Origin of the sequence: Vibrio genomosp. F10 str. ZF-129, assembly GCF_000287055.2 — a bacterium.
GTDB lineage: Bacteria > Pseudomonadota > Gammaproteobacteria > Enterobacterales > Vibrionaceae > Vibrio.
Genome location: NZ_AJYQ02000038.1, coordinates 115,343 through 173,013, shown reverse-complemented (window position 1 = coordinate 173,013; position 57,671 = coordinate 115,343). Strand labels below are relative to the sequence as shown.

Here is a 57,671-nt window from a genome sequence, read left to right as displayed (position 1 = left end):
TGGTTGACTGGGTAAACATGTTTGCCTTTGCCGTTAATGAAGAAAATGCGGCTGGCGGCCGTGTCGTGACAGCACCGACAAATGGTGCTTGTGGCATCATTCCGGCGGTTCTTGCTTACTACGATAAATTCATTCAAACCGTGACCGAAAAAGATTACACACGCTATTTTGCAGCCTCGGGTGCTATCGGCGGTTTGTATAAACGTAATGCTTCTATCTCTGGTGCCGAAGTCGGCTGTCAAGGTGAAGTCGGTGTGGCTTGCTCTATGGCTGCTGCTGGCCTTGCTGAGCTTATGGGTGGAAGCCCTGAGCAAGTATGTATGGCTGCAGAAATCGCTATGGAACATAACCTAGGCTTAACCTGTGACCCCGTCGCTGGCCAGGTTCAAGTGCCATGTATTGAGCGAAATGGTATTGCGGCGGTTAAAGCGATCAACTCGACTCGTATGGCATTGCGTCGCTCTTCTGCTCCTCGCGTTTCGCTTGATAAAGTGATTGAAACCATGCTGGAAACGGGTAAAGACATGAACGCAAAATACCGTGAAACCTCTCAAGGTGGATTGGCTATCAAGGTCGTTTGTTAGAAACCTACCTTTCTAGTTTTGCACTTATCGAAGATGGAGCCCAAGCATATAGCCTGGGCTTTTTATTATTCTAAAGAATCAAGAGTCACCTTAGATCGTATTTCATCGCCAGCACCTCGAAGTAGGTTTATTGGGGATAACACTACCCCTTTCACTGCGCCTTGTGTCGCTTCTGCGGCTATTTGCTGTGTCTTATCAATAATCTCATCGGCTTTGGCGAGCATGGGCGGGATATCGCTTCGTAGGTTATTGGATTCTGTTAAGACATTCGGTATCACCGTTGAACGGTACGCTTTACTTTCTAACAAGGCAGGAGGAATAACATCTATCCGGTATTTCTTGAGTTCATTGACTGCAGCTGGAACGACATCAACACGGTAATGTTTCATTTCAGCTAGGGCTGATGGGATAGTGTTCTCGCGATACGCAGTAAATTCTGACACGATAGCAGGAATTTTCTTGTCAACAGAATCCACCGTCTGGTTCACTTCCACCAGCGTCTTATTCACATCGTTAACCGCGACCAAAATCTGTGGAGCAATAGCTTCAACATGTTCAGCAAACAGCAACCATTCTTTTATTTCGAGTTTATCGGTAATATTACTAATATCTGTGACCATTTGCGGGTATTTATCGACGACTTCACCGACTTTTTCGGTAAAACCATGAATAGCAAAACCTAGATATAGAATCGCTATGGCTAATACGGATTGAACAATGATTGAGAGTCGTAACATCATAAAAACAAGTTCCCTTTGTGCTTCACCTAAGTACTTTTACCCTTAATTAGCCAGAACCACAACGTCAGTTTGATGTTAACGCGAGTGCGGTAACGAGAGTGCTTAGGCGAAAAAAAAGCGAAGACCTGCTTCGCTTTTTATACCATTCTTGTTAATGCTTAATTTTCACCAACATAAATACAACCCGCCGTGCAGGTCTCTTTAATCTCAACTTTACTCAGCAGCGGAAGACTTGGTTTCAATTCTAGCCAAATCCACTTAGCTAAAACTTCACTAGTCGGGTTCTCTAACCCTTTAATATCATTTAGGTAGTAGTGATCAAGGCGATCATAAATCGGCTTAAATGCTTCTTTAATTTCTGAAAAATCAATCACCCAACCAGTGTGGGGATCCACCTCACCTTCAACAAAAAGACGAACCAAAAAAGAGTGTCCATGAAGACGACCACACTTGTGCCCTTCTGGTACATGTGGCAGATGGTGTGCAGCTTCAAACATAAACTCTTTGTACAATTCAGCTTTCATTTTTATTCTCTAGGTTTTTAACGACGCGCAATAGTAAGAAATAACCCACGTTGTGACAACGTTTAGTTAAGAGAAATTATACCACTTAACTGGGCCCTTCAAGCACCCAGTGTTACCGCTACCCTTGACACTTAAACTTGGTTCATAAGACTTGGCATTTATCATTTGTACATGTATCACATGAAAAACAGCGACATCACAAGATGCTAACATCACATTTACAATGAAACCTTATGTCACATATCACATCAACAATACACCCACCATATTAACCTTACTTCAAACAAGGTATATTAGAGACGTCTGTTAAAAAACTATAAAAATAACATTATGAAAATATCCGTCAGCTTCAAACTACTCGTGACCTTAATCTCCGTCTCTACACTGGTATTATCGGTATCTACTGGTTATCAATACATCCAGCAGCGCAACCTGATCAACTCGGTACTCAGTGAACAACTGCATGAAAAAGCGAGCAACTATTTCGATAGCCTTAACATGATGATGCTCACGGGTACCATGGCTCAAAAAGAGACATTGAGAGAGAAAGCGATGGCCCAAGAGGGCATTGAAAACGTCAAAGTGCTACGCGCGGATGCAGTCAGCAAAATATATGGAGAAGGTAAAGCAAACCAACAACCAAGCGATGACATTGATCGCAGAGCGCTTGCCGGTGAAACCGTGATTGAACCGTATTCGGGTGAATGGGGCAATGGGATTGTCGTCGCGCTGCCGATGAAATCGAGCGAAAATTACCGCGGGACCAACTGTGTGTCTTGCCACTTGGCTTCCGAAGGTGAAGTACTAGGAGCGATTCGTTTAGAGTACAACTTAACCAACGTGAACAAACTCATTAATAGCCAAACCATCTTTGCTTTGGGAATCACCGCGCTGATTTCATTTGTGGGTTTTCTCATCACACTCGTTGTTATCCGAAAAACGATTGTTCGCCCGATTCAACGCACTTCCCAATTCATGCAATCTGTCAGTCAAACAAAAGATCTGTCAAAACGCGTACGTAACACAAAAAATGATGAAATTGGCGACCTTTCTAATGCGATTAATTCGTTCATGTCTACCGTGAGTGATAGCTTAAGTAAAGTGCAAGAAACTTCCCACAGCTTGTCCGCATCGGCGGCGACTCTAATTGATGTTGCTAAAATCACCGATCATGCTGCAAATAACCAACAACAAGAAACTGCTGATGTGCAAGCCAATATTGAACAAATGCAAAATCAGCAAAATCAAGTGGAACAAGCGACTGTCGATGCGTCATCGTTAATTAAACATACCACCACAATTGCTAAAGACAGTGCAAACCAAGCACACCAAGCGAGTGACGGTGTTAAAAACCTTGTCGGCGATATTGAGAACGTTAAAGACAATATTCTGCAACTTAACAACCAAACCAATGAAGTTTCTAGTATTTTGGCTGTGATTAAGGGGATTGCTGACCAGACCAATTTACTGGCACTGAATGCGGCAATAGAAGCGGCACGAGCTGGAGAGCAAGGACGTGGGTTTGCAGTTGTTGCCGACGAGGTCAGACAGCTTGCGAGTCGGACATCAGAAGCGACGGACAGTATTGAACGTATTATTTCCGAGCTTCAATCAAATAGTGAAGGCTCGCTGCTCTCTGTCGACAATGTTTGTGATCAGGCACATCAACGGTCCACCGTTATTGATGCTTTATCTTCTGCAATGAACGAAGTGGTTACTGAAATGCAGCAAGCATTAAATCACGCAGACAGTATTCAACAACAAAGTCAAGTCAGCACTCAAATTAACCAAGATATACTCGGAAAAATAGACGTCATCACTCGTCACTCTGATGACACGTCGAGTTCCGCAACACAAACGCGTGAAATCAGTATAAATCTTGAGCAATTATCTGACCGTTTAGAAGCTTTATTAAACCAATTCACCCTTTCAGACAAGAAATCCACATGAATGGATAAATATTCGCCGGATGAAGGATAATAAAGGTTGAAGCTCTCGATATGACAGGTAATATGTCCTATCGATTACAATGTTTTAACTGCCCTAGTGCTGTAAGTTCTGCTTCTTTATCTTTGTTGACAAACGAGTTGACCTAGAGAGCAAGCGATCAGCGGCACTGGGTGATTTATCCCTTTATGGAGAATGAAACCAACATGACTTACGCGCCTGTAACAGACGTACTTGGCGGCAAGCTAGCGGTAGACAGTGAAGTCACTGTTCGAGGCTGGATCCGTTCACGTCGTGATTCCAAAGCTGGAATCTCTTTCCTTGCCATTTATGACGGCTCTTGTTTCGACCCGATTCAGGCCGTGGTCCCTAATAATCTTAATAATTACGAAAACGAAGTATTAAAGCTAACGACTGGCTGCTCTGTTGAAGTAACAGGTAAGATTGTTGAGTCTCCTGCAAAAGGCCAAGACTTCGAACTCGCTGCAACCGACGTTAAAGTCGTTGGTTGGGTTGAAGATGCTGACACTTACCCAATGGCTAAGACACGTCACTCTATCGAATACCTTCGTGAAGTTGCTCACCTACGTCCACGTACAAACGTGATCGGCGCGGTAGCACGTGTACGTAACTGTCTATCTCAAGCGATTCACCGTTTCTACCACGAGCAAGGCTTCTTCTGGACTTCTGCTCCGCTTATCACTGCATCTGATGCAGAAGGCGCTGGTGAAATGTTCCGCGTTTCTACGCTAGACATGGAAAACCTACCACGCACTGAAAAAGGCGACGTCGACTTCAACGAAGATTTCTTCGGCAAAGAGACGTTCCTAACCGTATCTGGCCAACTTAACGCGGAAGCTTACGCTTGTGCACTCAGCAAGGTTTACACCTTCGGCCCAACGTTCCGTGCTGAAAACTCAAACACAAGCCGCCACCTAGCAGAATTCTGGATGGTTGAGCCTGAAGTTGCGTTTGCAGACCTTGACGATGTAGCAAAACTGGCTGAAGACATGCTTAAGTATGTGTTCGCTGCTGTTCTTGAAGAGCGACGCGACGACCTTGAGTTCTTCGCTTCTCGCATCGACAAGCAAGCAATTACTCGTCTAGAGCAATTCGTTGACGCTGATTTCGCACAGGTTGACTACACCGACGCAATCCAAATCCTACTAGACTCTGGTAAGAAATTTGAGTTTGACGTTGAGTGGGGCATCGACATGTCTTCTGAACATGAGCGTTACCTAGCTGAAGAGCACTTCAAAGCACCGGTTATCGTTAAGAACTACCCGAAAGACATCAAAGCTTTCTACATGCGCTTAAACGACGACGGAAAAACCGTTGCAGCAATGGACGTACTTGCACCAGGCATCGGTGAAATCATTGGTGGTGCGCAACGTGAAGAGCGTCTAGACATTCTAGATGAGCGTATGATCGCAATGGGTATCGACCCAGAGCACATGAGCTGGTACCGCGATCTACGTAAATACGGCACAGTGCCACACGCTGGTTTCGGTCTTGGTTTCGAGCGTCTAGTCTCTTACGTAACAGGTATGGGTAACGTTCGTGACGTGATTCCATTCCCACGTACTCCGCGTTCAGCAAACTTCTAAACCGTTTGATAGAACTTTAAAAGCCGGCCATCACAATTTGATGTCCGGCTTTTTATTTTCATGTCTATCCAGCTATTTATATCGTTTATTTATATGGTTTGTTCTAGGTCAATGATCCTAACCTGACCTTTTCTCGCTTTTTTCGCTTCGTACATTGCTTGATCAGCCACTCTTAAACTGTCGTATAAATTCGTTTGTTCTTCTGAGGTAAATACAACGCCAATACTTGCAGACATTGAGTGTTTCAGACCTCTAAGGCTTTCTAGTCGATCATTTGAAAACAGATCAATCACATCATCCGCTAGCGTAACGACGTTATTTTCTCCACGTGGTGCCTGTTTAACAAAAACCGCAAACTCATCACCACCTAACCTCGCCACATCATACTGGCTTAATCCATCCCCTATTCTATCGCTAGCAATCCTCTTTAAATGGTAACCAAAGTCTACGAGCACACTATCTCCAGTATCGTGTCCATAATCATCGTTGATCTGCTTAAAGTTATCGAGGTCAATGTATATTAAGGCAGAACGCTGAGTCGATATTCTTTGCATTGTACGGCCTAATATAGAACGAAAAGTGGCTCGGTTGGCTAATTGAGTCAATCCATCAAAATAGGCTAAGTTATGGATACCTTCTTCATGCATTTTCAATATGTAATCATCTGCTTTATTTTGAAAATAGATCAAAATATGACACATACCACTCAGTGCAGATAAAGTAATAATAAAACGAATTTTCATCACATCGTTATAGTCAGCAATGAGCCAATCATTAACGATCAATAAGGTTAATACGCCAATAAAAAAAGTATTTAGAATGAGCCCTTGGCGAAAATGATTAATGAAAATACTGATAGCAGCTAGCGGATAAACCCAAAGGGAACCTGTATTTTGATAGCCCCCAGAAACGACCAATATCGTTGAAAGTGAATAGATAATCGTCGTTAATACGATCAAACCTGCATTTCTCCACCGGCTCATAACGTAGATGTTAGCTAGGCCGGAAACAGAAAAAAAAGCTAAAATACTGGCAAGAGTAATATTTTGATTATTAAAGTTAAACAAGCTAAAAAGAGTAAGAAAGAACAAGCCCAAAACCGTTAGCGCATTCACCATCATTCTTTGTCGACGATGTTTATCTTCCACGACTTCTACAAGCTTTTCAGCAACAAAATTATGTGTTTTTAGAGACACTAATGTTATTTCCTTTACAATCGGTAAGTGGGCATTCAACAACAGGAAAATAATTACTGATAATAATAATAACAGTAATTACAGTACAGCACACTCTAACATGTCACAATTTGCTCTGTGTGACGCTCTATCCTCAATGTCACCTCTCTCCATACAAGCTGCAACAGCACTGGTTGCTCAACGGGATGATGATAATGATAAGCAAATTTGAAAGCGTTTTATTACTTACTCGGTCTACTTAAAGGCAGAATTGGTTTCAACGAGTAAACTAACAAATAGACCAAAAATATGGTAACTAGGCTATGACAAACTATCGGTACAATGTTTCACTAACTCTCAAAATGTACATTCTTGCTGGTGTCATCTTTGCTATCTATGGGGGACGAGTCTGCCCTATGCTAGAGACATTAACGGCCAACGAAATACTGGTTCATGTTGGGATTACTTTTACTTTCATGTGGTTTGTTCGTCATCGACTATCAATGAGCCATGACTCTTGGGCAACACAAAATGTAACCCAATCTGAGCCTCTACTGTTCTTTATTTTCAGTATTCCACTCGCGCTGTTTTATAACTTCAGCTACGACTTTCCAATAGAAAGCAATCTTAAAGTTCTCTTCGGTATGACGCTGTTTGGTTTTTTTACCGGCACGATTTTGCAACTCCACTCAAAAATAGCGCACTTTGAATTATGGCAAGATAATCGAAATGAGAGCGAAGTATTAGCGGGTCAACGTGAGTCCATAGTCAAGCAAATGATTATGATGATGGCCTTATTACTCATCACTCTCACCACGATGTTAGCCATGGTTGCGTTAAAAGATATTTTCTGGCTACAACATAGACCGGACCGCTTGTTAGATGGATCAGGCCAGTTAAGTGTGATCAAGGAGTTTATCTATATTTCTTTCGTCTTAGGCGGTTATGCAGGAGTAATTTTGTATCTATGGACAAAACTGATGAAGAAAATATTATTAAGCCAAGAGTGCTCTCTCATTGAAGTGACCCAAGGAAACATAAATACACGTCTCCCTGTCTTTGAGCATAATGAACTGGGGTCAATGGCTTACTTAACCAACCAAATGCTTGATAGTCTTCAATCTTCTCAAGATGAGGTTAAGGTGACTCGTGATGTTGCCATTATGAGTTTGTCGGCTCTTGCGGAATCTCGTGACAATGAAACCGGCGCACACATTATGCGCACACAAGAATATGTTAAAGCACTGGCGACAGAATTGAGCCACGACAAACGTTACGAGCAGCTGCTCTCTCCTGACTACATTGAGCTTCTCTATAAATCCGCGCCGCTGCACGATGTAGGAAAAGTTGGGGTTCCAGATAATGTACTACTCAAGCCTGGCAAATTAACGGAACAAGAATTTGAAATAATGAAGCAGCATCCAGAAATTGGGGCGCAAGCTCTCTCTATGGCAGAGGAACAACTGGGCACGACCTCCTTCTTGATACTGGCAAAAGAGATTTCCCTCACCCATCATGAAAAGTGGAACGGCAGCGGTTATCCTAACCAATTGAAAGGGGAAGACATTCCTCTATCTGGCAGACTGATGGCATTAGCCGATGTGTATGACGCCTTAATCTCCAAACGAGTGTACAAACCCGCCTTTAGTCATGAAGAAGCTCGGTCGATCATTATTGAAGGTAAAGGGCTTCACTTTGACCCATCTGTTGTGGATGCATTCATCGCCATTGAAGAGCAGTTCATTCAGATCGCTCGTGATCATCAAGATTAGGGCGTGTTGAATATAAATTTTAGGGACATTTGGGCGTCAAAAAGGGATAAAACTATGGGTGAGTTCTAATGCAAATAGCGATTCCAGCAACAAAATTACGACTGTCGCATTTTTTTGTCATTTTCTGTTTTGTTTCGGTTGTTTCAAAAGGCGCACAAAGGTATAAATAAAGGAGTAATGAATACCACCCTAACCTAACACGGATGAAGATTATGTTTGAAAAAGTTCTCGCAGCTCCCGCTGACCCTATCCTTGGCCTGACAGAAGAGTTTAAGAAAGATACACGCTCTGAAAAGATTAACCTTGGTGTTGGCATTTACAAAAATGAAGCCGGTGAAACGCCGGTTCTTGCAACGGTAAAAAAAGCGGAAGCAGCGCTGCTTGAAACTGAGAAAACTAAATCTTACCTGACCATTGAAGGCACAGCTGAGTACGGCCTAGCTGTTCAAAAACTGCTTTTCGGTGCTGATTCAGACATTGTCGCTCAAAAAAGAGCAAAAACAGCACAAGCGCCAGGCGGTACAGGTGCACTTCGCGTTGCTGGCGAATTCATAAAACGTCAACTCGGTGATGTGAAAATTTGGATCAGCAACCCTACTTGGGCCAACCATAACGGTGTTTTCGCGGCTGCCGGTATTGAAACGGCTCAATACGGTTACTACAACGCTGAAACCAAAGACAAAGATTTTGCAGGTATGGTCGCTGATCTAAACACGGCTTCTGCAGGTGATGTGGTTCTGCTTCATGGGTGCTGCCATAACCCAACGGGTATTGACCCAACAGAAGAAGAGTGGGAAGTATTGGCTAAACTGATTGCAGACAAAGGTTTGCTGCCGATGTTTGATTTTGCTTACCAAGGTTTTGCTAAAGGCGTTGAAGACGATGCGATTGGTCTGCGTACTTTTGCTAAATACAACAACGAAATTCTCGTTGCGAGCTCATTTTCTAAGAATTTCGGTCTATACAATGAACGTGTTGGTGCTTTCACTTTGGTTTCTGAATCGGCTGCTGTCTCTGAAACCGCATTTTCTCAAGTAAAAGCCATCATTCGTTCTATTTACTCAAACCCACCAGCTCATGGTAGTGCCGTTGTTACTCACATTCTGAATAACACTGAACTTCGTGCAGAATGGGAGCAAGAAGTTGCCGAAATGCGAGATCGTATCCAAGAGATGCGTGAGCTATTCGTTGCGACACTGAAAGCGGAAGGCGTTAACTCTGACTTTAGCTTTATCGAGCGCCAAAATGGTATGTTCTCATTCTCTGGCCTATCTAAAGAGCAAGTGACTCGCTTAAAAGAAGAATTTGCGATCTATATTGTTGGATCAGGCCGAATCAGCGTTGCTGGTATGACAAAATCTAACATGGGACCACTTTGTAAAGGCATTGCAGCCGTTCTTTAATGTTGCTTTGTTTTTTCCAGTAAAAATGGCTTGTACCGAATAAAAGCCATCCCTACTGATTTCTCAATGAGTAAGGCCGATACAAAAAAGAGTCAGCATAATTGCTGACTCTTTTTATATCTGGAATTTCGTCACTAGGACACTTAATGATACGTTCAGCCTAACACTGGCGTTAGAAGTACAGTATAAATTCTTCTTGCTGCTGGCTAGTAACAGCAAACTGGCATTGCTGCTGTATCGCCTCAATTTGCTCTTTTTCTAAAGAGTAAGGCATCACGACTTTAAGTTGATCTATCCCCTCTTCTTTGGCCAATTCGACCAGTGTCAACAAATTAACTTCATCGCTATAGCTTGGAGATAAGGATTGTAATGCAGACGCCCACAAGCGTTCCTCGACAGACATCCGTGGTTTGTCTGTGCCACTCAGTTTCTGAGTCAATGTCGGAGCGAGCGCCCTTAAAGCTTCAACGAACGTCCATGTTTTCGTGCATGACGCGCCAAGAAAAGACGTATAGTCAAAAACTATGCACTGTTCTTCCTGTTTATCCATTGCATTCTCATTCAGTTAACCGCTCTGTGTTTACTTAATATCATGCAACAACCTGACTATATCAATAGGATATAAAGGAATGGTCTGTTATAGCCAAAACAAAGGACAAATGGCTATATAAAAACCAACTATGTAACAAATGATGTACATGAAACAATCAAGTCACACCCTAATAGTTAATATTTTCCAACCTAAATTAAAGTGCCTGAATAATGATAGATCACTTAGTATCAATGCTAATGGTTAATGCGAGGCATCACTAGCAATATAGGAAACTGATACGAGTGTTGTAGGAAGGAAGTTTGAATCGAGTCAATTCGAAGCGATTGCATGATGCCCCGTAGGAAAAGACATGAATGGCCTAAAATACTCATGTTATTCAAATAAACACATTTGTATCAATATTTTCCATTAACATGGTTGAATTCGCGAGTCAGCATCCAGTGTTCTATTTACAATAAGATAACTTAACCCTATCATTTTGTAGTCCCTCCACCCTACAATAGGCACATAATGAAAATCGATAAACGCCCCCTCTATATTACCTACGCTGGGCCAGCGCTTCTTAGTACGCCATTACTCAATAAAGGCAGTGCATTTACTGCGAGCGAACGAAGCTCTTTTAACCTTGAGGGGCTTCTTCCTGAAAGTACTGAAACCATTCAAGAACAAGTTGAACGTGCCTATCAGCAGTACACTAGTTTTGAAAGTGATATGGATAAGCATATCTACCTTCGTAACATCCAAGACACCAATGAAACGCTCTTTTACCGATTGGTTCAAAACCACATATCCGAGATGATGCCCATCATCTATACGCCGACGGTCGGTGCTGCCTGTGAAAATTTCTCGAATATTTACCGTCGTGGTCGCGGGCTCTTTATCTCCTACGCCAACCGAGACCGCATTGATGACCTTCTTAACAACGCGACCAACCATAACGTAAAAGTCATTGTGGTGACTGATGGTGAGCGCATTCTTGGTCTAGGAGATCAGGGCATTGGAGGGATGGGAATTCCAATTGGTAAACTGGCTCTTTATACCGCCTGTGGTGGTATTAGCCCAGCGTACACCTTACCTATCGTACTGGATGTTGGTACTAATAACCCGCAGCGACTTGCGGATCCAATGTACATGGGCTGGAGAAACCCTCGAATTACAGGTGAAGAATACGCAGAATTTGTGGAAGAATTTATGCAGGCCGTTCAACGACGTTGGCCAGATGCATTGATTCAATTTGAGGATTTTGCGCAAAAGAATGCCATGCCTTTACTGGAAAGATATAAAGACCGCGTTTGTTGCTTCAACGATGATATTCAAGGGACCGCGGCAGTCACCGTGGGATCTTTACTGGCAGCATGTAAAGCGGCTGGCAGTCAATTATCTGAGCAACGAGTGACCTTTTTAGGGGCAGGTTCAGCCGGTTGTGGTATTGCTGAAGCAATCATCGCCCAAATGGTGTCTGAGGGCATCAGCGACCAGAAAGCTCGGTCACAAGTCTTTATGGTTGATCGCTGGGGTTTATTGCAAGAAGGTATGCCAAATCTACTCGACTTCCAACAACGTTTGGTACAGAAGAATGCCGACACAAAAGACTGGAAAACAGAAAGCGGCGCGTTCTCTTTACTGGATGTCATGGTTAATGCTAGACCAACGGTGCTGGTCGGTGTGTCAGGGGCTCCGGGATTATTTAGTAAAGAAGTTATTCAAGAGATGCACAAGCATTGCGAACGCCCGATTATCTTCCCATTATCCAACCCAACCAGTCGTGTCGAAGCAACACCAAACGATATTATTCGCTGGACGAACGGGGAAGCTTTAGTCGCAACGGGCAGTCCTTTCGATCCTGTCATACACGATGGAAAAACCTACCCTATTGCTCAGTGTAACAACAGTTACATCTTTCCAGGTATCGGGTTAGGGGTACTAGCAGTGAGTGCAAAACGCGTTACCGATGAAATGTTAATGGAATCAAGCCGCGCACTATCCGAATGTTCACCACTTGCGATCAATGGTCAAGGTGCTCTGCTTCCTCCACTGGAGTCTATCCACTCGGTATCGAAGAAAATAGCGTTCGCTGTTGCTAAAAAAGCAATACAACAGGGTGTTGCGTTAGAAATCACAGATGAAGCCATTGAATCGGCAATCGAGCAGCATTTCTGGCAACCTGTATATCGCCGTTATAAGAGAACTGCATTTTAATCGATTCATTTTAATCGACTGTTCCCTTGCCTAACTTGGATAAGATGCTTAGGCAAGGTTTTTCCTTTGAGGTTCCTATGTTTGATTTGTTAGCGCCACTTGGCCGCTATCTAAACCCCTATATGTATGAAGTCTCTACGGCTTTGATTGCCTGTACACTCGTCGTATTTGGCTCAGAGATAAACCGAGTCCTTAGAAACTTGCTACGCTCACATCACTTTATTCTCCGAACGTTAGCCTTTATTTTAGTCAACGCCTTTGGTTATGGGTTTTTCATCGTAAAAGCAACGCCTTACCTATCTCGCACACTCTCTGGCCTGAACTCTGGTATGATGTTTTTTACCGTTCTAATCAGTTTTATTATTATTGGATTATGGGCTCAACGGAATCGACAAATTTGATCGTGCGATTAATCAATAACCTTCGTATCCGCATTCTTCATACCCGAATTTCCTGGCGGTTTTGCCTTCAGGTGTTTCGCTATGCATTAGTTGCGACGGCCTTGATCGCGTTATTGTTAATCTCTATTGATCGTTGGATTAGCTGGCGTACCTCTGATTCCATTATTTCAAACAGCCAATCAATTGAGCACTATGACGTCGCTGTCGTGTTAGGCACCAGTAAGTACTTAGGGAAAACACTCAATGAATACTACGTGCACCGTATAGATGCCGCCATTGAACTGTTTCAACAGGGTAAAATTGACGATTTCTTGCTCAGCGGTGACAACGCTCATCGATCGTATAACGAACCATGGACAATGAAGCGTGACCTGTTAAAAGCAGAAATACCAGAACGCAATATTCATCTCGATTACGCCGGATTTAGAACCTTAGACTCCGTCGTACGAGCTCGAATGATATTTGATAGTGACGATTTTCTTATCATCACACAACGATTCCACTGTGAACGCGCACTCTTCATTGCAGAGCACCATAATATCAATGCCCAGTGCCTGGCGGTGTCTGGCCCTAAAAATCATTGGGGTGTCAAAGTTCGGCTTAGAGAGGTTTTTGCTAGAGCAAAGGCATTTCTCGACCTCTACATCATCAATACTCAGCCAAAATTTTTGGGGCCCAAAGAACCCATTGTTAATAGCCGAGTATTGGAAGGCCCACCTGAAAACAGTTCATTATTAGACGAAAATTCACCCCAATAAACTATTGAAAGTACACAGCCTAACCGAAATGAATCAACTGAAATAGATCATTGATTTCCAGCGATAAATTGAACTCGATTTCGACCTAAATGCTTTGCCAGATAGAGCGCTTCATCGGCCCTGGCGATGGCTTCTGTTGAACGTTCATTAGTTAACATCGACACACCAATGCTGCACGTCAATGGATCACCATGTACCCATATATGGTTTTCGACGCAGTGGCGAATATGTTCGGCCAATTCCATCGTTTCCGCTTGACTTACCGAAGAACAAAAAACAATAAATTCTTCTCCTCCCCAGCGAACCAATCGATGTTCTTGTTTGATGACGCTAAAGATCACCATAACAAACTCACGCAGAATATCGTCACCAATACTGTGACCGTAGTGATCATTTACCGCCTTAAAAAAGTCGATATCGACATAAAGAATGCCAACAGAATCGTTGTCATTCGCGCATTTTTCCGACTGGACCTTAAGCCAATCTCGAATTGCATGACGATTCATCGCCCCCGTAAGAGCATCACGGTGAGCCAATTCGGCATATTGAAAATTTTGAGCTCTTAGAGTGCGGTTGATATTTTTCAAGTGTTCTTGCCTTGCCGTCGATTGATTAATCAACCTATGATTGCGGCGTATTTCACTCAAAGAGAGTAAGCTCCCACCCAGTACCCACATCAATAGCAATGAGATAAATAGCTGATCACTCGGGATAAACTCTCCCACGAGTGACACTTCATTGATTGTCATTTGGTACTGACCAGGGCCAACGCCTGAACCTGTTGCAAACTCTATTTTGTTGATATTCGAGAATTCCGGGGCGGAGTGTGCAATTGGAATATTATTATCCACCAACCACCACGTCATCACTTGTAAGCTGTATAACGGAATCTCAATAATACCTTGCCCCTCGATTGGCGAGTACTCTATACCATTGTATTTATGGGTATACTCGTCATCGACACTTGAGTATTCTGGGTTGAAGTTACGCATGTAAAAGCGCATTCTTGGATGAGACTTATCTGTTAAATTCACTAAATCAACATCGAGTCTGACGGTGTGATAACCCGAAAAATCGAGCCCATTTTCGGCTTTAGCGTCCAAGTGAATTGAAATACCACAATAAGGCCAAGGATAGTCGCTCTCTCTAACCTCACACGTCAACACAGCGGAATCGCCAACGCTCGTCACTTCAGAAGTAGACAGACCGCCATTAGCAGCGTCACTGGTGGGTAAAAATGCGTACATGTTTGGCGAAATGGTTTTGACTCGGCCATCGCCATACATAAGGTACAGCTGAACCGTAGATATAGTCACCACGACCATAAAAAGTACCGATTTATGTACGAAGTTCATGCTTTGGTGTTCACCCCATAGCTCATTGGAAAAATCAAAAACTTCCAAGCATAGAATCTAAGGATTCGACCCGATCCGCTTTGCAGGAAACTCATGGTGTGCAAATAACGATATCTCTTTTAATACCGTAATATAAGTATATTCTACTTTAGGTGATTGGCATTTTATTAAATCACTTTTTGTTTGTTAGAATGAGTAACAAATCATAAAAAGACGAGCCATGTCATGTCAGCAACCGTAACCGGTACATTAAAGAAAATGTCAGCTTCCTTAATGGAGCAAGTCCACTATCAATTACCAGTAGGAGACCAGTTAGTCGATCTCAACCCGTATATCGGTAAACCGATTACACTCACCCATACTGGTAATATATTTTGCAGTTCATGTGGCAAAAAAACCAAGAAAAGCTATTCGCAAGGTCACTGCTTTGTTTGTATGAAAAAACTGGCGAGTTGCGATATGTGTATTATGAAGCCAGAAACATGCCACTACGAACAAGGCACATGCCGTGAGCCTAAATGGGGCGAAGAGAATTGCATGGTCGATCATTTTGTTTATCTCTCAAATACCTCCAGTATCAAAGTGGGCATTACTCGCCATAGCCAAATCCCAACGCGATGGATTGATCAAGGAGCCACACAGGGCCTCCCAATATTCAAAGTGAAAACTCGTCATATTTCCGGGCTGATTGAAATTGAGCTAGCAAAACACATCGGCGACAAAACAAACTGGCGCACTTTGCTTAAGCAAGATGGTGACGACTTACCATTAGACGAGCACTTCCAACAACTGTTACCACTAGTTCAGCCAAGAATTGACGAAATTAAGCAGCAATATGGTGATGATTCCATCGAAGTATTAGCCAGCGACATTACCTCATTGAACTACCCAGTTCATCAGCACCCGGTGAAAATCACCTCTCACAATTTTGATAAGAATCCTGAAGTCACAGGCGTTCTCCAAGGCATTAAGGGGCAATATCTGATTTTTGATACTGGGGTGATCAACATACGTAAATTCACATCTTACGAAGTTGAATTAAGCGCCTAATGCTCGAATTCGTTTTAGATAGCATTGCTCAAGACAAGTAGTTCACTTAATCGAGCCTCCTTTTTTTAAATATCAAGATGGGGCTCCACTATTTTTACCAATGAGTACACTCTTCTCAATGTGTACATTCCTACCAAATAAGGGCCCTAACATCTCAGGTTCTTCAATACGTTACCTCTTTTCACGTTCATACTCATTGTGACTAAAGCCACCTCTTTACTAGACGACCGTTTTCTCGCCAATCACCGGTAAATCACTGTAGCAAGCTTGTTTGTTCTTTCTTTGTCCTCATATCTTCAATACAATCATCCGAATAATTATTCGATCATTAGCATTGGAGCAAGAATGAGCGACGTGAAACATTGTAACCTTCTAATCCTTGGATCTGGCCCAGCAGGATACACTGCTGCGGTTTATGCAGCCCGAGCCAACCTTAACCCAGTACTGGTCACCGGAATGCAGCAAGGTGGGCAACTCACAACCACAACAGAAGTTGAAAACTGGCCAGGTGATGCAGAAGGACTCACGGGTCCCGCTCTAATGGAACGTATGAAAGAGCACGCCGAACGCTTTGAAACCGAAATGATTTTTGATCATATCAATGACGTCGACTTGAGCCAGCGCCCTTTCCGCTTAAAAGGCGACAGTGCTGAGTACAGTTGTGACGCTTTGATCATCTCAACGGGTGCGTCTGCAAAGTACTTAGGGCTAGAATCCGAAGAAGCGTTTAAAGGCCGAGGGGTTTCCGCCTGCGCAACCTGTGACGGATTTTTCTATAAAAATCAAAAAGTCGCTGTGGTCGGGGGTGGGAATACCGCCGTAGAAGAAGCGCTATATCTATCCAATATTGCTGCGGAAGTTCACCTTATTCACCGTCGCGATACCTTCCGTTCGGAAAAAATTCTAGTGAGACGTTTGATGGATAAAGTCGAGAACGGCAACATATTCCTTCATACCGACCGTACATTGGATGAAGTACTCGGCGACGACATGGGTGTGACAGGCGTTCGAATCAAAGATACGCAATCCGACTTAACTGAAGATCTCGATGTCATGGGTGTCTTCATTGCGATTGGTCACCAACCAAACACTGCGATCTTCAAAGGTCAGCTCGATATGAAAGACGATTACATCATCGTTAACTCTGGGTTAAACGGCAATGCGACCCAAACCAGTGTCGAAGGTGTGTTTGCCGCAGGAGACGTGATGGATCATAACTATCGTCAAGCAATTACCTCTGCTGGGACAGGCTGTATGGCAGCGCTTGATGCCGAACGATACTTAGATGGGTTATCTGAAAAAGCCTAAAGACGCTTCAACGGGCACGCTCACCACATTTAAATACAAAACCCTATGGCCCAGAGGTATTACCTTTGGGCTTTCTTTTGTATACTGCGTCTCTAAAATTCATAATAATTATCATTAAGTTTTCATATGGATAAGAAAAAGCAACGGAGCCTGAATGTGTGGCTCAAACAGCAAAGTAAGCTCGCAAAACGCTGGCTTATGATTACTGTTGGCCTTGGCGTACTTTCAAGTGTTTTTTTGTTGGCTCAAGCCGCTCTTCTCGCGACAATTTTAAGTCAACTTATTATGGATCACGTTGATAAAAGTGAGCTCGTTCCACAATTTATCGCACTTGCCGCCACCATTGCACTTCGAGCCATTTGCGCTTGGGGCAGAGAAATCGCTGGTTTTCGCTGTGGTGAACAAATTCGCATCTATATTCGTCAGTTGATCCTAGACAAACTGCGCGCACTCGGGCCTGCTTATATCAAAGGAAAGCCAGCGGGATCCTGGGCAACGTTGCTACTAGAACAAGTCGAAGATATGCAGGACTTTTTCTCTCGTTACCTTCCACAAATGTCTCTTTCCGTGATGATCCCTTTCATCATTTTGGTGGTCGTTTTTCCCGTAAACTGGGCAGCAGGCCTCATCTTTTTAATCACAGCACCGCTCGTCCCCATATTCATGGCATTGGTTGGAATGAAAGCCGCGGAAGCCAATAGGAAAAACTTCAAAGCAATGCAGCGCTTATCTGGACACTTTTATGATCGTTTACAAGCCATGACCACGATTCGTCTGTTTGATCGAACACAAGCCGAAACAGACGTATTAAAAGGGTCATCTGAAGTATTCCGTGTACGGACGATGGATGTGCTGAAAATTGCTTTCTTGTCTTCGGCTGTTCTTGAATTTTTCACCTCACTCTCGATTGCCGTTACCGCCGTATACTTCGGCTTTGCTTTTATTGGTGAGTTGAACTTTGGCCACTATGGCGTCGGTGTCACTCTGTTCGCTGCGTTATTTATTCTTATCTTGGCACCTGAATTTTATCAACCATTACGAGATTTAGGCACCTACTATCATGCTAAGCAGCAAGCAGTAGGAGCCGCTGAGAGCATTGTTGAGTTTCTAGAAACCGACGTCAGCCAAGTGGAGTCTGGAGACACACGAGTTAAGAGCAGTGACCCTATTTCGATCACCGCTCACAACTTAGAAATATTCAGTCCAGACGGTAAAAAACTTGTTGGGCCAATATCATTTGAACTTAACTCGACGTCTCAAACCGCGCTTGTTGGCCCAAGTGGCGCAGGGAAAACCACCTTAGTGAATGCCCTATTAGGTTTCATGCCTTACCAAGGCAGCCTGACCATTGACGGAGTAGAACTGAGCCAAGTTGACCATTCCAGTTGGCGAAAATGCATCAGTTGGGTTGGACAAAATCCGCTACTTTTACACGGTTCAATACGCGATAACATCACTTTAGGTAACGAGTCCGTATCAGATCAAAACATAACTCAAGTTCTGGAAGACTCTTATTCCGCCGAATTTGTCACTAACCACGGTTTAGACTATCTCGTCTCTGACCGTTCTGGTGGCTTGTCTGTAGGCCAGGCTCAACGCATCGCTCTTGCTCGAGCCATGCTACAAGACGGACAGTTTTGGCTGCTCGACGAGCCCACTGCTAGCCTTGATGCGCGAAGTGAACGTCTAGTAACAAAAAGCTTAAATAGCCAAACAGTAGGCAAAACCACCTTAATGGTGACGCATCAACTCAAACCGCTTAAAAGCGTCGACCAAATACTCGTGATGAGTGAGGGCTTGATTGTTGAGTCCGGGCACTATCAACAGCTTGTAGAAAATGACGGACTGTTCCATACCATGCTGAATTCCAACCAAGCTCTTAGCCAATCAAACGAGGGCAATTTAGATGCGTGATCTTCTTCCTTATTTGAAACTTTATAAAAAGCACTGGTTTGGGTTATCTCTTGGAATGGTGCTGGCTTTTGCCACTATTTTTGCTTCTATCGGGCTACTGACTCTCTCTGGTTGGTTTTTGTCTGCGGCGGCTGTCGCGGGATTAACCGTTGCTCGCGAAACCTTTAACTACATGTTACCCGGTGCCTTTGTGCGAGGCTTTGCAATGAGCCGAACCGCTGGGCGTTGGGGGGAAAGGGTCGTCAGTCATAATGCGACATTTAAACTGTTGACTGATTTGCGACTTTTCTTTTTCAAGAAACTTGCACCTCTTATACCTGGAAAAATATCCGCCATTCGCGATGCTGATTTATTGAATCGTCTGGTTTCTGATGTCGATGCGATGGACCACGTGTACCTGCGTTTAATCAGCCCTGTGGTTGTGGGCATTTTTGGTATCGCAGCGCTCACCGCTTTCTTAAGCTGGTTTGATCTAACTCTAGGGCTAACGCTCGGCTCAATTCTGATTTTACTGCTGTGCACCTGGCCGATTCTTTTTTATAAGCTCGGGAAGCAGAATGGGCAAGAACTCACCCAAAACAAAGCAACCCTTCGTATCGCGACTCTCGATTGGATTGAAGGCTATAGCGAGCTCACTTTATTTGGTGCTGAGGAAAAATATCGCAACGCCATTTTGAGCGCTCAAGATAAATTGATTCGGAATCAGTTTTTCAACGCACATTACGCCGGGCTTGCTCAAGCGGCTCTCATGCTTGCCAGCGGTTGGACATTGGTGTTGGTCGTCTGGCTATCGGCGGATGGTGTAGGAGGCAATCCACCCGACCCATTCATTGCATTGGTCGCGTTTGCCACAATGGCAAGCTTTGAGCTACTTATGCCTATAGCGGGAGCGTTTCAGCACTTAGGTCAAACACTCACCTCGGCAAGGCGTCTTAATGAAGTGACACTCTCTGAGCCTGACGTTGTCTTTTCCTCAGAAAAACAAGCACTCTCCGATGCCTACTCTATTCAGTTTCAATCGATCAGCTTTCAATACCCAGGTAGTGAGCAATTGGTGTTGAATAACATCAATCTCGATATCGCAAGTAATGAGCGAATCGCAATTGTCGGCCAAACAGGCTCCGGTAAATCTACCTTGCTACAGCTGCTAAATCGCTACTGGGATCCTAAGCAAGGCCGTATTTCTATCGCTGGGCTCCCCCTCACTCAATGGAACGAAAGCCAATTACGATCTTCTGTTTCGGTAGTCAGTCAGCGAGTCGATATCCTGAATGGCACACTTCGAGACAATCTTCTCATGGCCAATCCATCCGCCCATGATGACACTCTGTCGAACGTACTAAACCAAGTACAGTTAGATAAGCTATTGGAAGACTTAGGGCTGGATGCTTGGCTCGGTGACGGTGGGCGACAACTTTCTGGTGGTGAGAAACGTCGAATCGGTATCGCTCGTGCTATTTTACATAATGCACCCATTCTACTACTGGATGAACCAACCGAAGGACTAGATAAGCAAACAGAACAACAAATAATGGATTTACTTGAATCGCACTTTGTTGATAAGACGGTGCTGTTTGTTACCCATAGGCTGGTTAATTTACATAAGATGGATAGAGTTTGTTTAGTTGAACAGGGAGAAATCGTCGAAGTGGGCAGTCATCAAACGTTATTAGAGCAGCGCGGACGTTACTTCGAGTTAACTCAAACACTCTAGCGTTCTAGCAATCACCATGAATAAAACTGGAACAGCGAGCCTATGTGGCTCGCTTTTTTTAGCAGCATTTTATACCAGTCGTAGTAAATAACGGTTCACCCTAGCTGATTAAAATACTCGATAACTGCGTTACAATTTTTAATTGTAGAATAACGACTGATAAAAAAATCCCTCCTTGTTCTCAAGCCTTTTTCTGCGCTATTTCTGATCACTTACTGCGATTGGTATTAATCCTGTTGGATCTGATTTCTGCCATTATCTTTCGCTTTGTATAAAAGATTATCGGCTCTGGTTAACATGACATCAATATCATCACCTACTCTTAATGACGTTAGGCCAATGCTCACCGTTAGCTTCAACCCCGCCTGCAAGGCATCTAGATTAGAATTTTTAAGCTGAGACATAATACGTTGCAAAACTTTAGCGGCAGCTTGCGTATCTGTCGATGAATAAACAGCGATAAACTCTTCCCCACCCCAGCGTCCAATAAAATCGGTTTTCCTGCTGAATGACCGAGCTATTTCACCAAATAACTGCAGCACCTTATCACCCACTAAATGTCCGTAGGTATCGTTAATATCTTTAAAATGGTCAAAATCGATGATGGCCACCGAAAGGTGATTACCATAACACTTAGAATGCTCAATGAGCTCTAGTAGTCGGATTTCTGAAAATCGACGATTAGGCAATTGAGTGAGTACATCCGTGTTTGCAATAGACTCCATTTTCTGACTGACTTCTTCTAAAGCGCGTAAATCATTTTCCCTCGCAATTTCATGACCTACCCAATTAGAGAACAACTTCACTAATTCAAAGTCTTGGCGAATAAAGGGGCGACAAGGGTTTGGACTTGAAAAATTCAACGTACCAAAACGCTCCCCATCGACAAATATGGGCGCGCCGAGGTAAGACTCTAAGCCAAACGCCACAAAACATGGGTGTGTCGCAATTTCACTTTTTGAAACATGGTTAAACCCTTGCACTTCATTGGCTTTGTAAACGTGGCTGCAATACGTTCCTGAAAGTTCAAAGCTCATGCCTGTTTCTAATCCATCTTCTGGGTGAACAGCTTGTTTTATGACGTATTTATTGCCATCAATTTGGCTGAATATGGCAATAGGTAAGCCAAACAACTCTACCCCTAATTGGAGGATGGCATGAACGCGTTGTTGAAAATCTAATTGCCGAGAAGAAGTGATCGAATGAAGTTTATTGAGCGCTTCTTCAGCCGCAAGTGAAACCGACTCATCCGATATCATTGATACAATAAGAAGGTTATTTCCTTGCTCATCTTTGATGACTCCGCCAGAGGTTTTTCCAATGAATCCATGTCCAAATTTGGTTTGGTAGTTCACGAGTATCGAAGATTCTGACGTGTTCATGTCTGGGTTATAACGAGAATCACCTAAAAGTAAATATTCTTCTCGATTTGCGTATAAAATTTCCGCACTTTTATTGATGACCTCATCGAGAGAGTATCCAAAAAGATCACTTGCTGCCCGGTTGATAGTGAGGATCTTTCGATCCAAAGAAGCGATGATAACCGCTTGTTCTAGGTGTTCAAATACCTTGCTCAATAGAGAGCTGTCCATTGCTTGTTCGGCGGGCTTATTCGGCATAACATTTCTCTGAATAGCGTGCGATATGGAAAATGAGTATGCTATAACCTTAGCACATACCGCTTCATTTCCAACTTATTGATTAATTAAATAAAGCCTTCAGTTTGGATGGCCACAATTTGTATTTGAGATTCAAGATTACAGACATAAAAAAAGCTGATAGAGGACTATCAGCTTATCAAAACAATGTTATGTGGCAATAAACGTTAATTTATCGACGATTTTTATTACGTGCGCCTGGTTCTCCTGCCGACTTCTTAGTTGGCTTTTTACCGCGAGACGGGTTATTGCTGCGACCTTTTGGCGTACTTACTCGCTCTTCGTGACGCTTAACTGCACGACGAATTTTTTGACTACGAGAACGCTCACGTTTACGTGATGTATTATCTTTAGATTCATCAAGCATCGTGTTCTTTTCTGGGCCTAACTCAACCAGAGTTCTAAGATAATTCACCTGAGTAAGATCAAGCTCAGCCCAACCACCACGAGGCAGTTTTTTATCTAAATAGATGTCACCGTAACGAACACGCTTAAGGCGGCTTACCGTAGTATCTTGAGACTCCCATAAACGACGAACTTCGCGGTTACGGCCTTCGTTGATTGCTACGTAGAAAGTATGGTTCATACCTTCCCCACCCGCATAAACGACATCTTCAAATCGAGCCATACCATCTTCAAGCTTAACGCCGCGAACAAGGTTTCTCACTTTTTCTTCGTTAACTTCACCAAAAACTCGAACCAAATACTCACGTTCTACTTGACGGCTAGGGTGCATCAGACGGTTTGCAAGCTCACCATCAGTGGTGAATAAAAGCAACCCAGACGTATTGGCATCCAAACGGCCAACAGAAATCCAACGAGAACCACGGATTTTTGGCAAGCGGTCAAAGACGGTTCTGCGTCCCTCAGGATCATTGCGAGTACACAACTCACCTTCAGGTTTGTAATAGGCGAGAACGCGGCAAACCACTTCTTCAGAAACTTTCGCAGAGACAGTGTGTCCATCGATACGAATAACAGCACTTTCATCTTCTAGGCGTTCACCCAGTTTTGCTACTACTCCGTTGACACTGACACGGCCAGATTTAATTAACGTTTCAAGTTCACGACGTGAGCCATGCCCTGCGCGTGCTAAAACCTTCTGTAGTTTTTCGCTCATTTTTTTACCTAGTAATTGTCGTCTTCACAGACGTCGAAAGAATAATTGTGCGACCAAAAATCGCGGCCGCGCAGTATCTCAAATTATCATCTGAAAAGCATCATTTTTTGGTTATTCAAATGGAGATGGATCTCCTGAACCTATACGGGCTACAACCGCATCATCTTCACTAAAATCAATCACCGTTGTGGGTTGTTCGCCTAAGTAACCCCCATTTAAAATACAGTCGACGGCATGCTCTAACTGATCTCGAATATCTTCCGGATCCGATTCGGTGTGATCGTTACCCGGCAAGATGAGAGACGTCGACATTAGCGGCTCGCCTAAAGCTTCTAATAGATCCAGCGCGATTTTATTATCAGGAATACGAATACCGATGGTTTTACGTTTGGCATTCATTAAACGTCGAGGCACTTCTTTTGTCCCTTTGAAGATAAACGTATAGGGGCCTGGTGTATTCGCTTTTAGCAAACGGAACGCTGTATTATCAACTCTTGCGTACAGCGCTATTTCAGAAAGGTCTCGACATAAAAGCGTGAAATTATGCTTACTGTCTAGCTTACGTATCTGACAAATTTTCTCTAACGCTTGTTTATTTTCAAGCTGACAACCTAGCGCGTAGCCTGAATCGGTCGGATAAATCACAACACCGCCATTGCGTATGATTGCGACTGCTTGATTAATCAAGCGAGCCTGCGGATTGTCAGGGTGTACATAAAAGAACTGGCTCATTGTTATTCCTCATTATCGAGTCTCGCGACTCTATACTGTGAGATCATCTTCATTATTCGTGGTATTTGATGATCTCAACGTCCAATCTTTCCAAACTGGTTCAACGCCAGAAGGCAACCAGAGGTTTCTTCCTAACTCCGTCCACGGAGAAGGATAGTGAAAGTCACTGCCTTGAGAGGCTAATAGTTTGTATTGTATCGCATAATCAGCAAGTGTGCGTCTTTCTTGTTGCGCTTGTTGAGGAAGCGCTATTTCCATTGCATCGCCCCCAGCTTCTGTAAAGACCGCCAATAAACGCTTAATCCATTTTGCTGTTAGGTTATAGCGCCCCGGATGAGCCAATACTGCGAGCCCTCCTGCACTGTGTATCGCATCCACCGCATCTTTCATAGAGCACCAATTAGGTGGCACATACCCTGGGTTATTGCGAGTTAGGTATTTTTTAAACACTTGCTGCATTGTTTTAGCATAGCCGTTATCAACCAACCATTTGGCGAAATGTGCACGAGTAATGGGTGCATCCCCTGCGATATCCTGTACTTCGGAAAAAACACCGTCCCTTGTTGATTTCTCTAATCGGTGGGCAATCAGTTTTGCTCTTTCGTGACGATGTAACTTTTGCTGGTTAATTAACGCGAGTACAGCATCATCATTGGTGTCGATATTCAGCCCTACAATATGGATATCTTTATTCTGCCATACCGTGGAGAACTCAATACCAGTAATGAGCTCTAGGTCTAACGAATTTTCTTCAATGTACGCCTTGGCTACACTGATCCCATCTAACGTATCATGATCGGTTATCGCTAACACTTTTACGTCAAAGCTCACCGCCCTTTCTACAAGTTCTTGCGGGGTAAGCCTGCCGTCTGAAGCGGTTGTGTGACAGTGTAGATCTATTTTCATTTTTTCATTCGTTTTGGTTGACTTTCTCTTCGCATACTAGTTAACTAGTACACAAATACAAACGTATCCGATAAGGCCCACTATGTTACAAGCATTTAACCTAACGAATAAAGATAAAGTTTCTGTACTTTGTGCTGACATTTGTTGGTGGCGTACTTGGACATATTCTAAGTGGGTAAACGTGTAAAAAAACAAGCCAGATTGTTTCACTAAAGCCCGCTAAAATTAGCGGGCTTTTTTATTTTGTCGACGCGCTCACATTCAACCGCTGAACAATTCATCAAATAAGGCATATTGTTCATTGGGAGTCTAGGTAGTTTGTGCGAGTATGTATGATAAGCAGATACAAAAAACTAGAAGGAAGTCTTGTGAACAAGACCATAAATATTAAACAGTTGGGAAGTATTGAAACCATCAATACCAACGTTCCATACGCTCAAGACCCTACTCAGCTATTTCATTCTCTATGTGAAAATAAGCGAGACAGTTTATTACTTGAATCCGCTGAAATTGACTCAAAACAGAACCTTAAAAGTATGCTCTTGATCGATTCTGCGGTCAGAATTATCTGTTACGGGCATCGGGTTACCTACCAGGCGCTCACCGAAAATGGTCGCAGCTTAATCAAGCATATTTACGCGAATGTGAATCCAGAGATTCACTCTGAATTCAATGAAAATCAGCTGGTACTGACATTCTCATCGGCATGCGACACATTAGATGAAGATTCTCGCCTTCGGGAGTCTTCTTCATTTGATGCCCTTCGCCTTGTCCAACATAGCTATAAAACAAACCCAGACGAAAAGTTAGAACTATTTTTAGCTGGCCTTTTTGCCTATGACTTAGTGGCAAACTTCGAGCCGTTAGGTGAGGCAGAAAGCACTAACCAATGTCCTGACTATGTTTTTTATGTCGCCGAAACCTTATTGCGCTTCGATCATCAAACCGAGCAAGGTCACCTTCACGCCAGTAATTTTAGCCAAGATCCAAAGATAAAAGCACAGCTAGAGCAGCGACTGACGGAAATCACCACACAGTGCCAACAACCACCAGCAGAGGTTCATGCTAAGAAGCTCACTAAGGTTGATGTGGTTCCAAGCATCTCAGATGACGTATTTTGTCAGACAGTACGAGATTTAAAAGAATACGTGGTTAAAGGCGATGTATTCCAAGTGGTCCCATCACGCCGATTTACCTTGCCGTGTCCATCTCCTCTTGCCGCTTATAAAGAGCTAAAACAAAGCAATCCAAGCCCGTATATGTTCTACATGCAGGATGAGCTTTTTACTCTGTTTGGCGCGTCTCCTGAAAGTGCCTTGAAGTACGAAACCGAGACCAATCAAGTGGAGATCTATCCGATCGCAGGCACTCGCCGCCGTGGTAAACGCCCGAATGGAGAAATTGACTTTGACCTAGATAGCCGCATTGAACTTGAATTGCGTAGCGATAAAAAAGAAAACGCTGAGCATATGATGTTGGTCGATCTAGCAAGAAATGACGTGGCTCGAATCTCTGAGCCCGGCACTCGCCATGTTGCCGACTTACTTAAAGTCGACCGCTATAGCCATGTGATGCATTTGGTCTCTCGCGTTGTTGGTCAATTACGTGGGGATTTAGATGCACTTCATGCCTACCAGGCTTGCATGAATATGGGCACCTTAACCGGCGCACCAAAAATTCGAGCGATGCAACTCATTCGCGACGTAGAAAAAGCACGACGAGGCAGTTACGGGGGCGCAGTCGGATACTTAACTGGGGAGGGAACGCTGGATACCTGTATCGTAATTCGCTCAGCTTATGTCGAAAATGGGGTCGCTCAGGTGCAAGCGGGCGCCGGCGTTGTGTTTGATTCAGACCCTCAAGCCGAAGCTGACGAAACTCGTGGCAAAGCCCAAGCGGTTATTTCCGCTATTCAGACTGCTCATAAAGGATAACGACATGACCAACGCTCAATCTCAAGTATCTGCCAATATCGTTTTCGTCGATAACTTTGATTCATTTACCTACAACTTAGTTGATCAGTTTCGATCGCTTGGCTATTCGGTAACGGTCTACCGCAATAATATCGATGCTGACGTCATTGTTGACGCGATAAAAATGTTAACCAATCCTGTTGTGCTACTTTCACCGGGCCCAGGCGAGCCTTCGAAAGCGGGCTGCATGCCAGAGCTGATTCAACAGCTAAAAGGACACGTGCCAATGATTGGGATCTGTCTTGGTCATCAAGCGATTGTTGAAGCCTACGGTGGAACGGTTGCCGGAGCGGGCGAGATTATTCATGGTAAGGTATCAATGATGGATCATCAGCAGCATTCTATTTACCAAGACCTACCGTCTCCTTTAGCCATCGCTCGTTACCATTCATTGGTTGCCACGCATGTAACCAAAGAACTGACCGTAACGGCGGAAGTGGATGGACTTGTCATGTCAGTAGCTCACGAGCAAGATAAAGTGTGTGGATTTCAATTTCACCCAGAATCGATCATGACAACTTACGGTGCCACTCTGCTCGCTAACGCCATAGAATGGGCATTAGACAAACCGCGTGTTACTGAAGCGTCACCAAAAAAAATAACGGAATAATAGGAAAAATCATGGAAACGATTATTAATAAGCTTTATGAACAACAGTCGCTAAGTGAAGACGAAAGCCAACAGTTGTTTGACGTTATTATACGCGGTGAACTTGACCCTATTTTAATGACAGCGGCGCTCACAGCCCTAAAAATTAAAGGCGAAACACCGGAAGAAATAGCAGGCGCAGCGAAAGCGTTACTCGCTAATGCTCACTCATTCCCTCGCCCTGATTATGATTTTGCTGACATCGTCGGAACCGGGGGGGATGGGCACGATACGATTAACATTTCTACGACCGCCGCCTTTGTTGCCGCAGCGTGTGGGCTAAAAGTAGCCAAACACGGAAACCGCAGTGTTTCATCCAAATCTGGCTCTTCTGATCTGCTCGACTCTTTTGGTATCAACTTAGCCATGAGCCCTGAAGATACCCGTAAGGCGGTTGACGATCTCGGCGTCGCTTTTCTATTTGCCCCTCAATACCACGGTGGTGTTAAACATGCCATGCCCGTTCGACAAACGCTGAAAACACGCACCATTTTCAATATTCTAGGCCCGCTGATTAACCCTGCTCGTCCGAATATAGAACTCATGGGCGTTTACAGCGAAGAACTGGTGCTCCCTATTGCAGAAACCATGTTAAAAATGGGCATGAAGCGTGCGGCAGTGGTACACGGAAGCGGTCTTGATGAAGTCGCTATTCACGGCCCAACCACAGTGGCTGAGATCAAAGAAGGTGAAATCATTCAATATACATTAACGCCTGAAGATTTCGGTGTAAGCAGCCACCCTCTTGAAGCCATTAAAGGCGGAGCACCAGAAGAAAATCGCGCTATTATCACCAATATGTTGACCGGCAAAGGGACCGATGCCCAACTCGGAGCTGTCGCTGTGAATGTTGCGTTACTTATGCGCCTATTTGGCCATGAAAACCTAAAAGAAAACACGCAACAAGCGATCACCGCAATGAATTCAGGTAAAGCGTTCGATCTGGTTCAGCAACTAGCAAGCAGAGGCTAAATAATGACTCAACTTTCTGAACACGTTTCGCTGCAAGAAACAGAAATGGCCGAAGTTCTCGCCAAGATAGTAAAAGACAAACACGTATGGGTTGCAGAAAGAAAACAATCTCAACCATTGGTAGGGTTTCAATCTCAGCTTACTGAGTCTGATCGCGACTTTTATGCGGCGTTAGCCAATGGAAAAACAGCGTTTATTCTGGAATGTAAAAAAGCCTCACCTTCTAAAGGGTTGATACGTGACGACTTCAATTTAGAACATATCGCTAGCGTTTATAATCGCCATGCCAGCGCAATCTCAGTGCTAACAGATGAGAAATACTTTCAAGGCAATTTTGAGTTTTTACCAAAGGTACGCGCTATTGCAGCGCAACCTATTTTGTGTAAAGACTTTATGGTCGATAGCTACCAAGTGTATCTCGCTCGCCATTACAGCGCAGACGCTATTCTCCTGATGCTGTCGGTTCTCAACGATGAACAGTACAATGAACTATCAACGCTGGCCCACTCTTTGGGTATGGGCGTGCTCACTGAAATTAGTAACGAAGAAGAACTCGAAAGAGCCGTCGCATTAAACGCAAAAGTTATCGGCATCAATAACCGCAACCTTCGTGATTTATCTACTGATTTAAATCGTACTAAAGAACTGGCTCCGTTAGTCAAAGCAAAGGCGCCTGACGCGATCATTATTTCAGAGTCAGGCATTTACACGCATCAGCAAGTCAAAGATCTTATCCCATACGCGAAAGGGTTTCTTATTGGCAGTTCGCTGATGGCAGAAGACAACCTTGAACTGGCCGCTCGAAAAGTCATTCTTGGCGAGAACAAAGTCTGCGGCTTAACCCACCCAGACGACGCAGCGAAGGCATATCAAGCGGGTGCAGTGTTTGGTGGATTGATTTTTGTTGAACAATCTAAACGATGTGTTGATATCGAAACAGCTCGCATGACTATGAGTGGTGCGCCTCTTCAATATGTTGGCGTCTTTCAAAATCATCCCGTCTCTTCGATTGTCGAGATTGTCGCTAAACTTGGTCTTAAAGCGATTCAGTTGCATGGAGATGAGCCCCAGGAATTCGTCGACGAACTCAAAGAGCAGGTTTCAGATTCAATTGAGATTTGGAAAGCGTATGGAGTTACCGACGTCATGCCTGTTCTTTTAAAGGAAAATGTTGACCGACACTTGCTCGATACCAAGGTAGGCGACCAATCGGGTGGCACAGGAAAAGTATTCGATTGGGATGTAATTAATCGCACTCAACAAATCATGCTAGCGGGAGGCCTCAATGCTGACAATGCAAAACAGGCGTCCATGCTCGGCTGTTTAGGACTCGACCTAAATTCAGGCGTCGAGTACCAAGCAGGTAAAAAAGATACCGATAAGCTGCAACAAGCGTTTGCAGCAATCAGAGATTACTAAGGAATAAAATCATGGCAAAACTTGACGCCTATTTTGGTGAATACGGTGGACAATATGTTCCACAAATCTTGGTACCAGCACTCGATCAACTTGAGCAAGCGTTTATTGACGCGCAAGCTGACCCTGAATTCCAAGCGGAGTTTATGACGCTGTTACAAGAGTATGCGGGCCGACCAACAGCATTAACCCTGACAAGAAACCTCACTAAAGGAACAAAAACCAAACTGTACCTTAAACGAGAAGACTTGCTGCATGGCGGTGCTCATAAGACCAACCAAGTTCTTGGTCAAGCTTTACTTGCAAAGCGTATGGGCAAAAAAGAGATCATCGCCGAAACAGGCGCTGGGCAACATGGTGTAGCAACCGCACTTGCCTGTGCATTGCTTGATTTGAAATGTCGCGTTTACATGGGTGCAAAAGATGTCGAGCGCCAAAGTCCTAATGTATTTCGCATGAAACTGATGGGTGCTGAGGTCATTCCCGTCCATTCAGGTTCTTCTACGCTTAAAGATGCGTGTAACGAGGCGCTGCGCGACTGGTCTGCCACTTATGAAGAAGCACACTACTTGTTGGGCACCGCGGCGGGTCCTCACCCTTTCCCAACGATTGTTCGTGAATTTCAACACATCATTGGCGAGGAGACTAAACGTCAAATTCTGGCGCGTGAAGGTCGCTTACCCGATGCTGTGATTGCCTGTGTGGGCGGTGGTTCAAATGCCATTGGTATGTTCGCAGATTTCATCGAAGAAAAAGACGTTCGTTTGATTGGTGTAGAACCTGCAGGTAAAGGAATTGATACTGACCAACACGGTGCGCCACTTAAACATGGTAAAACGGGTATTTTCTTTGGTATGAAAGCACCTCTGATGCAAGATCAAGACGGACAAGTTGAAGAATCATACTCGGTCTCTGCTGGGCTTGATTTCCCATCTGTAGGCCCACAACATGCTCACCTTAACTCTATTGGACGTGCCGAATACGATAACGTAACGGATGATGAAGCACTTGATGCATTCCAAATTCTAGCTCGTAAAGAAGGGATCATCCCAGCGCTAGAGTCTGCACACGCACTCGCTCATGCGTTGAAAATGGCCCATGCCGACCCAGAAAAAGAACAGTTATTGGTTGTAAATCTATCTGGACGTGGCGATAAAGACATTTTCACCGTTCACGATATTCTAGAAGAGAAAGGAGTTTTATAATGGATCGCTATCAAACACTATTTGCTCGCTTAAGTGAGAAAAATCAAGGTGCTTTTGTCCCTTTCGTTACCGTTGGTGATCCTAACCCTGAGCAATCACTAAAAATTATGGAAACCTTAGTGGAAGCAGGCGCTGATGCCCTGGAACTGGGTATTCCATTCTCAGATCCATTAGCTGATGGCCCAACGATTCAAGGCGCAAATATTCGAGCATTAGAGTCTAAAGTCACTCCTGATATTTGCTTTGAAATGATTGGAAAGATTAGGGCGAAATATCCGGAACTGCCGATTGGGTTACTGATGTACGCTAATTTAGTGTACTCGCGCGGTATCGACAATTTTTACCAACGTTGTGCCGATGCAGGCATCGATTCGGTGTTAATTGCAGATGTTCCTACCAACGAAAGCGCGGAATTCGTTGCTGCTGCTGAAAAATATGGCGTTCACCCTATTTTTATCGCACCACCAACAGCCAGTGATGACACACTGAAGTCCGTGGCTAAGCTCGGTAGCGGTTATACCTACCTATTGTCTCGCTCAGGGGTCACTGGCGCAGAAACCAAAGCCAACATGCCAGTCGACACTTTGCTTGAGAGACTCAATCAGTTTGATGCACCACCCGCCTTACTTGGTTTTGGTATTTCTCAACCTGAACAAGTAAAACAAGCCGTCGAAGCGGGTGCAGCGGGTGCCATTTCGGGATCTGCCGTAGTCAAAATTATCGAAACGAATGTTCAGGAACCCGATGTGATGATTGCCGAACTGCATGAGTTTGTCTCTTCAATGAAGCAAGCAACACAGAAATAGCACTGTCGTAAACCGCATCACTATAAACTCTGAGGCCTTCAATCATTGAAGGTCTTTTTTTGTCCCCCTTTCTTGCTACAAGTCATTCTTACCGCCACACAACCAAAAAACTATCGTAACCAAAACCATCATAACCAAAACCAATAATTAAAAAGAAAATTATTGATCAGCCCCACAGCAAACGTTTGCATTAAGTAAAATAAAATCAGTTTAGATAAAAAATGTCATCTTTTTTAACGATTATGGATCCAGTCGGTTGCCAATACCTCCTGTAACGTGTAAAAACATATCAAAATATTAATCTAATTATTTAATATAGATTAGTATTTAATATTAGGATTTTACAATTTAGTAGCACAGGAGTTATACAGGTGTTAAAACAAAAGAATTTACTAAGTAACATTGGAGTGCAGGTTGTCATCGCGATGATCCTGGGTACCATCATCGGTGGTCTTATGGGCGAAAGCGCTGTTATGTTCGCTCCAATGGGTGCCATCTTCATTGCACTGATTAAAATGTTGGTCATTCCATTGGTTGCGGTCGCACTTATTTCAGGCGCTGCGGGCTTAGGCAGCAGCCAGTCAGCAGGAAAAGTTGGCCTCACGACTCTAGGATTTTTTGGTATTACTTCCGCTTTAGCCGTTGCGCTAGCACTTTTTATGGGCGAAGTATTTCAACCAGGAATCGGCATTGATGTTTCTGGTGTTGAAGGCATGTTCTCTGCTGAATATGCAGCGAAAGGTGAGCTACCCACTTTCTGGGCGACCATCACTGGTATGATCCCAACCAACATTTTTAGTTCACTCAACGATGAAAACATCCTCCAGATCCTAGTCTTTTGCCTTTTCTTCGGTGTGGCACTTTCTCAGCAAGCAAAAGAGAAACGCGATCCAATCATCAATGGCGTAAACACGATTGTTGATGCCATGGTATGGATGATCAACAAAGTAATGGTCATCGCTCCTTTAGGGGTGTTCGGCTTAATGGCTGAAGCCGTGGGTACTTTTGGATTCTCAGCCTTAATGATCGTTTTCAAACTGTTTCTGGTTTACACCGCTGCGATTCTGATTTTTGGCTTCATCGTCTACCCGTTGATGATTCAACTCTTTACTAAGACCTCAGCTAAGAAATTCCTAACTGCAATGAAGAAGCCACAAGCGGTTGCTCTTTCAACGGCTTCTTCTATGGCGACATTACCAGTCACCATGGAAACGGTTGAAAAAGAACTTGGCGTTCGTAATTCTACCGCTTCTTTTGTTTTGCCTTTAGGTGCAACAATCAACATGTCAGGCAATGCGATTTACTACGGTCTGGTTGCAATCTTCTTTGCTCAGTTATTTGGTATCGACCTAAGCATGGGCGCTTACATTGCGATCATTTTGACTTCCACACTCGGTGCGGTTGGCCAAGCGGGTGTCCCTGGTCCATCATTCTTAGTTGTTGCTGTATTACTTGCAGCAGGTATTCCAATTGAAGGTCTACCGCTTCTTTTCGCTCTTGACCGTATCTTCGATATGATTCGTACTGCGCTTAATATCACTGGTGATGCAGCCTGTGCGGTTATTGTTGATTCTTTAATTGAAGAAGAAGCAAGTGAAGTCGAACTTCAAAAGCAAGAAGCGTAATCTAAATAGATCAAATTAAGTCTCTTAAATTCAATTGGTTAAGTTACTTAAGTTAAGTAGTAGAAAGTAAGTCGCAGAGCCTACATCTAAGCAAAGCGTCTTAAAAAGGTCACAAGATCTATCCTCTTGTGGCCTTTTTATTATTTTAATTTGGGGATCTATTGTTGGGATCTATCGCACGCTTTCCCTGTTATGCACTCGATGGCATTTGACTCTATTGTTATGGTACTAAGTTATCAACGAGTCTGTTCAGACAGGGAATTCAAATGGCTGCGATGAATGAATCAAATAGCATGGAAAAACCCTGCATCGGTAAGGCACTCAAAGAAGCATGTTTCTACGCGGCGCTGTTTATTGAAAAAACGCTCTCAACTCAATTCTGTGAAACCATACTCATCGATAGACTCCAACTGACCTATTCACTTGATCCTTCGACTGAAACTCTAAGCATTACGACCTGTTTAAAAACCCGTGCTTATCAACAGGCATTAGATATTAATATTAAGTCATGGCCAGGTGAGTACAAATCATTAGAGAAGTCAGCCATCCAGAGATTCGGTCATTGGGCTCAGTTTTGGTGTGAATACGAGATTTTCAAAATCAAACAAGGCTACCCTTATGAGGCTGACCATCGGCCAGGGTCTCTATCCTTAAACGAAGATCACTATCACTCAGAGTTCATTGAGCATATCGAATCCGTCGACACGCCGTATCAGACGCTTCACCATGAAGTGCCCGTCACACTCAGTGATGCGATTGTATTAATCAACCTCTCCACACTTGTTTTACACAACCAGTGGTACGAAATTTTATTCAATCTAGACATATCTCGCCAGGGTAGCCATTTCGTAATGACGACGACCAATGATTATCCTCACCTAAATAAGACAAAGACTATTGTTTCATCGGCCCGCGTGCAAAACTGGCAAGAATCAAATAATTGGCTCTATTTCACTCCTTTTTTCCGTAATCATCACTGGCAGCTTTGCTTACCTAACAATCTAAACCAACGCTGTTTAGAACTTGAACTGTTTGATTCGACGTTTCATCTTGAAGGGAACTGTAATCAAAGCTTTGAAGATAGGTTTAGTGCACATATCTTAGATAAATCATTCGTCTGTGAAGTGCTGCGTTTAACGGTCAGTGGCTCCAGTACTCAAGGTACATTTTTTCTATTTCTTGCTCAAAAAAAGCTAATGAGATATTTGATGAATAAGCACATAAAATTGGCTTACACTATCATTGAACAACCTTGGATGATTCGCTTTTACGAAACCTTAGAACAAGGCGGCTATTTTCCGAGTAGTTTCAGGAAGATCGATCATTCTGATAGGCATACATACAAAGGGTTTTGGGTTATTCCCAATTTATGCAATGAGCTCGAAAACACAAACTTTCACTCTTATAAACGTCGCGTTGTAAGCAGAATCAAACAAATGAAAGAGATCAACTATGTTTGACACACTGATTGCCCCTCTACTTTACCCTAAAGCGCTGGTTCTTATTGGCATCTCTTTCCTCATTCTCAGTTGGGTAGGATACTTTCGGCTGTCCCTACACAGACAATCGAGCTCGAATAACAACAAGACCTTTCGGTTTTATGTACTGTACTCCATTGGTCTATTTTTCTGGATCATGAGTAACGCCTATTTTCATACCGACTTTCTTGTCATTTTCCCCACTGACGTTGCCATTTTCATGGCGATCTTTGCCAATCTATCCGCTTTCTTTGGCTTCATGTTTGCCTTTTTGTTCTCATGTCAACTTCGAGCTGAGTTATCCCAATCAGCGACACCCAAAATACACTACCTCATTCTCAGTCTATTTGTTTTTTATGCTGTCATCGTCAACATTATTCCTGATTTGACCGTCATTGATGTTCAGGTGAGCAGCGCAAGTCACTTTATTATTGAATTTGGCCCGCATACACAAGGTTTTTTCATCGTTCTGATATCCCTCGTTATCCTCACGCTGACCAATCTTATCCATATCAGACACAGTGCGAATAAGCTCGGGCAAGCGAGAATTAACTATATGCTTCTCGGCATTGCTATCTTTATGATTTCAACAGCCATCATTCAGCTCGGTTTTACTTATTTGTTGAACGACTTTTCACTGACATGGCTACCACCTGCACTGTCAATCAGTGAAATGTTGATGGTTGGTTACGCTCTACTAACCCGTCGATTTTTTAGTGGCCGATACATTTTATTTCTGGGACTCACCGTCGCCCTGACTAGTGGTATTTATTCCGCACTCTACCTGTCGTTATCTCAATTCCTTGCGCCTGCACAAGCCGGCATTCATGTCATCATTTGGTGTATGTTTATCGGTGTCACATGGCGATACCTATTCAATACGATCAAACGCTATGTCAGTCTAATTATCTATCGTTCAAAAACCACGCCACTCGATGATATCAACGCGTTAGTGAGCGAGTTTCAATCATCTCCTTCCATCGCTATGTCTAAACTATCGCGGTTGTTAGATGTCCCTCAGTCTCAGATACAACTTATCCAGACCAGCGAAGAAGATGAGCTTTACACCCATCAAATACAGCTGAATGGGAACGCGCTCATTGTTGATGAGATAAAGGACCAAATTGATCGTTCAACGTCAAGTCAACCTAAAGAATTGCTTGAACTGTATACAAAGATGAGCAATACCGATGTGGCCATGATGCTGCCACTCTATGACGACAGACAAGATGTCTCTCACTTCCTGATTTCCACCCATAAAATCAGCGGACGTTTATTTTCACAAGAAGAGATACTGGCCTTGCAAGGAATGCTTAAAAAGGCTCAAGGCTATATCAATATGGAGTGCAAAATTCGACAATCTCAAGCACTTGCGAATACCATTGCCCATGAAATGAGAAACCCTTTAGCTCAAGTATTACTGCATTTCGAAGCGCTCAGTTCACATATTGCACGTGGTTCGCAAGTTGTAGAGCTTGAAAAAGAGATAGAAAACGGAAGAAACGCCGTTGAACGTGGCAAACAACTGATTGATATCATACTGCGCGAGGTGAACAGCGCCTCTTTGGACGATGAGCCATCCTCCTCCTACTCCATCACACAGCTTCTTAAAGGCTCGTTGGAACAATACGGGTTTGAACACCCTAATCATCGAGAGCGTGTTGATCTGCGGATAGACGGTGATTTTTACGTAAAAGTAAATGACACTCTGTTTAACTTTGTTATTTTTAATCTATTACGAAACGCGATTTACTATTTTGATTCTTATCCTGATAGTCAAATTACTATTTCAGCGTCACAACACGAAAATCAAGCGACCGTGGTCATACGAGATTCTGGGCCAGGTATTTCTGACAAGATACAGAGCCAAATTTTTAACGACTTTTTCTCACACAATAAAAGTGGTGGCAGTGGGCTGGGCCTGAGCTACTGTCAACGAGTCATGACTTCCTTTGGTGGCACCATTCGATGCCATTCTAAACTGGGTGAATTCACTGAGTTTCACCTCATATTTCCCGCGGTAAGCCCTCCACCAATCAATGAAAGAAAGACGAGCGGTGTGGTTAAAAATACCGACAAAAAACATCGCGTTGATGTGAGTAAGGTTTCCAATAAACATATTTTAGTTGTTGATGATAAGGAAGTTCAACGAGCTTTAGTCACTCTTTATCTTGAACAGCTGAACATGGGGTTCAACGTCATTCAAGCCAACAACGGAAAAACCGCCATTGATATCTTTAACACTAACCCTATTGATCTTGTGATCATGGACGTGCAAATGCCTATCATGAATGGCTTTGAGGCTTCGATTGAGCTAAAGAAAATATCCCCCGCAACCCCTATCATCGCTCTGTCTGGAGAGTCTGGCGCCAAAGAACTGTCTCTGATTGCTCGCCTAATGGATGATCATTTGACTAAGCCAACCGGACAAGATGCATTAAAAGAAAAAGTACTCAAATGGCTGAATAAAGATAAGGAAACTCAATCGATCCATTAGTTGGCATTTAATATGCTTCATTTTCTAACAACGATGCGGTGGCAATTTTTTGGCTAACAAAAGCCCTCCGCGCCGATTTAGATTAGGAGCAATCACTATGGATATTCATCGACACACATACTACGGATTAATTCATCACGGAATAAAAACGCTGCTTGTGGATCGCATTGGTCATTTTACTGAGGCGGAATACCACGAATACTTAAATGTCATGACAGGAAAGTCCTGTTGTTTTTCAATGAGCGATGAAGAGTTAAGGTCAGCCGTCGACAATTTAAGAACCGAAGGGTATCTAGAAGATATAAAACAACTGGTTTCAACTCAACAAACCTCCAGTTTAGAAAGATAGTTCGCTAGCTGGAGAGTACACAGTTATCCCTAGTTTTATTATTCCTTGTATTTATTGTGCCTTGATTATTGGTTATTGGTTAGTGGTTAGTGGTTAGTGGTTATTGCATTGTTTTTTCTTTGGTTGAATTCACGCGACGGCAGGCCAATCCAATAATGGAAAATCACTCTTCAGAATTATAACGCCACTTTCTTAATCTCTATTTGCTACAATGCCTCAATAACTGTTCTCAGCGACCTCTCTGGTCGCTGTTTTGTTTTTTGGAATACCTATGACTCATGAAGTGAATGCCCCAAAAGGGCAACTGTTATTAAGAACCCTCGCAATGCCCGCAGACACCAACGCTAATGGTGATATTTTTGGCGGTTGGATAATGTCTCAACTCGATTTAGCCGGTGGTATCCTAGCTAAAGAAATTTCTTCAGGCCGTATTGTTACCGTTTCCGTATCCAGCATTACCTTTAAGAAACCCGTGAAAGTGGGCGATGTAGTGTGTTGTTATGGTGAATGTAAAAAAATTGGCAGGACTTCGATGTCCATTAAACTAGACGTATGGGTCAAGCCTGTTAAAGAAGATGGTGTCGGTGAACGTTTTCAAGTGTGCGAAGCCACGTTCAATTACGTAGCAATCGATCAAAATGGTAAACCTCGTTTAATTCAGCAGCCCTAAGCTCACATTAAGGTTATATTATTGCTGAAGAAACCTGCTAAAGTCAGTACATTACTTTTCAGAAAATGAACCGAATCATTCAACAAACTCGCTAAATATTATAAGGATATAGCCATGTGGTACGTAATTTTTTCAACAGATATTGAAAACTCACTCGAAAAACGACTTTCTGTTCGCCCACAGCACTTAGCCAGGCTAGAGAGTTTAAAAGAGGAAGGTCGCTTGCTGACGGCAGGTCCAATGCCAGCGATTGATTCCGACAATCCAGCGGAAGCCGGCTTCACAGGGTCGACGGTAATCGCAGAATTTAATTCACTGCAAGATGCGCAGCAATGGGCGGATGCAGACCCTTACATAGAGGCTGGTGTTTATGCCAATGTCATCGTTAAACCATTTAAGAAAGTATTTTAATATGCGTAAAGTTATCATTGGTGCTTTGGCTTCTTTGATGTTATTTGGCTGCTCTTCTAATGCTAATCAACAAAGAAACCTTGAACTCTTAGCCCAAAACCGAGCCAGTGTTTTGAGCTCGGAGCTACCTTTGGAGTATGGTCCTCTGTCAATCATGCAAGCGAGAGCAAAGGGTACAACCATCGAAATAATGATGGTTTACAACGATGATGCTCCTGGTGCAAAACCCACTCAACAAGTCATGAAAATGAGTGTAGACAGCTATTGCAGTGACCCCGATGTCAAAAGTAATCTCGAAGTGGGCGTTAGCTACCGTATACAAATGCGCAACAGTCGAGGCCAGCTCATGATTGACCAATACATCGACAATAGTACGTGCCAGTAGATTGAAATACCGGTGACCCAGGTGATGTTAGGTCGACCACACTGCTCAAAAATGCCATATCTTGATATGATGATTTTTATCTTTTCACCGTGATACGCATTCAGACCAGCAGCAATTGAAGCTTGCATATTCTATATCACACATATACAGTATGCGATTCAGATCACATATATACTCTTTGTTACCTCAAACACTTGAGAAATAGTAAGAACCCGCTGGAGTTTCCATGAAAAAAATCATTTCTGCACTCGCTGTTACCGCTGCACTTGCATCATCTGTCGCTTTTGCTTCTACGCCTGTGATGTTCTCATCGATTAATAATTTTAATTCACCCGACGAGCAAGCGGTTGGTGGTGTACGTGTTGCTGCTCTTTACGGTAAAGTCGATGACCTTAAAGGGGTTGATTTGGCTATTGTTGGCCTTTCTGAAACGAACAATACAACGGGTGTTAACCTGGGGTTTTTTGGCGCTTCTAAAGTCAACGAATCTATGACAGGCGCATCTTTAGGCTTTTTTAACTGGAATACTGGTTCAACGCTTGGCGCAAACATTGGTGCTGTCAACTTAACCAACGATGTTAAAGGCGCGAACATTAGTTTTGTTAACTATTCAGAGGGCAATACGCTGGTTGATATTGGTGCAGCAAACCTTTCTGATACATCAACCGTTCAATTTGGCTTTTTCAACAAAACAGCGAAAATTGAAGGCGTTCAAATCGGTATCATTAACTGTGCTGATAATGGTTTTTTCAAATGTTTCCCTATTGTCAACTTTGCTAAATAGTCTACCTTTTGTCCGAACTTAGCACTTAGAGCATCGCTCTAAAGAAAAACTTCGTCGGACAATTAAACGATACATAAACAAAATGCCGCTACCATAGCGGCATTTTTTTATCGAAGACTGTTCTACCTTATTGTGTTTACTCGCTAAGCTATTTCTCGTTCCTTCCATTCTTTTCTTAACGATTTTGCCGCTGAAACCAGATTGGTTAAGGCTTGCTCTGTTTCTGTCCAGTTACGCGTTTTCAACCCACAATCTGGATTAACCCATAAACGGCTCGCTGGGATTTTCTCTGCTGCTTTTCTTAGTAGGTCTTGAATCCACGCTTCTGATGGAATATTTGGCGAATGAATGTCATACACTCCTGGTCCAATTTCATTGGGGTAGTTGAACTCTTCAAAAGCACGTAATAATTCCATATTCGAGCGAGAGGTTTCAATGGTAATAACATCCGCATCAAGCGCCGCGACGGAATCAATAATTTCATTGAATTCGCTGTAACACATATGCGTGTGAATTTGTGTTTCTGGTCTCGCACTGGCCGCTGAAATCTTAAATGCGTCCACCGCCCACTCTAAGTACTGCTTATGATCTCTCTTTTTCAGCGGCAAGCCTTCACGAATCGCAGGTTCATCGATTTGAATAATATTAATGCCTGAATTTTGCAAGTCAGAAACTTCATCTCTAAGAGCAAAAGCAAGCTGCTGGGCAATTTTTTTACGGGAGATGTCTTCTCGAGGGAATGTCCAACACAGTATCGTTACTGGGCCTGTCAGCATGCCTTTCATGTGTTTAGAAGTCAGAGATTGTGCATAGGTGGTCCAATCCACGCTGATTGGCTTTTCGCGCTCAATATCAGCAACAACAATCGCCGGTTTCACGCAGCGTGACCCATAGCTTTGTACCCAACCAAATTGAGTCGTTTGAAAACCTGAAAGGTGCTCTGCGAAATATTCCACCATATCATTACGTTCGGCTTCACCGTGCACCAGTACGTCCAAATCTAGGGCTTCTTGGCGTTTCACGGCATCGGCAATATGCCCTTTTAACGCTTCATTATATTGGGATTCGGTTAGAAGGCCTTGCTTATATGCACTTCTCTGAGCTCGAATTTCACCCGTTTGCGGAAACGAACCAATCGTTGTTGTCGGCAATAAAGGTAACCCAAGTACAGTTGATTGATGCTTAGCGCGTGTTACATATTGCTCACTTCGCTCTGATAATGCCTTGGTAATACTGTTAATACGCGCTTCAACTTGAAGCTTATTCACCTGGCTTGATGAGAGCCTTGCAACAATAGGTTGGCTGTATTTCTCACACGCTATAATCGCTCTACCATCGCCATCGATAGCAGCCGCGAGCAACGCAACTTCTTCAACTTTTTGTTTAGCAAAAGCAAACCACGACTTCACTTCTGCACTTAACTCCTCTTCTAACTCCAGATCCACTGGGCTATGCAGCAATGAACACGATGTGCCAATCCATAACCGTTCAGCCAGTTTGTCTTTCACTGGCTTCAAGCGTTCAGCCCAAGCGCTTAAATCTGCGCGCCAAACATTTCGACCATTAATCACACCCGCAGACAATATCCAGTCTTGAGGTAGTTTTGAAACAACCCGATCTAATTGCTCTGGTGCAGCCGCTAAGTCGATGTGTAAACCTTGTACTGGTAGTTGCACAATCTTATCAATCGTATCGACTACTGAATCAAAATACGTCGTGAGTAGCAGCTTCACATCACTTTGAAGCACTTGGTAAGCAAGTTTGAATGAATCAAGCCACTTATCTTCCAGCTCTAAGGACAAAATAGGTTCATCAATCTGTACCCACTCCACACCTAAGCTCGCAAGTTTTGAGAGAATGGCTTGGTAAGCGGTCAATAAACGAGGCAGCAATGTCAGACGATCAAAGCCCTGCTCGACTTCTTTTCCTAAATATAGATAACTCAGTGGACCAAGTAGAACGGGTTTGACTTTATGCCCCGCTTTAATAGCTTCATTCACTTCTTCGAATAGTTGCGGCCAACTGACTTCAAAACTGTCATCTTGGCTGAATTCTGGAACGATATAGTGGTAATTGGTGTTGAACCACTTGGTCATGTCTGAAGCAGCGTTGCCGTGACTCTCTCCCGTACTGCTGCACCCACAACTCTCTTGGGATTGACCCCGACCGACTTTAAATAATGCGTCTAAATCGGGGAAGCCATCTCGATGACGCTTTGGTGTATGACCCAATAACAGTGTTGTCGTTAACACATGGTCATACCAAGCAAAATCCCCCGCGGTAGTAAAGCTCAGCTTTGCATTATCTTGCAACTGCCAATGCTTTTTACGCAGGGTTGAACCTACCTCTTTGAGTGATTTTTGATCTATTTCTCCACGCCAGTATTGTTCCAATGCAAATTTTAGCTCTCTTTTTTCGCCGATACGTGGGTAGCCTAATATATGTGTTGTGGTGGTTGCTGCTGTCATTTCCCTAGTCCTTCTGATGATTACGGTTCTGCGCCAATAATTCTTAAGCTAGTTAGTCATGATTACTAAAGAGCTCTAGATGGCCAAACTATCTCGTTTTTCATCAATATGAACAATCTCCATTTATTCACCTTGTTTATTAATAATATTCATGAACATTCAACCAAGTAGCCATCTAGATGTTTACACATCTAATATTAATGGGTAGATTAGAGAAGCTAATGAAGCTTCTAGGAAGATGAGAGGAACTCATGATTGAGCTAAAACATTTACGCACTCTGACCTCATTAAGAGAGACCGGGTCATTAACCGCCACCGCCACCGCACTGCATCTGACTCAATCGGCGCTGTCTCATCAAATAAAAGATCTCGAATCCAGAATCGGTGGGCAGCTCTTTTTGCGTAAAACGCGACCAGTGAAATTCACGTCCGAAGGGGAAATTTTACTTAAAGTGGCCAATGAGGTATTGCCGAAACTCGCTCAAGCAGAAAATGAAATTGCCAGTTTGAAAGAAGATGTGAATGGACGATTGCACATGGCCATCGAATGCCACTCCTGTTTTCAGTGGCTTATGCCTGCTCTCAAAGAGTACCAACTCGCTTGGCCAAGTGTCGCCCTTGATTTTTCATCAGGATTTGGCTTTGAGCCCTTACCTGCCTTGATGGCTGGTGAGCTCGATCTTGTTATTACCTCAGACATTCAACCCCGATCTGAAGTCCACTATGAACCCTTGTTTGATTTTGAAATGCGTCTTATCACCGCAACCACTCATCCGCTCTCAACAAAGGAGTGTATCGAGCCGGAGGATATCATGGATCAAACCATGCTCTCTTACCCGGTGCAGAAACAGCGCCTTGATATCGTAAAACATTTTTTGCAACCCGCAGGTGTGGAGCCTCAGAAATGGAAGCAAGCCGATAACACCTTGATGCTAGTTCAAATGGTGTCTGCAGGGCTAGGAGTTGCTGCTCTACCCAACTGGGCAATTAGCGAGTTTTCAAGACAAGGGTTAATCAGCAGTAAACCTCTAGGCAAAGGCCTCTGGCGCAGGCTGTTTGCCGCCACGCGAAATTCCGAGAAAGATAAGCGCTACTTACAAGCCTTCTTTTCGACCGCCAAACTTCAATGTAAAAGCCACCTTGATGGGATCAAGATGGCTTAAAAGAAATGGCTGATATATCATTGTTTATGTGCGCATTTCCTCGTCAAACAAGGAAATGCGCTTAACGTTGGTATGCTTTAAACTGATTGGTTAATGGATCATATTGATAACCTAATACATCCAGCTTACCGATTAGGCTTTCCACATCCATTTCATACGTGCTGACCAACTCGTCAAAGCTGTCACATTCTAATCGCAGCTTTTCGTTAACGATACCCAGAAGGATGGCGTTATCGAGACGAGAAATATTGCTAAGATCCATCATTATTCTCCTTTATTGCGAGAGTTAAACTTCTCAGGGGTAAAGATAAAAAGTAAGAGCTAAACGTTTACCAATACAAGCTTTACTCAAGGCGCATATCTTACTTACGCAACCTTGCTTAAAGCATAGTTGTTATTCATAGTATCACTGTGATTTCTTAGTTAAAAAGTGATCCTCTTCTAAATCACCATGATTTGAGATGAAATGGTCGCGGAGCATAACAATAACAGCAACCCCAGACCTATCTGAATTTTTTCTGGTGCGCGAGTCACCAATAAATGCCAACACGAAACCACCACCCCAATCAACACAAATAGAAAACTAGTAACGAGCGGTGTCAATAATAGCGCCAACTGTGACTCATGGAACTGATAAATACTCGCTAAGACACACCCGGTGAACATCATTGCGGCAATCACTACGGTCACAGGTAAGATTCGATGGAACGCTTGTAAACGTGTTCGAGCAATGGTCAATAATAAGTGAGAGAAACTTGCACCAAGCAAAAAAATCAGAACAAAGTAAGTAAGAGATTGAGACACACTCACTTGCTGAACAATTTGAATTCCCACAAACGACAAGGCAAAGCCATTCGCGAGAAATAGCAACCAAATAGGACCAGCATCACGTGTTTTGCCCGTTTGAACACGAGAATAAAAATAGAATATCGCAAAAACCACCATAAATGCTTCGATTTTCAAAGAAGCAGTCGCTAACCATAGTACCCCTATCGCTGGTAGCATTTTATGAATACGCCCACGCTGGCCTGGGCAAATGTCCCCTTTCACTAAAATGAGTGTCAGTACAAGCTGTGCCCCAAGAAGCATCGCTGGAAAAAGAGAAATTAAGTGATTGATCATAATATCCACGGTTAAAAATCGAAGGTTCAATAATTAGCAGAGGATGATAACAGACCTAAACCCATTCACTAACCGCAATCATTCACAAACCGCTATTGATGCCTTATTTGTCACACCAGAGCTAAGTTGTGCAGGGGTCAATGTTTCTGTAGTAGATAATTCATGGCGGCTTCTGACTCTAAAATCCCTTTGTAGCCCCCCTGTTCATCCACGAGTACCCAAGGAAATGGCAGTTGTTCTTCAATATAGCGTTCTAAATCTAAAAGAGACGAACGATGATCCAACCTTGAAAATCCAGTTCTCATTAACTGATTCACAGGACGATGCCAAATGGCGGCCTCACGGTTACTCTCTAACTCCGTCCCCATTTGAGGTGTTAGGTGTAAATTCACCTCAAGCTTTGACACCAAACCCACGCATTTCTTGTTCACAATAACGGGCAAGGTTAGCGAAGGAGAACTTTGAAGCCTTTTATTGACCTCAACAAGCGGTGTACTTGGGTCTAACGTCCCTGCATCAGTCGCCAGATTAAGCAACGTCAGTTTTTGTTGTGTATTTCTAAAACCTTCTAACTCCGACGCTAACGCCACTTGGTAATCGAGCGCGTATGTAATGTTTCCGATAGCAACCGGTTTAGAAAATAGATAGCCCTGCATATAGTCGACCCCTAGAGCCTTAAGCACACTTAACTCCGCCAAGGTTTCCACTCCCTCGGCCACCACCTTGATACCTAAGGTGTGAGAGAGTTCTGTGATCATTTTTACTATATGGTATTGCCCTGACCCTTTTGTTATCTCTCGAACAAACTCACGATCGATTTTCAGAATGTCAAAATGCCTCTCGCGCAAGTAGTTGAATGAAGAATACCCTGTGCCGAAATCATCAATGGCGATTTGCACACCACTTGCACGAAGAGCCTGCAAAGCTTTACCCTGGCTAGGGCTACTCTCAAAATAGGCACTTTCAGTGAGTTCAATGGTTATTGATTCAAAACCATCAGCGAAGTGCTCAAGCATCTCCGATGTTTCTTTCAACACCTGTTCCGTTCCCAAGTTCGTATTGAGTGAACGGTTGATCGTTAGCCCAACCTTATCACCACAAACGGCTCGGATTTTACTCAGATCACCTAAAGCAATCATTCCAACAGCGCTGTCCAGCTTTGGTACAAGCTCAAGATCTTCAGCAATATTGACCATTTCTTGGGTCGTAAATTCCAGATTGAGTGTTGGGGTGAAGCGGCACAATGCTTCAAACTTGGCTATCTGCCAGGTGTTGGCGTCAATAATCGGTTGATAATGTACATGAAGTTTATGGTTCGCTATCGATTCTCGAACAATCCCTTCGAGTATTTTTTTTCTTTCCAGCTCTTTATGAGTTTTACTGTGGTAAAACGAAATGCTCGTTTGACCACTAGGCTTGCTATCCATCATCGCTTGCATCGCATGAGAAATGGCTCGTTTAGGGACATCGGTATCATAACCAATTATGGATACCCCAATTCGTCCGCTAACCACATATTCATGTATGTTTTGTCCGCCTTCCAATTTAACTTCTTGGAAAAACTGGCTAATCGATTTCATTAATGCACGTTGTGGGCTTATTTTTTTCTGTGAAGGGCTTTCAACGCAAACAACAAAGACACCATTTGAAAGGTATCCAGCCAAACTGCTGTAACGGCTGCGAGACAACATATCGGAAAACAACTGCCTATTTTCCAAAATATTTTCCTCACCAAAACTCGGCTGCAACGCAATCACCACTTTTCGGCTATCGATCGTATTCGAAGAACACAGCTCTTCTAGCAGTTTAACAAACCGATCTTTAGTCGGCAGTTGAGTTAAAAGCTCAACCCCGCCTAATCCTTTATCGGCAATTCGATACAATTGATTCGATAAATCGACGACGATCCCTAGGTAATAGACTTTATTATCACTAAAGGTGACCTTTTGGATGGTGAGATCTTGAGGAGCCGTCAAACCTGCAGCTGTGCGGCTTAAAATACTGCCGCCCCAAGAACCTTTTTCGTGAATGTCTCGCCACATATCTTGGTAAAATTCGTCGGGATATTTGCCTGCATTAAATATATTGGCTTTTAATCCCAGCATTTCATTTCGCTTAAACCCTTTTAACTGCTCAAAATAGCGATTGCACGTTAAAATTCGAGTCTCACTGTCTGTGACGACGATGCCATGATGCGTATTCTCAAACAATATTTGAAAAACTTCACATAATTCACTCATTGACGTTAAACCAATCAAAGGACGAAATGTCCCACTGACCGCGTTTTTCTCTGGCTTCTCCATGTAAACTTCAACCTGAATGAAACCCGTTCCTTTGGGCATTAGAGTGCAATTGACGTATTCACTGACTCCAGTTTTAAGAACTCGCACCAGTGCATCTTTCAAATCACGTCTCTGTGTTCCCGGCATATACTCCAAAATGTCGTCCATTGACGAAATTAAATTGGTCGCGTTGAGTAAGCCTTCCAGTTCTTTTTTATCAAAGACAAACTCTCGCTTATCTAAATTCAAATACCACTCATACACGGCAGAGGCATTGAATACTGAATCAATCTCGAGTACTCCAACATCTGACACTTCATTATCCAGCGTACTCTTATTTTGAACCATAAATATACTCTCGGTTGTTGCATCTGATTTTGTTAACGTTGCCCGACTCATTTTATAGAGAACCTGTTTATAGAAAACTCGCTAAGTCACTATTATGAATATAGTTGAAACTATAGATCGCTCGCGGTTTAATTGGGACTTTTTCCTGCATTCTTGCCTATAATTTCCACTTCATTGCAACGAAACTAGCTACTCAGTCAACAACTCGCTATACTTCGCCCTCGCAATTCTAGAGGTCAAAATATGCACAGCAAAATCACACCAATCTTTGAACACAAAAAGTACTGGGCCGAATGTTTTGGAACGGCTCCTTTTCTTCCTACTAGTAGAAAAGAAATGGATATGCTTGGTTGGGATAGCTGTGACATTATCATCGTTACCGGAGATGCCTACGTTGACCACCCTAGCTTTGGTATGGCGATTATTGGCCGATTGCTTGAGGCCCAAGGGTTTCGTGTCGGTATTATTTCTCAACCCGCTTGGAACAATAAAGATGCGTTCATGGCACTCGGCAAACCAAATCTCTTTTTTGGTATTACAGCCGGTAATATGGATTCAATGATTAATCGATACACGTCTGACCGTAAGCTACGCCACGATGATGCCTACACGCCAAATAACGAAGGCGGCAAACGCCCTGACCGCGCCACTCTCGTTTACTCTCAGCGCTGTCGCGAAGCTTATAAAGGCACTCCGATTATTCTTGGTGGTATTGAAGCCAGTTTGCGCCGTGTCGCCCATTACGATTATTGGTCAGATAAAGTGCGTCGCTCTGTTTTGTTTGATGCAAAAGCGGATATTCTACTGTTTGGTAACGCTGAACGTGCTTTAGTGGAAGTTGCTCACCGTCTTGCTGATGGTGAAGGCATGAGTACCATGACCAATATTCGTGGTACAGCAGTTAACATTGCGGCAGCCCCTGAAGGCTTTAAGATCATCGATTCTTCGCGAATTGAAAAACCGAATAAAGCGTATGTTCCGGTTAACCCGTATGAAGTTGAAACGCAGTGTGACACCAAAAAAGATGAAAAAGAAGCAGTAAAGGCTCAACCTATTACCATTCGTCCTTCTCGACACGATGCCAAAACAACCGCGGTTCGTATCCCTGCGTTTGAGAAACTGAACAACGACCGAATCTTGTACGCACATGCCAGCCGTATTCTTCATTTAGAAACTAATCCATATTCTGGTCGAGCCCTGATACAACGCCATGGTGATCGCGAGCTTTGGGTTAACCAGGCACCGATTCCCCTCTCTACAGAAGAGATGGATTACGTATTTGGTCTTTCATATAAACGCGTTCCGCATCCTATGTACGGTAAGGCAAAGATACCCGCCTACGATATGATTAAAACCTCCGTCAACATTATGCGTGGTTGTTTTGGCGGTTGCTCATTCTGCTCTATTACCGAGCATGAAGGTCGTATCATTCAGAACCGTTCGAAAGAATCGATCTTGGATGAAATCGAAGATATTAAAGAGAAAGTGCCTGGATTTACTGGGACAATATCCGATCTGGGTGGCCCAACAGCCAACATGTATCGCTTAGGGTGTTCAGACCCGAAAGCGGAAATTAACTGTCGTCGCCCTTCATGTGTGTTCCCGAAGATCTGTGAAAAACTGAACACAGACCACCAGCACACTATCGATCTTTATCGCTCAGCGAGAAAAGTACCAGGCGTTAAGAAGATCATGATCGCTTCCGGTGTTCGTTACGATCTAGCGATTGAATCTCCAGAATACGTTCGTGAGCTTGTGACTCACCACGTTGGCGGTTACTTAAAGATTGCTCCAGAACATACTGAAAAAGGCCCTCTGGACCTCATGATGAAGCCAGGAATGGGCACCTACGACCGTTTCAAAGAGATGTTCGAGAAATACAGTGCTGAAGCAGGCAAGAAACAATATCTCATTCCTTACTTTATCTCTGCTCATCCTGGCACTGAAGATGAAGATATGCTTAACCTTGCGATGTGGTTGAAAAAACACAATTACGAATGCGATCAAGTACAGAACTTCTACCCATCGCCTATGTGTAACGCCACATCAATGTACTACTCAGAGACAAACCCTTTGAAGCGCGTTAAATACAAAAAGCGCGAAGATGTCACGGTACCAAAAGGCGATCGCCAGCGTCGTTTACATAAAGCCCTGTTGCGATACCATGATCCAGATAACTGGAAAATCATTCGTGAAGCCTTGATCAGTATGGGCAAACCGCACCTTATCGGTGATAAGGCAAACTGCTTAGTTCCTGCTGAAGATTTGGAAACCATGACACCTGCACAGCGAAGAAAATCAGGTCGTCACGGAGCCAATCGATTTGCTACTAAACACACCAAAAACCAGCCTGGTTTTGGCCCAAATCGTTCCACGCCAGGTGAAAACACAGAGAAGCAAAATAAAGGGAAGTCAAACAATCAGAATGCAGGTAAGCAAGGATCGGGGCAAGGGCAAAAGCCGAACCGTTCTGGCAAGCCAAACCATAGCGGAGCCGCAGGGAACAACAGTGGGAACAATTACACTGGAAATAATGCCGGTGGGAAAGCAGGCGGAAACAGAAATCCCAAGCGTCGCTAAAGCGATGGTTGGCTGATTATACCAACCAGTCAAACCGATATGGGTTAGTGTTTCACTAACCCATTTTTTCTAAAACGTACTCTATAAAATCACTCTCCGACAGCGGTTTACTAAAATAGTAACCTTGAATAAACTCAATATTTTTCTGTCTCGCATAATCAAGTTGCTCTAACGTTTCCACACCTTCCGCAACAACAGGCTTATTTAGGTTCGTCGCTAAAGACGCGATTGAGTTAAAAACGGTCTGTAATTTTGTGTTATCTACCACGTGTGTCACAAATGCCCTGTCAATTTTTATTTCATCAAAACTCAAACGACAAAGATAACTCAGACTGGAAAATCCAGTTCCAAAATCATCAATAGACACTTTAAAACCAATATCTTGCAGTTGCTTCAATACTTGATTTACGTAGGTAAAGTTGTCAATCAACGCCGATTCTGTCAGTTCCAACTTGATATTTCTGGGCTCAATATGGGCGTTTTTAATCGCTGATGAAAGCTTACTAACAAAGTCAACATCCAGTATCTCAACCACGCTGATATTGAGCGCAAACAGAATGCTGGTGGTATCGACGCCTTTTCTTTCCAACTTAATGATCAACGCTTGCAATTTTTTAACATTAAACTTTGTCAAAAGGCCGATATCTCCGATTCTCTCCGCTATTGGAATGAATTCAACTGGCGAAACCATTTGTCCTTTAACCGTCCAACGAATCAAACACTCTGCCCCTGTTACTTGTTCGGTGAAGGTGTCATGAACAGGCTGAAAAACAACATAAAATGACTCATCGAGATCGCGCTGGGAGACCGCCGCTCTAAACGCATTTTCGAGATTATTTTGATGTTCTATCTGTTTTGCTAAGTCTTCCTGAAATTCGGCTAAACGTACCCGCTCAGATAGCACATCCAATATCGCCATCTCCGCTTTGTTGACGCTTTGCTCGTGAGAGTCTCCATCTTTTTCACGGTAGTATCCTAACGCAACATTACTAAAAAAATGTCGACCATTAAAATGAAAAGGGGCATTCAATGCCGTGTAAAACTCGCCAACATCAAACTCTACATTAGGTGGAATAAAGATATTAAAGCTGTCTGTCGAGTGTTTACTACAAATCGCACAGTCTATTTCCGTACTAACACGCGCAACAATCTCCATAAAGACCAGATTAGCAACGGCAGTACCCCAAATTTCGTTGATACGCTGGTAATTGCAAATTCGTACACAACATACTAAGCCAACATCGTACTCAGAAGCGATCTTAGCTAGAAACGCTTCTCGATACAGCAGCCCTGTATGTGGGTCTAACATCGACAATTGGCGATTAAGTCGTCGTGTTGTAATCAATTCACCTTGCTCGACAGCATGTAAAACGCAGTACTCTTTCTGAAACAGAATCGCTATTTTTATCCACTCAACATTTTTGTCTGGGTAACTGATCCCTATCTCTATTTCGCTTTCTTGCCAGTCAGTGACAGCCTGTTCAACGAATGTAAGCAAATCGACGGGTTTATATTGATCGTCAACAAATCCAATATCTGCACCAAACGCATGATTCCCGACATCGGTACGAAACAATTCCTTTGCTTGTTCCGATACCTTTTGAACGAGCAAATCCTTGTTGATAATTATATAAGCTATATTTTGAGCCAAAAACTGCTCACTTAACGTATTCATTTATCCACCAATGCCTTTTGAACTTGATAAGGTAGCGCGTGCAAAGAAAACACGCCTTTAACCCCTCCTTTGGCAATCGCCTCTTTTGGCATACCAAAGACCAAACTGCTGTCTTCATCTTGTGCAAACGTTACCGAACCTGCTTGATGCATTTCCGCCATTCCTTGTGCTCCATCACTGCCCATACCGGTCAGAATGACACCAACCGCGTTATAACCTGCTGCTTGCGCCGCCGATCGAAACAACACATCGACAGACGGTTTATGCCTAGAAACCAAAGGCCCATCTTTTAATTCTAGGTAATAATGGCCAGAATGGCTGGTTATCATCAAATGCACGCCACCTTTAGCAATATAGACCACTCCCGGCATCAGTCTCATTCCGTCTTCGGCTTCAACGACCTGGTGCCTCGTTTCATGATTTAAACGCTGTGCAAACGCCAAGGTAAATTTAGGCGGCATATGTTGCACGATAACAATGGGGGGGCTATTCAAAGGGGTTTCGATCAAAAACTGTAATATAGCTTCAGTGCCGCCCGTTGACGCCCCTATCACAATCACTTTCTCGTTAGAAAGCACTTTACTCGACGCTGCTTTTAGCATGACATCTGCTGACTTCGTTTCTCGATACGTTTCTTCACTCAGGTATTTTAGTGGTTTCACTTTAACGGTTGCTGCACTCTTCAATGCCTTTAAAATCTTGTGCACTTCCTGCGAATGTAAAAATTCAGACAGGCTACTTTGAGGTTTATTGATCACCTCGATAGCCCCTGAAGATAGCGCTTCTAAACTCAGCTCTACCTTCTCTTCTGTTTTTGAAGAGCAGATCACCGTTGGGGTTGGGTGCGTTGACATAATCTGCTTCAGAAAAGAGATGCCATCCATTTTCGGCATCACGATATCCAGCAAAATAACATCAGGCCACTGCTTATTCATTTTTCGTAACGCCAATATAGGGTCAGGAGCGACACCGATGAGTGCTAGGTCTTTATCAGCAGCGATCACCTCACCCAATACCTGTCTCATCACCGCAGAGTCATCGACGATAAAGACTTTGTAAGGAGGTTTATTCATGGGCTACCTTTCTGTAAATACAGTTATCGACCAACTCTACTTTAGGGTTATCACGCAAAATATTTTCACTATGCCCCAAAAATAAAAGCCCATTTATCTTTAATGCATTGATGATATTTCCCACAATACGCTGTTGTTTTTCATGAGAGAAATAGATCAATACATTCCTTAAAAAAATCACTTCGTACAACTCTGAACCTACGGGTGTTAAAAGACTCTGAGTTCGAAAATCACAATATTTCTTGAGTGCAGGTACCAATGTAAAATGATCAGAATAGGTACCAACGCCCTTCAAACAATAGGCTCTTCGGTAAGAGGAAGGGATTTTTTCCGCTGCCGACAAATCGTAATTACACAGTTTCGACTTTTGAATCACCAAATCTGAAATATCGGTCCCCAGTACTGACCATGTACCTTTGCCTATAGCATCTTGCAGCACCATGGCTAGGGTATAAACCTCCTCTCCCGTGGAACAGGCGGCACTCCAAACACTGATTGGGTTAGACTGGCGTGAAGAGATCAATAGATCTCTTAGCGCATCAAACTGATACGCTTCTCTAAAAAATGAAGTCTCGTGTGTGGTCATCTTATCAATGAACGACAAAAATTCACCATTCTCACTTCGGTCAGTTAGGGTGATCAGGTATTCTTCAAAACTCTGGCATTGACGATAAGTGAGTCGGGACTGAAGTCGATTCTCTACAATGCCACGTTTGCTGTTTGGGAGATAAATGCCAGTATACGATTCGACTAGATTTTGAATATGTGTAAATTGGCTATCCGTCAATATCTTCGTCATGGCAATCATTCTCTGCACAGATACGAGGATTTTTGATGCTGAACTATCTCACTATTAATGGCGGAACTGTCCAATAGTTCTGGCATATCGAGTATTGGACAAATCAAATTGTTCACACGAATCATTTGCTGGATATAGCGCTCAGGTATATGAGTTCCAAAGGCGGGCGTATTGGTTTCCATCATATCGGTAACCGCTTCGATTGATCGCACCCTATTGACGATTAAACCTAACGTGGCGATCTCGCCAGTTATGTTATCAGCATTCTCATACAACACGATGCAGCTGTATTTGTCGTAATCTTGAGATTGAGATAACCCTAGCCGAATCGCAGCATCGATTACCGGTACTACACTCCCTCTTATATTAGTAACACCAACAATGATATTTGAGCACATAGGCACCATTGTGATCTTACCAAGCTCTATAACTTCTTTAACAAAGTAAATCGGAATAGAGAAAACTTCTTCTCCGATGTCGACAAAAAGCTGCCCTTTGTTACTGTTTTTATCCATCTTCGGTTCAGCTTGTTCCATCAAAGTGATTCCTTACTCAGTGTCATAGAAGAATCATGATCGGTAATTGACTTATTCAGCCACTGTCCTTGCTCTTGACTCAGCAAGTTATCCACATCCAAAACCGTCAGTAATCGATTGTCTAACTTGGCTAGCCCTTTAAGCAGCGGGTTCGTTAAGCTTCCTGCTAAATCAGGGATGGCTTCTAACTCACGACTATCAATTTCCATCACTTGAGTCACTAAGTCGACCTTGTTTCCAACAATATACTTGACCCCCTGATGTTCTATCTCGGTAACGACCACACATGTTTTAGGACCTATGCTTAATGCTTCTTTACCTAAACACTGTGACAACTCAACAATGGGCAGTAATTGACCTCGTAAGTTCATCGCGCCATTTATGTAGTTAGGGGCACCAGAGATCGGCTCAACCAGTGGATACTCCATGATTTCCTTGATCTTCGAAATGGGATAAGCGAATAAGCCTGAACCCACCTTAAACTCTAAATATTGATCACGATGAGGAGTTTCAAATGTGTCTTTACTCACGGCACTCTCCTAATCTTTGAACGGTACATACCCAGCTTCATATCTATCTGACGATGCGATATGTCTATCTACATCGCTGTTTCTTCCGATATTTTTGTCCCTATATTGATAAGGTGAGTTATCGTCTCGCGTCAACTTGAAGAAACCAACGGTTCTTCTTATTTCACTGGTTTTCTCTTGTACCATGACGGCCGTTGATGCTAACTCTTCTGACGCTGACGCATTTTTTTGTGCGATGTCGTCAAGCTGAGAAACGGTACGATTAATTTCTGCCACACTGGTACTTTGCTCTGTTGATGCAGCAGTGATTTCTTGAACAAGATCCGCCGTTTTTTGAATGTTTGGCACCATGCGGTTAAGCATGTCACCTGCATGCTGGGCAACTTTGACGCTACTGTCAGCAAGGGTACTGATTTCCTGAGCCGCTACCTGGCTTCGTTCCGCAAGTTTACGGACCTCATCGGCAACTACTGCGAAGCCTTTACCATGCTCTCCTGCTCTAGCGGCTTCAATCGCTGCATTTAGCGCCAGTAGATTAGTTTTGTAGGCGATATCTTCAATAATCCCAATTTTTTGGGCAATCTCTGTCATCGCATCAACCGTATCATTTACTGCCTGACCGCCTTCATAAGCTTCGGAGCTAGATTGTGTAGCAATACCATTCGTGACTTTAGAGTTTTCAGTGTTCATAGAAATAGAAGAACTCATTTGGTCTAACGAGGCACTCGTTTCTTCTACGCTTCCGGCTAGCTGGCTTGAAGTGGAACTCAGAAGTTGTGAGGTGGTGGTCACTTCATTGGTACTGTGTGCAATGGATTCCACTGAACGTTGAATATCCAGTAAAATATTTTGTAATTTATCGATGAACCCATTAAAGCTCTGTGCAGTATTTCCCACTTCATCAGAGCCAAAATCAGGAATTCTTCGAGTCAAATCCCCTTCTCCAGAACGCAAATCTTCCGCCGCCTGAGCCAGGGCCTTAATAGGAATAACGATCCCCTTAATAAGAAATAGAGCGATGAAAAACGCCAATATCACCGCGAGAACGAGTAAGCCCCAAACGAGAGAGATACTCTCTTTTGCTGAGTTAATCAGGTCTTTAAGAGATTTTGTCCCTTGTTCAGTTGCATTAAGACTGATTTCATCAAGAATAGTCTCTAGCTTTCTAAACACCTCATGTTCTAGTTTGTCTATTTGGACCGCCGCTTCGAGTTTGTCTCTCGGATTATAGGTGTCAAATATGTTCTTCCCACCTTCGTACAACTCTAAATACATCTGTTCAACTTTGCTTAAACTTTGAATCTCGTTGGGTTTACGCTCTAAGGGCTTAATTTGAGAGAGAAAATCAGCAAAGGTGCGGGCCTCCTTTTCAAAGGCAGTGACAGCGCCTATCTCCCCTCGCATGTAATCATTCAAAGCAGACATCATATCGCCCAATTCATCGATCAACTCAAGATAGTAACGAACGCCGGGGAGGTCATCGTTTAATACCTCTTGAAAGTCACCCGATCTTCCAGCATCTTCCACTTCTTCTTCTTTTAATGTGTCGAGCAAACGCTCTAGTGGTTCTGCAAACTCTTTAATTAAATAGTGGTACTGTTTAACTGCTTTACTCTCAAGCGTGGGATCAAATCTTTGAAAGACTAACGTTTCCATATCGTCATAGTAGCGATGGGACCAATCATCCAATTGTGTCATGAGCACAGGATCAACTGAATTGAGCTTTTTGAGCCTTTCAAAATAGGTAACAAACTCATTGTAATTCGATATAAAGTCTTCTTTTTCTTCGGCTTCACCCGTTATAAACTCCAATACATTCGAATTCATGTCACCCAGTTCTTCGAGCATATTCAATGACAAAATTGCAGTGGGTATGTCCATTTGCCCAACGCTATAAGCATAAGACTCAATCGTTCGATTTTTTGCTTGAACTGAGATTGCAATGACCAAAAGCAGCAAACCCATAGTGCACATGGCGATGATGATTTTGTTCCGTATTGACAGCATTCCTATCATGTCTTTCTCCTCACCAGAGCTTAAAAAATAACAACCTATTGGCTGGTTACTCATTTCTCAAGCGCTGTGAACTTTCAGTTTCACTACGATTCAGAACTGTCTGAATCAGTGCTAGTACATCCAAGATAATGGCAACATCGCCACTCCCTAATATTGTTGCTCCACTGACGCCTTTAAGTCCTTCGAAAATGGGGCCTAATGGCTTCACCACCGTTTGATATTCACCACTTAATGTGTCAACAATCAAACCCGCTCTAAAAGAACCAAACTGAACAACAATTAATGCTTCTTGCTCAAAAGAGCAGTGAGATTTAACACCGAACCATTCACTCAGTCGCATGATTGGTAATGTTGAATCTCGCAGATCCACAAATTTTTTATGACGAATCGCTTCCTCTGACGTAATTTCGTTGAGTTCTAAACATTCAATAACATTGTCG

Annotated in this window: 49 protein-coding genes and 1 other annotated feature (2 of these 50 running past the window's edge); of the genes, 29 read left to right on the top strand and 20 right to left on the bottom strand. The window is 43.3% G+C overall.

Annotated features, from left to right (window positions below; translation table 11 throughout):
• A protein-coding gene (locus A1QO_RS05685; RefSeq protein ID WP_017034413.1) for an L-serine ammonia-lyase crosses the window boundary here: on the top strand, positions 1–584 show its 3' portion. The gene continues 778 nt to the left of window position 1, outside the view; 584 of the gene's 1,362 nt are visible here — the last part of the coding sequence; its start codon lies off the left edge, out of view; its stop codon occupies positions 582–584.
• A 65-nt stretch (positions 585–649) separates the two neighbouring features.
• Here A1QO_RS05685 and A1QO_RS05680 read toward each other — a convergent pair whose 3' ends face one another.
• Positions 650–1,324 carry a hypothetical protein gene (locus A1QO_RS05680; RefSeq protein WP_017038660.1) on the bottom strand — a complete coding sequence of 225 codons (675 nt, stop codon included), beginning with the start codon at positions 1,322–1,324 and terminating at the stop codon, positions 650–652.
• Positions 1,325–1,482: 158 nt separating this feature from the next.
• Positions 1,483–1,848 carry a 6-carboxytetrahydropterin synthase QueD gene (gene queD / locus A1QO_RS05675; protein ID WP_017034411.1) on the bottom strand — a complete coding sequence of 122 codons (366 nt, stop codon included), beginning with the start codon at positions 1,846–1,848 and terminating at the stop codon, positions 1,483–1,485.
• 330 nt (positions 1,849–2,178) lie between these two features.
• Here queD and A1QO_RS05670 point away from each other — a divergent pair, with 330 nt between their 5' ends.
• The gene (locus tag A1QO_RS05670) at positions 2,179–3,798 is read left to right on the top strand and encodes a methyl-accepting chemotaxis protein (RefSeq protein WP_017038661.1); all 1,620 of its coding nucleotides are present in this window, start codon (positions 2,179–2,181) and stop codon (positions 3,796–3,798) included.
• Positions 3,799–4,001: 203 nt separating this feature from the next.
• Positions 4,002–5,402, top strand: coding sequence for an asparagine--tRNA ligase (gene asnS, locus A1QO_RS05665; protein ID WP_017040256.1), 1,401 nt, complete (start codon positions 4,002–4,004; stop codon positions 5,400–5,402).
• A gap of 89 nt (positions 5,403–5,491) precedes the next feature.
• On the opposite strand, the gene A1QO_RS05660 is transcribed toward asnS, so the two are convergent.
• Complete coding sequence (locus A1QO_RS05660) at positions 5,492–6,598, bottom strand: GGDEF domain-containing protein (protein ID WP_017034408.1); 1,107 nt, start codon at positions 6,596–6,598, stop codon at positions 5,492–5,494.
• Positions 6,599–6,900: 302 nt separating this feature from the next.
• Between A1QO_RS05660 and A1QO_RS05655 the strand changes: the two genes are divergently transcribed.
• Together A1QO_RS05655 and A1QO_RS05650 are read left to right on the top strand one after the other, a co-directional pair.
• Positions 6,901–8,349: an HD-GYP domain-containing protein gene (locus tag A1QO_RS05655; protein WP_017040257.1), complete on the top strand. Its 1,449-nt coding sequence runs from the start codon at positions 6,901–6,903 to the stop codon at positions 8,347–8,349.
• Between the two features lie 212 nt (positions 8,350–8,561).
• On the top strand, positions 8,562–9,752 hold the full coding sequence (locus tag A1QO_RS05650; RefSeq protein WP_026026949.1) for an amino acid aminotransferase: 1,191 nt from the start codon (positions 8,562–8,564) through the stop codon (positions 9,750–9,752).
• A gap of 172 nt (positions 9,753–9,924) precedes the next feature.
• Here the strand turns inward: A1QO_RS05650 and A1QO_RS05645 are convergent, their stop codons facing one another.
• The gene (locus A1QO_RS05645; RefSeq protein WP_017038664.1) at positions 9,925–10,302 is read right to left on the bottom strand and encodes a hypothetical protein; all 378 of its coding nucleotides are present in this window, start codon (positions 10,300–10,302) and stop codon (positions 9,925–9,927) included.
• A 513-nt stretch (positions 10,303–10,815) separates the two neighbouring features.
• Here A1QO_RS05645 and A1QO_RS05640 point away from each other — a divergent pair.
• The 3 genes from A1QO_RS05640 (at position 10,816) to A1QO_RS05630 (ending at position 13,663) form a co-directional block, all read left to right on the top strand.
• On the top strand, positions 10,816–12,504 hold the full coding sequence (locus A1QO_RS05640; RefSeq protein WP_017034404.1) for an NAD-dependent malic enzyme: 1,689 nt from the start codon (positions 10,816–10,818) through the stop codon (positions 12,502–12,504).
• Positions 12,505–12,581: 77 nt separating this feature from the next.
• Positions 12,582–12,905, top strand: coding sequence for a DUF3392 domain-containing protein (locus tag A1QO_RS05635; RefSeq protein ID WP_017034403.1), 324 nt, complete (start codon positions 12,582–12,584; stop codon positions 12,903–12,905).
• On the top strand, positions 12,878–13,663 hold the full coding sequence (locus A1QO_RS05630) for a SanA/YdcF family protein (RefSeq protein WP_241790406.1): 786 nt from the start codon (positions 12,878–12,880) through the stop codon (positions 13,661–13,663). Before A1QO_RS05635 ends, A1QO_RS05630 begins: the two co-directional genes overlap by 28 nt.
• Positions 13,664–13,710: 47 nt before the next feature.
• Here the strand turns inward: A1QO_RS05630 and A1QO_RS05625 are convergent, their stop codons facing one another.
• Positions 13,711–15,018 carry a GGDEF domain-containing protein gene (locus tag A1QO_RS05625; protein ID WP_026026729.1) on the bottom strand — a complete coding sequence of 436 codons (1,308 nt, stop codon included), beginning with the start codon at positions 15,016–15,018 and terminating at the stop codon, positions 13,711–13,713.
• Positions 15,019–15,243: 225 nt separating this feature from the next.
• On the opposite strand from A1QO_RS05625, the gene A1QO_RS05620 reads away from it, so the two are divergent.
• From A1QO_RS05620 to cydC, 4 genes are all read left to right on the top strand, one after another.
• The gene (locus A1QO_RS05620; RefSeq protein WP_017040538.1) at positions 15,244–16,068 is read left to right on the top strand and encodes a DUF2797 domain-containing protein; all 825 of its coding nucleotides are present in this window, start codon (positions 15,244–15,246) and stop codon (positions 16,066–16,068) included.
• Between the two features lie 345 nt (positions 16,069–16,413).
• Positions 16,414–17,376 (top strand): thioredoxin-disulfide reductase, encoded by a 963-nt coding sequence (trxB, locus tag A1QO_RS05615; protein ID WP_017040537.1) that lies wholly within the window; start codon positions 16,414–16,416, stop codon positions 17,374–17,376.
• Between the two features lie 126 nt (positions 17,377–17,502).
• Entirely contained in the window at positions 17,503–19,290 is a 1,788-nt protein-coding gene (gene cydD, locus A1QO_RS05610) for a heme ABC transporter permease/ATP-binding protein CydD (RefSeq protein WP_026026986.1), read from the top strand.
• Positions 19,283–21,004: a heme ABC transporter ATP-binding protein/permease CydC gene (cydC, locus tag A1QO_RS05605; RefSeq protein WP_017040535.1), complete on the top strand. Its 1,722-nt coding sequence runs from the start codon at positions 19,283–19,285 to the stop codon at positions 21,002–21,004. The genes cydD and cydC overlap by 8 nt, the downstream gene beginning before the upstream one ends.
• Positions 21,005–21,231: 227 nt before the next feature.
• Here the strand turns inward: cydC and A1QO_RS05600 are convergent, their stop codons facing one another.
• The 4 genes from A1QO_RS05600 to rnm all read right to left on the bottom strand — a co-directional run bounded on the left by A1QO_RS05600 (position 21,232) and on the right by rnm (position 25,420).
• Positions 21,232–22,623: a bifunctional diguanylate cyclase/phosphodiesterase gene (locus A1QO_RS05600; protein WP_017033831.1), complete on the bottom strand. Its 1,392-nt coding sequence runs from the start codon at positions 22,621–22,623 to the stop codon at positions 21,232–21,234.
• Positions 22,624–22,834: 211 nt separating this feature from the next.
• A complete protein-coding gene (gene rluB / locus A1QO_RS05595; protein WP_017033830.1) occupies positions 22,835–23,782 on the bottom strand; it encodes a 23S rRNA pseudouridine(2605) synthase RluB in 948 nt (315 codons plus the stop codon).
• A gap of 111 nt (positions 23,783–23,893) precedes the next feature.
• Positions 23,894–24,514, bottom strand: coding sequence for an L-threonylcarbamoyladenylate synthase (locus tag A1QO_RS05590; RefSeq protein WP_017033829.1), 621 nt, complete (start codon positions 24,512–24,514; stop codon positions 23,894–23,896).
• A gap of 30 nt (positions 24,515–24,544) precedes the next feature.
• The gene (gene rnm, locus A1QO_RS05585; RefSeq protein WP_017041156.1) at positions 24,545–25,420 is read right to left on the bottom strand and encodes an RNase RNM; all 876 of its coding nucleotides are present in this window, start codon (positions 25,418–25,420) and stop codon (positions 24,545–24,547) included.
• An 82-nt stretch (positions 25,421–25,502) separates the two neighbouring features.
• On the opposite strand from rnm, the gene A1QO_RS20230 reads away from it, so the two are divergent.
• From A1QO_RS20230 to A1QO_RS05515, 15 genes are all read left to right on the top strand, one after another.
• Positions 25,503–25,607, top strand: coding sequence for a Trp operon leader peptide (locus A1QO_RS20230; protein ID WP_139152152.1), 105 nt, complete (start codon positions 25,503–25,505; stop codon positions 25,605–25,607).
• Positions 25,560–25,662, top strand: a sequence feature (Trp leader region). (Overlaps the previous gene by 48 nt.)
• 90 nt (positions 25,663–25,752) lie before the next feature.
• Positions 25,753–27,354, top strand: coding sequence for an anthranilate synthase component 1 (locus tag A1QO_RS05580; protein ID WP_426570604.1), 1,602 nt, complete (start codon positions 25,753–25,755; stop codon positions 27,352–27,354).
• 4 nt (positions 27,355–27,358) lie between these two features.
• Positions 27,359–28,003: an aminodeoxychorismate/anthranilate synthase component II gene (locus tag A1QO_RS05575; RefSeq protein WP_017033826.1), complete on the top strand. Its 645-nt coding sequence runs from the start codon at positions 27,359–27,361 to the stop codon at positions 28,001–28,003.
• Between the two features lie 11 nt (positions 28,004–28,014).
• Positions 28,015–29,013: an anthranilate phosphoribosyltransferase gene (gene trpD / locus A1QO_RS05570; RefSeq protein ID WP_017039315.1), complete on the top strand. Its 999-nt coding sequence runs from the start codon at positions 28,015–28,017 to the stop codon at positions 29,011–29,013.
• Between the two features lie 3 nt (positions 29,014–29,016).
• Positions 29,017–30,432 carry a bifunctional indole-3-glycerol-phosphate synthase TrpC/phosphoribosylanthranilate isomerase TrpF gene (gene trpCF / locus A1QO_RS05565; protein ID WP_017033824.1) on the top strand — a complete coding sequence of 472 codons (1,416 nt, stop codon included), beginning with the start codon at positions 29,017–29,019 and terminating at the stop codon, positions 30,430–30,432.
• Between the two features lie 11 nt (positions 30,433–30,443).
• Entirely contained in the window at positions 30,444–31,634 is a 1,191-nt protein-coding gene (trpB, locus tag A1QO_RS05560) for a tryptophan synthase subunit beta (RefSeq protein ID WP_017039316.1), read from the top strand.
• On the top strand, positions 31,634–32,440 hold the full coding sequence (gene trpA, locus A1QO_RS05555; protein ID WP_017039317.1) for a tryptophan synthase subunit alpha: 807 nt from the start codon (positions 31,634–31,636) through the stop codon (positions 32,438–32,440). Before trpB ends, trpA begins: the two co-directional genes overlap by 1 nt.
• 365 nt (positions 32,441–32,805) lie before the next feature.
• Positions 32,806–34,065: a dicarboxylate/amino acid:cation symporter gene (locus A1QO_RS05550; RefSeq protein WP_026026816.1), complete on the top strand. Its 1,260-nt coding sequence runs from the start codon at positions 32,806–32,808 to the stop codon at positions 34,063–34,065.
• A 266-nt stretch (positions 34,066–34,331) separates the two neighbouring features.
• Positions 34,332–35,525 carry an acyl-homoserine-lactone synthase gene (locus A1QO_RS05545; protein ID WP_017039318.1) on the top strand — a complete coding sequence of 398 codons (1,194 nt, stop codon included), beginning with the start codon at positions 34,332–34,334 and terminating at the stop codon, positions 35,523–35,525.
• Positions 35,518–38,040 carry a response regulator gene (locus tag A1QO_RS05540; protein ID WP_017038989.1) on the top strand — a complete coding sequence of 841 codons (2,523 nt, stop codon included), beginning with the start codon at positions 35,518–35,520 and terminating at the stop codon, positions 38,038–38,040. Before A1QO_RS05545 ends, A1QO_RS05540 begins: the two co-directional genes overlap by 8 nt.
• A gap of 97 nt (positions 38,041–38,137) precedes the next feature.
• Complete coding sequence (locus tag A1QO_RS05535) at positions 38,138–38,389, top strand: hypothetical protein (RefSeq protein WP_017038990.1); 252 nt, start codon at positions 38,138–38,140, stop codon at positions 38,387–38,389.
• A 271-nt stretch (positions 38,390–38,660) separates the two neighbouring features.
• The gene (gene yciA / locus A1QO_RS05530) at positions 38,661–39,059 is read left to right on the top strand and encodes an acyl-CoA thioester hydrolase YciA (RefSeq protein ID WP_017038991.1); all 399 of its coding nucleotides are present in this window, start codon (positions 38,661–38,663) and stop codon (positions 39,057–39,059) included.
• Positions 39,060–39,173: 114 nt separating this feature from the next.
• A complete protein-coding gene (locus A1QO_RS05525) occupies positions 39,174–39,470 on the top strand; it encodes a YciI family protein (RefSeq protein WP_017038992.1) in 297 nt (98 codons plus the stop codon).
• A gap of 1 nt (position 39,471) precedes the next feature.
• Complete coding sequence (locus tag A1QO_RS05520) at positions 39,472–39,855, top strand: GspS/AspS pilotin family protein (protein ID WP_017033815.1); 384 nt, start codon at positions 39,472–39,474, stop codon at positions 39,853–39,855.
• A gap of 226 nt (positions 39,856–40,081) precedes the next feature.
• A complete protein-coding gene (locus tag A1QO_RS05515; protein ID WP_017040541.1) occupies positions 40,082–40,639 on the top strand; it encodes a VC2662 family protein in 558 nt (185 codons plus the stop codon).
• A 143-nt stretch (positions 40,640–40,782) separates the two neighbouring features.
• Here A1QO_RS05515 and metE read toward each other — a convergent pair whose 3' ends face one another.
• Complete coding sequence (metE, locus tag A1QO_RS05510; protein WP_017040542.1) at positions 40,783–43,107, bottom strand: 5-methyltetrahydropteroyltriglutamate--homocysteine S-methyltransferase; 2,325 nt, start codon at positions 43,105–43,107, stop codon at positions 40,783–40,785.
• A gap of 251 nt (positions 43,108–43,358) precedes the next feature.
• On the opposite strand from metE, the gene A1QO_RS05505 reads away from it, so the two are divergent.
• A complete protein-coding gene (locus A1QO_RS05505) occupies positions 43,359–44,270 on the top strand; it encodes a LysR substrate-binding domain-containing protein (protein ID WP_017033812.1) in 912 nt (303 codons plus the stop codon).
• 61 nt (positions 44,271–44,331) lie between these two features.
• Here the strand turns inward: A1QO_RS05505 and A1QO_RS05500 are convergent, their stop codons facing one another.
• The 3 genes from A1QO_RS05500 to A1QO_RS05490 all read right to left on the bottom strand — a co-directional run bounded on the left by A1QO_RS05500 (position 44,332) and on the right by A1QO_RS05490 (position 48,022).
• Positions 44,332–44,532: a DUF4250 domain-containing protein gene (locus A1QO_RS05500; protein ID WP_017033811.1), complete on the bottom strand. Its 201-nt coding sequence runs from the start codon at positions 44,530–44,532 to the stop codon at positions 44,332–44,334.
• Positions 44,533–44,711: 179 nt separating this feature from the next.
• Positions 44,712–45,392: a hypothetical protein gene (locus A1QO_RS05495; RefSeq protein WP_017038995.1), complete on the bottom strand. Its 681-nt coding sequence runs from the start codon at positions 45,390–45,392 to the stop codon at positions 44,712–44,714.
• A gap of 137 nt (positions 45,393–45,529) precedes the next feature.
• Positions 45,530–48,022: an EAL domain-containing protein gene (locus A1QO_RS05490; RefSeq protein ID WP_017040544.1), complete on the bottom strand. Its 2,493-nt coding sequence runs from the start codon at positions 48,020–48,022 to the stop codon at positions 45,530–45,532.
• A 243-nt stretch (positions 48,023–48,265) separates the two neighbouring features.
• Here A1QO_RS05490 and A1QO_RS05485 point away from each other — a divergent pair, with 243 nt between their 5' ends.
• Positions 48,266–50,602 (top strand): YgiQ family radical SAM protein, encoded by a 2,337-nt coding sequence (locus tag A1QO_RS05485; RefSeq protein ID WP_017040545.1) that lies wholly within the window; start codon positions 48,266–48,268, stop codon positions 50,600–50,602.
• 55 nt (positions 50,603–50,657) lie between these two features.
• Here A1QO_RS05485 and A1QO_RS05480 read toward each other — a convergent pair whose 3' ends face one another.
• The 7 genes in view from A1QO_RS05480 to A1QO_RS05450 are tightly spaced (at most 46 nt apart) and all read right to left on the bottom strand, a layout consistent with a single transcriptional unit that may run on beyond the window.
• Positions 50,658–52,277, bottom strand: a complete 1,620-nt coding sequence (locus A1QO_RS05480; protein WP_017040546.1) for a bifunctional diguanylate cyclase/phosphodiesterase — start codon at positions 52,275–52,277, stop codon at positions 50,658–50,660.
• Positions 52,274–53,350, bottom strand: coding sequence for a protein-glutamate methylesterase/protein-glutamine glutaminase (locus A1QO_RS05475; RefSeq protein ID WP_017040547.1), 1,077 nt, complete (start codon positions 53,348–53,350; stop codon positions 52,274–52,276). The genes A1QO_RS05480 and A1QO_RS05475 overlap by 4 nt, the downstream gene beginning before the upstream one ends.
• Positions 53,343–54,149: a CheR family methyltransferase gene (locus A1QO_RS05470; protein WP_241790405.1), complete on the bottom strand. Its 807-nt coding sequence runs from the start codon at positions 54,147–54,149 to the stop codon at positions 53,343–53,345. Before A1QO_RS05470 ends, A1QO_RS05475 begins: the two co-directional genes overlap by 8 nt.
• 5 nt (positions 54,150–54,154) lie before the next feature.
• On the bottom strand, positions 54,155–54,685 hold the full coding sequence (locus tag A1QO_RS05465; protein WP_017033804.1) for a chemotaxis protein CheW: 531 nt from the start codon (positions 54,683–54,685) through the stop codon (positions 54,155–54,157).
• Positions 54,685–55,215, bottom strand: a complete 531-nt coding sequence (locus tag A1QO_RS05460) for a chemotaxis protein CheW (RefSeq protein ID WP_017033803.1) — start codon at positions 55,213–55,215, stop codon at positions 54,685–54,687. The genes A1QO_RS05465 and A1QO_RS05460 overlap by 1 nt, the downstream gene beginning before the upstream one ends.
• Positions 55,216–55,224: 9 nt before the next feature.
• A complete protein-coding gene (locus tag A1QO_RS05455) occupies positions 55,225–57,231 on the bottom strand; it encodes a methyl-accepting chemotaxis protein (RefSeq protein ID WP_241790404.1) in 2,007 nt (668 codons plus the stop codon).
• 46 nt (positions 57,232–57,277) lie between these two features.
• On the bottom strand, positions 57,278–57,671 hold the final stretch of the coding sequence (locus tag A1QO_RS05450; protein ID WP_017040548.1) for a chemotaxis protein CheA. Its footprint extends 1,793 nt past the window's final position; only the last 394 of its 2,187 coding nucleotides appear in the window; its start codon lies beyond the right edge, outside the window; its stop codon occupies positions 57,278–57,280.

Coding starts and splice junctions, on each gene's coding strand:
- A1QO_RS05680 (WP_017038660.1), bottom strand. CDS start 1,324: ATGATGTTACGACTCTCAATCATTGTTCAATCCGTATTAGCCATAGCG.
- queD (WP_017034411.1), bottom strand. CDS start 1,848: ATGAAAGCTGAATTGTACAAAGAGTTTATGTTTGAAGCTGCACACCAT.
- A1QO_RS05670 (WP_017038661.1), top strand. CDS start 2,179: ATGAAAATATCCGTCAGCTTCAAACTACTCGTGACCTTAATCTCCGTC.
- asnS (WP_017040256.1), top strand. CDS start 4,002: ATGACTTACGCGCCTGTAACAGACGTACTTGGCGGCAAGCTAGCGGTA.
- A1QO_RS05655 (WP_017040257.1), top strand. CDS start 6,901: ATGACAAACTATCGGTACAATGTTTCACTAACTCTCAAAATGTACATT.
- A1QO_RS05650 (WP_026026949.1), top strand. CDS start 8,562: ATGTTTGAAAAAGTTCTCGCAGCTCCCGCTGACCCTATCCTTGGCCTG.
- A1QO_RS05645 (WP_017038664.1), bottom strand. CDS start 10,302: ATGGATAAACAGGAAGAACAGTGCATAGTTTTTGACTATACGTCTTTT.
- A1QO_RS05640 (WP_017034404.1), top strand. CDS start 10,816: ATGAAAATCGATAAACGCCCCCTCTATATTACCTACGCTGGGCCAGCG.
- A1QO_RS05635 (WP_017034403.1), top strand. CDS start 12,582: ATGTTTGATTTGTTAGCGCCACTTGGCCGCTATCTAAACCCCTATATG.
- A1QO_RS05630 (WP_241790406.1), top strand. CDS start 12,878: ATGGGCTCAACGGAATCGACAAATTTGATCGTGCGATTAATCAATAAC.
- A1QO_RS05625 (WP_026026729.1), bottom strand. CDS start 15,018: ATGAACTTCGTACATAAATCGGTACTTTTTATGGTCGTGGTGACTATA.
- A1QO_RS05620 (WP_017040538.1), top strand. CDS start 15,244: ATGTCAGCAACCGTAACCGGTACATTAAAGAAAATGTCAGCTTCCTTA.
- trxB (WP_017040537.1), top strand. CDS start 16,414: ATGAGCGACGTGAAACATTGTAACCTTCTAATCCTTGGATCTGGCCCA.
- cydD (WP_026026986.1), top strand. CDS start 17,503: ATGGATAAGAAAAAGCAACGGAGCCTGAATGTGTGGCTCAAACAGCAA.
- cydC (WP_017040535.1), top strand. CDS start 19,283: ATGCGTGATCTTCTTCCTTATTTGAAACTTTATAAAAAGCACTGGTTT.
- A1QO_RS05600 (WP_017033831.1), bottom strand. CDS start 22,623: ATGCCGAATAAGCCCGCCGAACAAGCAATGGACAGCTCTCTATTGAGC.
- rluB (WP_017033830.1), bottom strand. CDS start 23,782: ATGAGCGAAAAACTACAGAAGGTTTTAGCACGCGCAGGGCATGGCTCA.
- A1QO_RS05590 (WP_017033829.1), bottom strand. CDS start 24,514: ATGAGCCAGTTCTTTTATGTACACCCTGACAATCCGCAGGCTCGCTTG.
- rnm (WP_017041156.1), bottom strand. CDS start 25,420: ATGAAAATAGATCTACACTGTCACACAACCGCTTCAGACGGCAGGCTT.
- A1QO_RS20230 (WP_139152152.1), top strand. CDS start 25,503: ATGTTACAAGCATTTAACCTAACGAATAAAGATAAAGTTTCTGTACTT.
- A1QO_RS05580 (WP_426570604.1), top strand. CDS start 25,753: ATGATAAGCAGATACAAAAAACTAGAAGGAAGTCTTGTGAACAAGACC.
- A1QO_RS05575 (WP_017033826.1), top strand. CDS start 27,359: ATGACCAACGCTCAATCTCAAGTATCTGCCAATATCGTTTTCGTCGAT.
- trpD (WP_017039315.1), top strand. CDS start 28,015: ATGGAAACGATTATTAATAAGCTTTATGAACAACAGTCGCTAAGTGAA.
- trpCF (WP_017033824.1), top strand. CDS start 29,017: ATGACTCAACTTTCTGAACACGTTTCGCTGCAAGAAACAGAAATGGCC.
- trpB (WP_017039316.1), top strand. CDS start 30,444: ATGGCAAAACTTGACGCCTATTTTGGTGAATACGGTGGACAATATGTT.
- trpA (WP_017039317.1), top strand. CDS start 31,634: ATGGATCGCTATCAAACACTATTTGCTCGCTTAAGTGAGAAAAATCAA.
- A1QO_RS05545 (WP_017039318.1), top strand. CDS start 34,332: ATGGCTGCGATGAATGAATCAAATAGCATGGAAAAACCCTGCATCGGT.
- A1QO_RS05540 (WP_017038989.1), top strand. CDS start 35,518: ATGTTTGACACACTGATTGCCCCTCTACTTTACCCTAAAGCGCTGGTT.
- A1QO_RS05535 (WP_017038990.1), top strand. CDS start 38,138: ATGGATATTCATCGACACACATACTACGGATTAATTCATCACGGAATA.
- yciA (WP_017038991.1), top strand. CDS start 38,661: ATGACTCATGAAGTGAATGCCCCAAAAGGGCAACTGTTATTAAGAACC.
- A1QO_RS05525 (WP_017038992.1), top strand. CDS start 39,174: ATGTGGTACGTAATTTTTTCAACAGATATTGAAAACTCACTCGAAAAA.
- A1QO_RS05520 (WP_017033815.1), top strand. CDS start 39,472: ATGCGTAAAGTTATCATTGGTGCTTTGGCTTCTTTGATGTTATTTGGC.
- A1QO_RS05515 (WP_017040541.1), top strand. CDS start 40,082: ATGAAAAAAATCATTTCTGCACTCGCTGTTACCGCTGCACTTGCATCA.
- metE (WP_017040542.1), bottom strand. CDS start 43,107: ATGACAGCAGCAACCACCACAACACATATATTAGGCTACCCACGTATC.
- A1QO_RS05505 (WP_017033812.1), top strand. CDS start 43,359: ATGATTGAGCTAAAACATTTACGCACTCTGACCTCATTAAGAGAGACC.
- A1QO_RS05500 (WP_017033811.1), bottom strand. CDS start 44,532: ATGGATCTTAGCAATATTTCTCGTCTCGATAACGCCATCCTTCTGGGT.
- A1QO_RS05495 (WP_017038995.1), bottom strand. CDS start 45,392: ATGATCAATCACTTAATTTCTCTTTTTCCAGCGATGCTTCTTGGGGCA.
- A1QO_RS05490 (WP_017040544.1), bottom strand. CDS start 48,022: ATGGTTCAAAATAAGAGTACGCTGGATAATGAAGTGTCAGATGTTGGA.
- A1QO_RS05485 (WP_017040545.1), top strand. CDS start 48,266: ATGCACAGCAAAATCACACCAATCTTTGAACACAAAAAGTACTGGGCC.
- A1QO_RS05480 (WP_017040546.1), bottom strand. CDS start 52,277: ATGAATACGTTAAGTGAGCAGTTTTTGGCTCAAAATATAGCTTATATA.
- A1QO_RS05475 (WP_017040547.1), bottom strand. CDS start 53,350: ATGAATAAACCTCCTTACAAAGTCTTTATCGTCGATGACTCTGCGGTG.
- A1QO_RS05470 (WP_241790405.1), bottom strand. CDS start 54,149: ATGACGAAGATATTGACGGATAGCCAATTTACACATATTCAAAATCTA.
- A1QO_RS05465 (WP_017033804.1), bottom strand. CDS start 54,685: ATGGAACAAGCTGAACCGAAGATGGATAAAAACAGTAACAAAGGGCAG.
- A1QO_RS05455 (WP_241790404.1), bottom strand. CDS start 57,231: ATGATAGGAATGCTGTCAATACGGAACAAAATCATCATCGCCATGTGC.